This window comes from Nitrobacter sp. NHB1 (genome assembly GCF_036964665.1).
Taxonomy (GTDB): Bacteria; Pseudomonadota; Alphaproteobacteria; order Rhizobiales; family Xanthobacteraceae; genus Nitrobacter.
This window is the reverse complement of the sequence record NZ_JBAMDA010000001.1, coordinates 1,600,035-1,655,218: the sequence shown is the minus strand read 5'-3', so window position 1 is coordinate 1,655,218 and position 55,184 is coordinate 1,600,035. Positions and strand designations below refer to the sequence as shown.

The window sequence follows — 55,184 nt, the reverse complement described above, 5'->3', positions numbered from 1 at the left end:
CGCGCCATTTGAGCGCGCTCATCATCCGCCGACGCAGCAATCCGGTGATCACGGCGGTGCCGCCGGCGGTCAGGGCCAGCAGCACCAGATGCAGCAGGGAAGGAAGAGTGGCAGCCGCGTCGTGGCCTGTCATGAGTAGTGCCGAGGCCAGAACAGCGATGCCGGCGCTGATCAGGCCGGACGTCGTTCCACCGAGCGATGCGGCGAGTGCGACGATGCAGACGTACAGCGCTGACGGAATGGCAACGACATTGCGATCGACAAAGATGGACGTGATCGCCACCAATGTCGCGAGAGCCGGGCCAACTATCATCCGCCAGTCGAAGCGCATCGCCTGTTCCCGTAACGTGACTGAGGATAAGCCCGCTTCGATGACAAGTGGTTGCACAGCCGACAATGTTTTCGTCGCCAGCGTTAACGGCAACTTCCGTGGTGGAATCCGTTTGCGACGATTTGAAATCAAATGCTGTCGACCTCTGGAATTATCGAGGAGAGGTGCGGTATTAAAACCGCCGACGTTTTACCGCGATGGCCCCGGCTTTTGAACCCGGGGCCACCGTCGGAACTAATCGAGGCCTTTAGGAGCCGCCGCTGAACCCGGTATCCTGTTGACCTTTAGGATTCTTCGGATCGATTTGATCTTGCTCAACGGCCTTCCTGATTTCGGCCTTCCTGATTTCGTCCGGATCCCGCTTTTGATCCTGATTCTGTTGTTGCTGCGTTGCTTTATTCTGGTTTGGCGTCTGGTTCGACATCGTTGATCTCCATTTTTGCTACTTACGAGACGAACGTTCGCCTGGGACCAACCGGCGGGCTTCGGATGCGTTCCAGGGAAACCGCGGTTCCATTGAGCCCAATTGACGCGGTCGCAATGAAGCAACTCGATGCGTCGTGATCGGTCCGCAACCGAGGTGTCAGCATGATAGTCCTCGCGGCTTGCGCGCCGTTCTGCGAAGGTATCGATCGGGAATCATTATCGAGACAGGATTGCCGATGACCGGCCGAAGCCTTCCATGGGCGTTGATGATCGTGACTGCTTGCGTGCTGCGCTCCGGCGTGGCTTTAGCCCAGGATGTTCCCGGCATAGAGATTTGCACCGTCGAAAAAACGATGGAGCGGCGAACGAGCTGCCTGCAGAGCAACGTCAATTTCCTGCAAAAGACCGTCACGAAACTCGGCATCGACAATCAGCAAAAGATCGATGTCGCCAATCGGCAGATCGAGACGCTGAAAGGCACGATCGTGGAGCTGCAGAAGGCTGTGTCCGAGCTTCAGGCGGCGCGGAAAAAACCGGCGCAGCCGCCGGCGAAGGAGAACGGAAAAGACAGCGCGAAGGAGAACGCGAAATAGTTCAGGCAGGTTTTCCGGAGCAACGGCTTCAAGGTGGTCCGGCTTTTTTCGGTCATCCCAGGTTCTTTCTCATCCAAGTCTTTCTCGCTGCCGGGCTGTCAAGACGTGGAGCCAAGAGTAAAATTGGCTTTGCCAATTTTGTCGCGATGTCGCAATGACGGTACAAGGAACGGAGTTTACCATGCCCTGGCTGCAGCCCGTCACACTCGAAGGGCCTCATGCGCGGCTCGAGCCGCTGTCACACGACCACCGCGGCGCCCTCGTTGAGGCGGTAAGGGACGGCGAGCTGTGGAAGGTCTGGTACACGTTCGTTCCCGCGCCGGAGAATATGGGGACCGAGATCGAGCGGCGGCTGTCGCTGCAAGCCTCCGGCACCATGCTGCCGTTCACGGTGCGGGATGCCGAGGGCAGAATCGCGGGCATGACCACCTACATGAACGTCGATGTCGCGAGCTGCCGGGTCGAGATCGGCTCGACCTGGTATGCAAAGCGCGTTCAGCGCACCGCCGTCAATACCCAGTGCAAGCTGCTGCTGCTTGCACACGCGTTCGAAAAGCTGAACTGCATCGCTGTGGAATTCCGGACCCACGTCTTCAATCAGGTCAGCCGGCGCGGCATCGAGCGGCTTGGCGCCAGGCAGGACGGCATCCTGCGTAACCATCAGATGTCGCCGAACGGGACGCTGCGGGACACCGTCGTCTACAGCATCCTTCCCGGCGAGTGGCCGACGGTGAAGGCGCATCTCGCCTACGAGCTTAATGAAAGGCCTCGATAGCCCCGCCGCCGGCGGGTCCACGACAAGCAGCCGCCGTTGTTTGTCTGGCGGCCGCTTTGCGAATGTGTGATTGTTGTCAGGCGCGTTTAATGAACGACACGATGAGGAGAACGATGATCGCGCCGATAGCTGCATTGATGACCTGGGCGAAAAAACCGCCGCCGATCAGAACTCCGAACAGCGGCAAAAGCCATCCGGCGACGATTGCGCCGATGATGCCGATGATGATGTTTCCGATCAGTCCGAAGCCTCCGCCTTTCACGATCACACCAGCCAGCCAGCCCGCGATCGCGCCGACAATCAGCCACACAATAATGCCCATGGATCGCTCCTCCTGAAACGCCGCTCTCGCCGGCGCTTCCTTGATGATTGCCGCTCTGTATCGCGTTTGATTGCACAGCAGGCTGCGGGTCAAGTCCAGAGGAAAAACCCGGCGGGTCCAGGTGTCGGTCACGCTCGCCTGGGAGGAGACGGAGCGACCATCGACCCCGTAGCATCATCTTCGTCGTGGCGGTCTTGATCCGGCCATCCACGTCTTTATCTCGTCGGGATGCAGCATGACGATTTCAGAGGACATGCCTATGACCCAGACGATCACGCGCGGTATCAAGGCGCTGCTCGAGGAAGCGAACCGGGAAATCGAGACCATGAGCGTGGCGGACGTCAAGGCGGCCGTTGAACGCGGCGAGGCGATCCTCGTCGATATCCGCGATCCGCGCGAGCTCGAGCGCGAAGGCAGGATTCCCGGCTCGTTTTCCTGCACCCGCGGCATGCTCGAATTCTGGATCGATCCTGAAAGCCCCTATGCCAAACCGGTCTTCCAGGAGAACAAGACGTTCATCTTTCATTGCGCCTCGGGCTGGCGCTCGGCGCTGGCGGCAAAGACCGCGCAGGACATGGGTCTGAAGCCTGTCGCGCATCTCGGCGGCGGTTTCAAAGCCTGGCGCGACGCCGGCGAAGCGGTCGAGAATGTCGAGCCGAAGGCGAAGTCATAATATTGTTCGTCATGCCGGCAATGACGAAACACGAACTGGATCCGCCATGACCTCCACCGCCGACGACCCTCTTGTCTCTACCGAATGGCTGGCCGCGCATCTCGGCGATGCCGGCGTCAAGTTGGTCGATGCCTCGTTCAAGATGCCGGGCGTGCTGCCGCTGGCGGTCGACGATTTTCTCACCGCGCACATCCCCGGCGCGGTGTTCTTCGATGTCGATGCCGTTTCCGATCGTGCGTCGCCGCTGCCGCATATGTATCCGGATGCCGCGCGGTTCGCGCACGATGCCGGCGCGCTCGGGATTTCCTCCGGCGATACGGTCGTGGTCTACGATTCCGGCGGCTGGGTCGCCGCGCCGCGGGTGTGGTGGATGTTCCTGTCGTTCGGCCACGGCGATGTCCGTGTGCTCGACGGCGGCCTGAAGAAATGGCGCGCGGAAGGCCGCTCCCTTGAATCCGGCAAGGCATCGCCGAAGCCGGGCAAGTTCACCGCGAGGTTCGATCCGGCCTATGTGCGCAGCAAGGCGCAACTCGTGAGCAACCTGTCGTCGCATCGCGAGCAAGTTGTCGATGCACGCGCGGCCAATCGCTTCGATGGCAGCATGGCGGAGCCGAGGCCCGGCTTGCGTTCGGGTCACATCCCCGGCAGCCGCAACCTGCCGTACAACGAATTGTTCGATGCCGCGACCGGCGTCATGAAACCGCTGGACGAATTGCGCGCCGCTTTTACCGGTGCCGGTCTCGACCTGGCGAAACCGCTCGTCACCTCCTGCGGCTCCGGCGTGTCCGCCGCGGTGCTGACGCTGGCGCTCTATCGCCTCGGCGTGCGCGGCTCGGCGCTCTACGATGGATCGTGGTCGGAGTGGGGATTGCAGGACGGCCCCCCGATCGCCATCGGCCCCGCCTGAGCAGGCTCAGTCCGGGGCGAACTGCGCCCCCGAGAACGCGGGCCGCGATGAACGGCGTGACGGCCGGATTACACGGCGGTGGCGATGGTGGTGTCGCCTGGCGGCGCGCGGCGGATTCGCGGCGGATCGTTTGGCAGCCGGCGGCGTCGGATCGGCGACCTGATTTGCCCGTGCGGGACGGTTCACCGGCAGGGGAGCCCTGAAATGCTCTCCGAACGGCGACGTCATCGTTTCCACGACGTCGGACGCCCCAACTTCGGAGGTGGTGGCATCGGAGTTGGCGGCATCGGATTTGGTGACATCGGGTTTAGTGGCATCGGTTTTCGCAGTGTCCGGTTTGGCGTCGTCGCCTGCCTCGACTGAAGTCTCAACGCCCGGCGGCGGCTCCGATGGTTCGGCTGAGGCCGCGGCTGCATCGGTGGAGGGTGTCGTGTCCGCTGTCGCCGGCGGAACGGAGTCGGACGGCTCCGGGGAAGCTGCGGGCGTGGCGCTGTCGGTCGCAACTGAGGGTGCATCCGCGGCGCGAGGCGCATCCGCGGCAGGGGGCGCGGTGCCGGTGGATTCCGGTTGGGCGCCGGGTGCGGCCGTCGCGGGATGCTGTGCTTCGGCCTGATTCGACTCCGGCTCGGCGGGATGGGCGGCGGGTATATCGACTTGCAGCACGGCCAGCGTCGGCTGCTCGGTCTCTTCTCGCGACCCGAACGTGACTTCAGGCATCTGCTTGAGAGGCACACTTGCGAACTCTTCGTGCGTTGCCCGCAACAGAGCTGCGGCACCCAGGCCGAAGATCAGCATCGAGACGGCCAGCACGACCGCAATGGACAGGGAACGGAAGCCGGGCAGCATGAGGATAGGTTCCGCCTTCGCCGCGCGGTCTGCGACGATAATCGAGCCATCGGGACGCGGTTGAACACCTGTGATCGACGGGCGCGCCAGCAGATTCCCGCGAATCAAGCGTTTCAAGAATACCGCAACGGATGCGACAACGCGCCCCAAAAATCGTCGGCTTTGCGAAGGTCCGCCGGAACCGGTGAGGCATAGAGGTCACGCTTAGCCACGATCTCGGAATTATGACCGAAACGGGGACGCTTTTGCCGGAATTGTCTTGAATGTGCCGCGATCCTGCGCGATGTGGCCATTAACGATCCGATGTCTTGTTTGACTTATACAAGGGCGATGATGATCAGACCCATTCTGACGGTTTTTGCGGCAGTCGTCGCTGGCGCAGCGGGAACCTCGCTCGCCTCTGCGCAGGGGTATCCGCCCGCGCCGGGCCCGATCTATTCGGCATCGCCCTCCGCATATCCGGAAGATGACCGTCCAGGCGCGATCGATGCGCTTCCCGATTCTGATGGGATCAACGACTATCAGTCGTCTCGGGGGCAGAATTCGGCGGCGCTGCCGCCGCCGGGCCCGGTGATGTCGCCGGAGGATCCGCGTTATGGTCAGCCCGGCCCCGCGCCGGTCTATTCGGATCGCGGGACGTCGCAGCGACCGGTTATGTCGCCGGATGATCCGCGTTACGGTCAGCCCGGCCCCGCGCGGTATCCGACGCGTGCGCCGGAAACGGTTGCTTCGACGGGCGGGCCAGCCGCCGGTCTCGCGCCGCCGGCTCCTGTAGGCGCGGACGGCAGGCCGACCCCGCTGTCGGCGCTGCCGGCGGATGAGCAGCCGGAGGTCGATCAGGGCGGCGAAAACCAATTGGCGCCAAGGCTGCGCCGTCAGGAAGTCACCTTCGTGACCAAGGAGCCGGCGGGCACTATCGTCGTCGATACGTCGAACACGTATCTGTATTATATTCTCGGCAACAATCGCGCGATCCGCTATGGCGTGCGCGTCGGCCGTGACGGCTTCACCTGGGCCGGCGTGCAGAAGATCAGCCGCAAGGCCGAATGGCCGGACTGGCATCCGCCGACGGAAATGATCGAGCGCCAGCCCTATCTGCCGCGCTTCATGGCCGGTGGCCCGGGCAATCCGCTGGGCGCCCGCGCCATGTATCTCGGCTCGACCGTTTATCGCATCCACGGCACCAACCAGCCGTCGACCATCGGCAAGTTCGTATCGTCGGGCTGCATCGGCATGCTGAATGAGGACGTCGAGAACCTGTTCGACCGCGTCAAGGTCGGCACCCGCGTCGTCGTATTGCCAGGCGGCCCGCCGCACACCGATACGACGGCCTCCACGCAGTCGGCGCCTGGTCAACCGGCTCCTGGATCGAACGCCGCGCCGGCTTTGCAGCCGCCGCAGACGGCAAGCCTGCCCGGAACCCAGCCGGCCACCGTGGCGCCGCTGCCGGCGCCGGTCACGATCCGGTAAGGCGCTTGTGTCGACGTCTGGCCGCCTCCTCGAACGCGGGGGGCAATAGCCTCTGATGTTTATTGTTTTTCCGAACGCGTCCACTTCGCTGCCGAAACAGGCCTCGTGTAGCGGTCCCTGCCTTCGCAGGGACGACGCCGAAGGCGTGACGATTCTCTTGCGGCGGTTCTCTTGACTTACCGGAGCACTTGCACCGGCCCGCCCTTGAGCCACGCGGCGATGTCCTCGACCATCTCGATGTAGTAGTGCCGATAGTTTTCCGTGATGACGTCACCGAGATGCGGCGTCAGCACGGTGTTATCGAGCTTGCGCAGCGGATGTTCGAGCGGCAGCGGTTGCTGCGAGAAGATTTTCGGTCCGGCGTCGCCGACCGAGCGGTCCTGCAGCGCCGCCGCGTCGATGATCGGCCCGCGCGCGGTCATCCTCGCGACGTCGTCGCGCGATACGAGACGGCGGGTGCGCAGCCAACTCATTGGGAACGCGGCGGCGGCTGCTGGCCGTGCTTGGCGTGCCACGCGGGTCCGGGTCCGCGCATGTAGTGCAGTTCGGGCCGGTATGAGTTGAATGCGGTTGCGATGAAGTCGCGCCAGAATGCGCGAATCCCGTGAAGCCGTCCGCGCCGGTGATCCTGTTTTTCGGTCCGGTTGGAGGCTGACGCCGATACGCTGGTCGCCATGGTCGTTTCTGCCGAGTTGGGTCGCGAGCTTCCTGCTGGAAGATCGCCATGATTGCGCTGGTCTCGCTATTGTTAGTCTATTCAATTAAAATGCGGTTCGAATGAGAGAGAACGGAATGTTTCTCTCGTCAACCTTTCCGATCGGTTAAGGCAAGGTTGCCCTTTCGTCCCCGCGCGGCTACATCAGCGGCAGCAAATTTCTCCAAAAAATCCAACGCTTTCAGGGATCACGATGGCGCGCCAGTTCGTCTACTTCATGCAGGGCTTGTCCAAGACCTATCCGCCGAACCGGAAGGTGCTGGATAATGTCCATCTGTCGTTCTATCCGGACGCCAAGATCGGCGTGCTCGGCGTCAACGGCTCGGGCAAGTCGACACTACTGAAGATCATGGCTGGCCTCGACAAGGATTACTCCGGCGAGGCCTGGGTCGCGGAAGGCGCCCGCGTCGGCTACCTCGAGCAGGAGCCGCAGCTCGATCCGGCCAAGACCGTACGCGAGAACGTCATGGAGGGCGTCGCCAAGCAGAAGGCGATCCTGGACCGCTACAACGAACTCGCGATGAACTATTCCGACGAGACCGCGGACGAGATGACGAAATTGCAGGACGAGATCGAGGCCCAGGGCCTGTGGGATCTCGACAGCAAGGTCGATCAGGCGATGGACGCGTTGCGCTGTCCGCCCGATGAAGCCGACGTGACGAAACTCTCCGGCGGCGAGCGCCGTCGCGTCGCGTTATGCCGCCTGCTGCTCGATCAACCAGAATTGCTGCTGCTCGACGAGCCGACCAACCATCTCGACGCCGAGTCGGTGTCGTGGCTGGAAGGCCACCTGCGCAACTATCCCGGCGCGATTCTGATCGTGACCCACGACCGCTACTTCCTCGACAACGTGACCGGATGGATCCTCGAACTCGACCGCGGCAAGGGCATTCCCTACGAGGGCAACTATTCGGCGTGGCTCGTTCAAAAACAGAAGCGTCTCGCGCAGGAAGGCCGCGAGGACGTCGCGCACCAGAAGACACTGGCGCGCGAGCAGGAATGGATCGCTTCCTCGCCGAAGGCCCGGCAGGCCAAGTCCAAGGCGCGCTACCAGCGCTACGATGACCTGCTGAAGCAGGCGAGCGAGAAGCAGACCCAGACTGCGCAGATCACCATTCCCGTTGCCGAGCGTCTCGGCCAGAACGTGGTCGATTTCGAGGGCCTGAGCAAAGGTTTTGGCGATCGCGAACTGATCGACGATCTGACCTTCAAGTTGCCACCCGGCGGTATCGTCGGCGTGATCGGCGCCAACGGCGCCGGCAAGACCACGCTGTTCCGCATGATCACGAAACAGGAAACGCCGGACAAAGGCACCATCACCGTCGGCGAGAGCGTGCATCTCGGTTATGTCGATCAGTCGCGCGATGCGCTCGACGGCAAGAAGACGGTGTGGGAGGAAATCTCAGGGAATAACGAGCAGATCCTGCTCGGCAAGAAGGAAGTGAACTCGCGCGGCTACTGCTCGTCGTTCAATTTCAAGGGCGCGGATCAGCAGAAGAAAGTCGGCGCACTGTCGGGCGGCGAACGCAACCGCGTGCATCTTGCGAAAATGCTGAAGTCCGGCGCCAACGTGCTGCTGCTGGACGAGCCGACCAACGACCTTGATGTCGATACCTTGCGCGCACTGGAAGAGGCGCTGGAGGATTTCGCCGGCTGCGCCGTCATCATCAGCCACGATCGCTGGTTCCTCGACCGCATCGCGACGCACATCCTGGCATTCGAAGGCGACAGCCACGTCGAATGGTTCGAGGGCAACTTCCAGGACTACGAGAAGGACAAGATGCGCCGGCTCGGTCAGGACAGCGTCATCCCGCACCGCGTGAAGTACAAGAAGCTGACGCGGTGATTGATTCGAGGAAAGGGCGTGAAATCGTGGGGCTCACGCACGAGCACCAAAAGTTGAATCCCGACGGTTGGATTCGGCTGGCAGTTTCCTTTCATCGGGCGGCTGCATTACTTGACGAATTCGCGGATCGAATCCGATAGACGCCCTTTCATTTTTAACGCGGCGCTCTCGCTGGAGCTTGTGTTCAAGGCAATTTTGGCTCGTCGCGGCTGTCCCATTCCCGATAATGCCGACGGGCACAATCTGGTGATGCTTTGTAACGCTGCTGAATTACAAGTTACCGATGATCAGCGGACAATGTTGGAATTGATGACAGAGGAATTGGTGTGGGCCGCGCGATATCCGTCTCCGAAGAAGGCTGACAGGTTTGACCGCTTTTACGATGAGATCATCGAAAAGCACAAAAAGAGAATTTCTGCGGGCAATACACACATGGTCCTCGCAAATTCGAAGACTTTCCCAAATTTTGAGAATTACCTGAAGGTTTGGATGGCAGCGTTTTCCACTTTCGAGGCCGGCGGATCTGGCGCTATCCCACCTTCTCCGCGAGCCACATCTTGATCAACGATTGATAGGGCACGTCGCGTTTGTTGGCGGCGATCTTGATCTGCTCCAGTAGACTCACTGGCAGTCGCAGCGAAATCGCCGTCGTCGATGGCTTGAGGTTCGGGAAGCGCGCATGCGACGCCTTGCTCCAGTCCACATAATCGGTGGAGTTATGGGTTTCCCAGAATTTACGTTCCTCGGCTTCGCTCTTGAAAGCCGGAACGGGCTTACGCTTGCTCATAGATCTTCCGCTCCTTTCGGTTCATGTCGCGTGCCGAAATCACGCGAAGCAAGGTTCCGTTCTGCCTGAATGTAAACGTGATATGCAGCAGGCGGTCTTCAATCGTCTTTCCCAGCGCGTTGAAGCGCTGCTCGCTTCCGCTATGCTTTTCATCTTCAGCGACGATCAGCGGATCGCGGAAGAATATGCTTTCAGCTTCCGTCGGGCTTACGTCATGCTTGTCCGCGCTTTTCCGGCGGTTGCCATCGTCCCATTCAAATCCGGCAATCCGGTCGAGATCGATCATTCTTGTATATTATGATAATATACAAGAAATGCAAGTGTTCTCCTGATCGTTCCAATCCCAGGCGCGTGTCCTTGCCATCCATGGAACCAAATCGACCCGCCGGTTATTGATGACCACGAATATCGGGGTCATGCCGGCTGTGAGTCTGGATCTGGACGGGAGGGTGACGCCGCGGGCAGCGGGAGGTTTCGGCGACCGGGCGTTGACATCGGCGATCGTCGCCGCCCTCGTGATCTGCGGGCTGTATGTGGGCCGCGAGATTTTCGTTCCCATCGCGCTGGCTGTGCTTTTGAGCTTCGTGCTTGCCCCGCTGGTGGAGATTCTCGAGCGGTGGCATTTCCCGCGCGCGGCCAGCGTGCCGGTGGTGGTCGTGCTTGCCTTTGTTGCGATCTTCGCGCTCGGCAGCCTGATAGCAACTGAGGTCAGGCACCTGGCCGAGGGGTTGCCCCGGTACCAGCAGACCATGCAGCAGAAGATTCAATCGCTGCGGGCGTTGACGGCGACGGGGCCGCTCGACCGCGCGGCGGATATTCTTCAGAATCTCGGCAAGGAAATCAACGTACCGCAGACCCGGCCGCCGTCGCCGTCGGCGGCGACCTCGCCGTCGTCCAAAACGCCCGGCGAGGTCGAGCCTATCCCCGTCCAAGTGCGTCCACCGCCGCAGTCCGCCATCGAGAATATTTCCGCGCTCATCAGTCCGCTGCTGCATCCGCTGGCGACGGTGGGCGTGGTGATCGTGTTCGTGGTCTTCATCCTGTTCCAGCGGGAGGATCTGCGAAACCGGCTCATCAAGCTCGCGGGCTCGAATGATCTGCAGTCCGCGACCGCAGCGATCGATGACGCGGCGGGGCGCCTCAGCCGTCTTTTTCTGATGCAGGTCGCGCTCAACACCAGCTTCGGCGTGATTGTGGCTGTCGGGCTTCTGGTGATCGGCGTCCCCAGCGCTATCCTCTGGGGGATTCTGGCTGCGATCATGCGGTTCGTGCCCTATGTCGGCATCTTCATTGCGGCGTTCTTTCCCCTGACGCTGGCTGTCGCGGTCGATCCCGGTTGGTCGATGCTGCTGTGGAGCGGCGCGCTCATTTTCCTGACGGAGCTCGTAATCGGCCAGGTCTTCGAACCCTTGCTCATCGGGCACAGCAGCGGATTGTCGCCGGTGGCCGTCGTTGCCTCGGCGACGTTCTGGACCGCGCTGTGGGGACCGATCGGTCTTGTCCTCGCGACTCCGTTGACGATCTGCCTGGTGGTGCTGGGCCGCCATGTCGAGCATCTCAGGTTTCTCGATATCCTTCTCGGTGATCGTCCGGCGTTATCGCCGCCGGAGCTGTTCTATCAGCGGATGCTGGCCAGCGATCCGGCGGAGGCTGTGGACATGGCCGAAAAGTTTTTGAAGGAAAGGTCGCTCGCCGAATACTACGAGACCGTCGCGCTGAAGGGGCTGATGCTGGCGCAGGCCGACCTCAGGCGCGACCGGCTGTCGGCGGAGCGCCTGGCTGAAATCAGGGACAGCGTTGCCGAGGTGATCGACGGGCTGGCCTTCGAGTCCGACGATGCCCCGAAGGGTGACGACACCAAGAATGCAGAAGACGCCGAAGAGGCAGAGGTGACGGCCGATGTGCCGATGCCGGAACTGCCGTTCGTCATTCGCGAGGGCCTTCCGCCGGACTGGCAGGCCGAATGTCCGGTGCTGTGCGTCGCCGAGCGCAGCGATCTCGACGAGGCGGCCGCGACGTTTCTGGCTCAGATCCTGTCGAAACACGGTCTCGGGGCGCGAGCCGCGCGGAAGGAGGAGACGTCGCCGGGCGGGATATTTGGGCTCGACGCCTCGGGCGTGATGCTGGCGTGCGTATCGACGCTCGATGACGGCAGCCCGGCCCACACGCGCCATCTCGTGCGCAAGCTTCGCCGCAAGATGCCGCGGGCGCACATCCTCGTCTGTTGCTGGGGACGGACCAACAGCGCGATGACCCGGCACGACCTCAAGGCCGACGCGGTGGCGGACACGCTCGGGGAAGCCGCCGCCCATTGTCTGTCGCTGGTCGAGCAAACCGGCATACCGGACCAAGGTGTCGTTCCGAGTGCGGCGTCCGGCTCCGCCGATTCTGCGGCCGCGGCGGGCTGACCGGAGCGTCGGTCATCGGGGGAATCCATGACATACATCTATCTTCCCGCGTGATCGGCGTTGACTTGGTTCGCAGCGCTTGGTTGGTGTCGAAAGGAGGATCGCGATGGACGACTGGAGCGCCGAGCAGTATCTGAAGTTCGAGGACGAGCGGACGCGACCGTCGCGCGATCTGTTGGCGCAGATTCCGCTGATCGCGCCGCGCAAGGTCGTTGATATCGGCTGCGGTCCCGGCAATTCCACCGAACTCCTGGTCGAGCGCTGGCCGCAGGCCGAGATCATCGGTATCGATACATCCGCCGACATGCTGCGGCGGGCGCGCGAACGGCTGCCGGGACAGACATTTGTCGAAGCCAACGTCGCGCACTGGGTCCCGCCGGCGAACACCGACCTGCTGTTCGCCAATGCGATCTTCCAGTGGGTGCCGGAGCATCTGCGCCAGTTGCAGCGGCTGCTCGGCGCGCTGCCTTCAGGCGGCGCGCTGGCGGTTCAGATGCCGGACAATATCGATGAGCCAAGTCATGTGATGATGCGCGAGGTGGCTCATGCGGGACCATGGCGGGAAACACTTGCGGACGCCGCGCGGGCGAAAGACGTGCTGCCGCGGCCCGGCGCCTATTACGACGCGCTGCGGCCGCTGTGTCAGCACATCGAGATCTGGCACACCATTTACAATCATGTCCTTGTGGACACCGCGGCGATCGTCGAATGGGTCAAGAGCACCGGACTGCGGCCGTTCGTCGATCCGCTGGAGCCCGCCGAAAGGAAAGAGTTCTTGCGCGAATACACGGCGCGAATCGCCGCCGCCTATCCGCTGCAGGCGGACGGCAAGGTGTTGCTGCGCTTTCCGCGTTTCTTCGTGGTCGCGCTCAAGTAAGGTGGTCGCAGTATGCTGCGCCCGTCTTCGCGCGTTTTGCCGCGGCGCACGGTCTCGATTCCGTCACGGTGAATCGTTTAGAACGCTTCTCCCGCCACGACGAGACCCGCTTATGTCCCCGACGCCTGAAACTCCGCTGCCCCCAACGGCTGCCGCCATTGCCCTGCGCCCGCTGCCGATGCTGATCTTCTCCTCGCGCTGGCTTCAGCTACCGCTTTATATCGGCCTGATCGTCGCCCAGGCCGTCTATGTCGTCCTGTTCCTGAAGGAGTTGTGGCATCTCATCGGGCACTCCTTCGATTTTTCCGAACAGCAGATCATGCTGGTGGTGCTTGGCCTGATCGACGTGGTGATGATCTCGAATCTCCTGGTGATGGTGATCGTCGGCGGCTACGAGACCTTCGTGTCGCGGCTCAATCTCAAAGGCCACCCCGACGAGCCGGAGTGGCTCGGCCATGTCAACGCCAGCGTTCTCAAGATCAAGCTCGCGATGGCGATCATCGGCATCTCATCGATCCATCTGCTGCGGACCTTCATCGAGGCCGGAAACCTCGGCAGCACCGAGCGCGTCACCAACTACACCGAAAGCGGCGTGATGTGGCAGACCATCATCCACACCGTGTTTATCTTTTCGGCGATCGGCATTGCGCTCGCGGATCGCATCTCGAGCGAGTCGAATGGAGCGAACGGCCACAAGGAGCATTGAGCATGGCAGCGATCGGCTGGAACGCTTTGCGGCGGCTGCGGCTTGCGAGCGCGATCATGGTCGCGTTCGCTCTCGGAACCGGAGCGCCGCCGGCGCACGCGGCGGACGCCGGTTTTGCGCGTTTCATCGCCGCGATCTGGCCCGAGGCGCAGCGGGCGGGCGTCTCACGCGCGACCTTTGATTCTGTAACGGCAGGACTCGAGCCCGACTACAAGCTGCCTGACCTGATCCTGCCCGGTCGGCCCGCGACCGGCGCGCCGTCGCAGGCGGAATTCGTTCAGGTGCCGGCGGATTACCTCAAGGAGAAGAGCATCGCGCGGCTGGCGGCCCAAGGACAGCGGCTGATGCAAAAATATCGCCCGACGCTGAATGCGATTGAAAAACGCTTCGGCGTGCCGGCAGCGATCATCCTTGCCATCTGGGGCCGCGAAACCGATTACGGCCGCTACGCGCTGCCTTACGACGCAATGCGCGTGCTGGCGACGCAGGCTTATGTCGGCCGCCGCAAGGACCAGTATCGCACCGAGTTCATCGACGGGCTGCTGCTGTTGCAGCGCGGAGACGTCTCGCGCAAGAATTTCCGCGCGTCGTGGGGCGGCGCTACCGGCCTCACGCAATTTCTGCCGTCCGAGCTTGCCAAACATGGCGTCGATTTCGATGGCGACGGCCGCGTCGATATCTGGACCTCGGTGCCCGATGCGCTGGCGTCGGCCGCGCAGCAACTCGTCAACAAGGGCTGGCAGCGGGGGTTGCGCTGGGCCTACGAGGTGCGCGCACCGGCGAGCGTCGACTGCACGCAAGGCGTGCCCGAGGTGACGAAGCCGATCGGCGAGTGGCTGCGCGAAGGTTTTTTGCCGGTGCGCGGACAAAAGCTGACCGCGGCCGAACGGGCACAGCCGGCCTCGCTGTTGCAACCGGAAGGCATCTATGGCCCGTCGTTCCTGACCACGAAGAACTACTTCGTGATCAAGGAATACAATTTCTCCGATCTCTACGTGCTGTTCGTCGGCCATCTCGCCGACCGCATGACCAGTCCGCTGCCGTTCGCGACGCCGTGGTCGGCTTCGACGCAGTTGCGCAGCCGCGACGTCGAGGCGATGCAGCGCCATCTGACGCGGATCGGTCTGTACAAGGACAAGATCGACGGCAAAGCGGGGATGCTGACCCGCGCAGCGCTCGGCGCCTACCAGAAATCGGCCGGTCTCAAAGTGGATTGCTGGCCCAGCGAGGCGGTGCTGCGTGCGATGAACGCGGCGCGCTGAAGTTGTGGTGTCGCCAAATGAAAAACCCGGCCGTGAGGCCGGGTCTCTTCAGGTCGGATCGTCAGGACGACCAGATCAGTCGCACACCCGGACGCGACGGAAGCGCCACACGCCGCGGTAGTCGTCCCAGAAGCGCTCGTGCACCATGTGGCACGGCGGCTCATCCATATAGACCGGAGCCGGTGCGGCGTAGGCCGGACGGCTGTTGGCAATCGCGCCGCCGATGAGGGCGCCGCCCACCAGGCCGCCGAGAACGCCGGCCGCGACATCGCCGCCGCCGGCATGGGCCTGCGGAGCCGTCGCTATCGAACCAACCGCAACCGTCGCTGCCGCGAGGAGGGCGAAAACTGTCTTCTTCATCTTGGGGACTCTCCTGAAGGGTAGCGCCACGATAGGGCGCCGGGTTTAGGGCTACTTACAACACCGTCGTTCAAGCCGGCTGTCTCACCTTGGAAGCGCCCGGCATCCACCTGACGTAAACGCTCGCAGGTCACTTGCCTGAAAAAACGGTTTTTTCAGGCCTTTGCAAGCGGCGCTCCGGAAAACATCCACAGTATGATCCGGAGACCGTTTCGTTAATCGGGTCGTTGCCGGATCAGCCGCAAACCCGGACGCGCCGGAGTCGCCAGCCGTAACCATCCCAGAAGCGCTGGCGCTGCCAGTAGCAGTCAGGCGCTGCGACGTATGCCGGGCCACCGTAGTAGCCGTAGCCGGGTCCATAGTACCGCGGACCGTAATAGCCGGGTCCGTAATAATAGCCCGGGCCTGCCAGCGCGCCGCCTAGGATGGCGCCGCCGATCAGTCCGCCGACGACACCGGCCGCGATGCGGCCGCCGCGCGCTTCGGCGGCTTGAGGTGCAGCCACCGCCGTGACCATGGCAACCGTCGCCAATGCCATCAATGTTCTTTTCATGGCTTCACACTCCTCCGGCATCAATCGACCGCACATAGCGGTCTGTTGCACAAAAGATTCCACATCTGGTTTGAACGATCAATGAACGGGGTGGCTCAATCCTGCCATGATCCGGCTCGGTGTGAAGGTTTTATTATGGATAATCATGATGTTACGGCGCCGTTGAGACGGCGCGCGGGAGCGTCGGCCAGCCAGCCTGTTACCCGTGTTTCCGGGCAGTTTGGAATAGCTTGAAATAGCCGGTTTTCCCTTTGCGTTTCGCGACGCGGTCCAACAATATCGGCGGTGTCCGCGTAGCAATTGGGTTCCGTTTTCATGATCGTTTGTTCCTGTAACGTGCTGACCGATCACGATGTCCGCTCCGCCGTGACCGCAGCAGACGACCTGCGGCGTTCGCCCAAGCAGGTTTACGGATGTCTTGGATGCAGCGCGGAATGTGGGCGATGTGCCCGGACCATCAAGACCATCATCAAGGAAGCGCTCGGCGCCTGTGCCCGGAAATGTTGCGACGGCTGTCCCCACTCCGCGATGCATGCAGAAATCGAGCAGATTCAGCCGGAAATCACTGTCTGACGGATTTTCGCGCTCCTCGTCTCCGTTAATACCGTTGGCGGATAGCTGCCCATCCTGCTTGGGGGTTGTTGCGCTGCCGAATCTGATTTAGAAGTATTCTAAGAATAGTTCTAAGTCGGATGGGCAGGCGCGACGGCCAGCCTGTCAGCGTCAAAAGCACACAGAACAGGAGCTGCTTCCATGAAGGGCGATCCCAAGGTTATCGAATACCTGAACAAGGCGCTCCGCCACGAACTGACCGCGGTCAGCCAGTATTGGCTGCATTACCGGCTGCTGGACAACTGGGGCATCAAGGATCTCGGCAAGAAATGGCGCGCGGAATCCATCGAGGAAATGGAGCACGCCGACAAGCTGATCGACCGCATCATCTTCCTTGACGGCTTTCCAAACATGCAGGTGCTCGATCCCCTGCACATCGGCCAGAACGTCGGCGAGGTGCTGGATTGCGACCTCAAGGCGGAATATTCTGCGCGCGCGCTCTACGAGGAGGCGGCGACGCACTGCCACGCGGTGAAGGATTACGTCACCCGCGATATCTTCGAGAGCCTGATGAAGGACGAGGAAAGCCATATCGACTTCCTCGAAACCCAGATCGATCTCGTCAAGAAGATCGGCGTCGAGCTTTATTCGCAGAAGCATATCGGCGAAATGGATCACGACTGATCGCGACATTCTGCTTTCCGAAAAGCCGGCGCCTTCGAGCGCCGGCTTTTTTGTGCCTGGGTCTATAGTGTTTTCGAGCCAAGCATGTCATCGGGCTTGACCCGAGGACGGATGCCGGTTCGCGTGAAGAAAACGCGTCAAATCAAAATCATGGACCCCCGCTTCTGATTTCATCAGAAGCGAAAAGGCTCTGCCGACCAATTTTCTCTTCGCCGGCAAAGCAAAACCCCGGTAGTTTCCTGCCGGGGGTTCTCTCAGGATGTTATCAGGCGAGCCGGGTATTACCAGTTGCGCTGCGCGCGTAACATGACGGTCCAGGTGTTCTGATCCTTCAGGGTATAGTCTCCCGCCGGCTTGCCAATGCCGTTGTTGGCAGCAAGATGCGCCGCGCCAGCGTACTTCTGATCCAACATGCTGTAAACGGCTTCCGTCGTGAAGGTCAGGTGCTTGACCGGAGTCCAGCGGAGGTTGGCGCCAACCTGCCCGATGTTGTAGTCCGGGTTACAGGTGGTGATACCCGCACCAAGCGCAGTGCGGACCGTACCACCCACGCCGCACAGCGCAGTTTTGGCCGCGCCGGTGTACCTGACCGATGCGTAACCGCCGAAAACCGAACTGCTCCAGTACGGGTTCCAGTTGTGGTTGAAGCCGCCGCGTATACCCCAGGTCGAGACCAACTGAAGCTGGCCGTCAGTGTCAAACACCGAATCCGGTGCAAAGCCAAATCCAACGCCGGTTACACCGGTATAGACTGTGCTGCCCCCCGCCGGAGAGGCCTGATCCTGGATGTTGTAACGGGTTGCGCCGTTGGTGTAGACGCCCTGGATGTTGATCGTGTCACCCGGTCCGGTCGGGATATTCTTGATCGACAGAGCAAGCTGACCTGCCCAACCCCACTTGTCTCCGGGACCGCCGTTGAGCTGACCAAATGGACCAGCGTAGTAGGCAGCATTGTTATCATGAGCCGCAACCGAGGCCTGGAACAGGCCCCAGGCCTGATCGACGCGGAGCTGGCCGACGACGTCCGGAACAGTCGTTCCGCCATAGGCGCTCGTGCCATAGCCGAACGCACCGGGAACCGCGAGGTTGAGAATGCCAGGCTGGTAGTACGCGCTCGGATCCTGCACGCCGACCGAGGCCGACACGCCGTTGCCGAATTCCGCGGTATAGGTGAACTGGTTCACGCCCGTGTTCGTGCCGCCACCGCCGACGAGACCGGTGTAGATGTTTTTGCCCGGAAACTCCGTCCAGGGAGCGCTGAACTGCGAGACGGCTTTACCCATCGTGAAGCCGGCGAACTGGATGAAGGCGAAGTACACGCCAAGCTGGCCGCCGGAGACGGCGCCATTCGGATTTCCGCTATACGAAGTCGCACCGCTGGCCGAGCCGGCATAACCGCCCGAGGTCCATGAAAAGACCGTCTCCATGTAGGTGCGGACCACGCCGTATTCGGTGGCGGTGCGGGTGTCGATGTTCAGGTCCGCACGCGACCGCCAGGTGAAAGCGTTACTGAAACGGTTCTGCGCACCGCCGGCACCATCGGTGTTGCCGCGGTAGATCGAGTTGGTATTGATGCCCATATCTGTACGGATATAACCGCCCAGCTTGACGCAGGTGTCGGTGCCGGGGATGTAATAGAAGCCCGCGCCATACAGGGAGCAGACCTTCACGTATTCGACCGCCTTGGCCTTCAACGGAAGATCGGCGGCCTGTGCCCCGCTCATCGCGACCAGCCCCGCCGCCGAGCCGAGGAAAAGGCTCTTCATCAATTTCATCATAAACCTCCAAGTTTGCTCTGTAGGGCAGGTTCCGAATCCGCTTTACGCAAGCACTTGAAGAAACGTTCCCTCAGTCCCTGACTAACCGCCCAGCCGTTCGCATTTGTTGGACCCTCCCGCTCAACGCGAGAGACCCAAGCGAACCGTTAAAACGACGACCTGAGGGTGCCCCCCTCTATGGCCATATCCTATGGATATATTTTGCTGTATATATCACGGATGTATTTTACGGTATATATCGATATCTTATGATGTCAACATCCGGGCATATCTTCGGCGCTCTCTGGGCGGACGCGGGCCGCACCTCGTTATTCCTTGTGCGGGATTTCTTGTGAATTATCCGAAGGAGTCAGTCATTGCCTCATCCGCGAAATCGGACGAGTAGCGTTGTTTTCTTCGCGATATAAAGGTATTTGAGCATTTCCCGGTGAAGTGGACACCGGTTCGCCGTAAGGAAATGCGACCACTCAATAGCTTGGAGCGCCTGTTCTGATTCCATCAGAACGGCAAGCGCTCTAGGCCCGGCATATTCCCGGATATTGGTTCGAGAGCGTCCGTATTAGAACATCGGGCGATCATTTGGAATCGCGGTGGATTCCCAAACGAGGCTCAAGGTGATTCAAAGTCTGCGGAGGTGATTTGCCATGCCGCATCCTTTGTCGAACGATCTGCGTGAGCGTGTTGTTGCCTATGTCGAGGCGGGGAACTCGTGCCATGGGGCTGCTGCCCGTTTTGGGACTTCGGTATCTTTTGCGGTGAACCTGATGCGGCGCTGGCGGGAGACGGGTCGGGTCGATCCGCGTCCGCGTGGCGGGTTCCGGCATGGCAAGCTCGGTCAGCACCGCGACTTCATTCTTGCGACAGTCGCGGCCGAGAGCGACATCACCATGCCTGAACTGGCGGAAAAACTCGCCAAGGCCAAGGGCGTCAAAGCAGACCCGTCGAACCTGTCGAAGTTCTTGATCGCCTGCGGGCTCAGCTTCAAAAAAACTCTGCGGGCCAGCGAACAAGACAGGCCTGAACTGGTCAAGGCTCGGGCCGAATGGAAAGCGGACCGCCAGCCCATCATGCGCAAGCAGCGCGAGCGGCTGATCTTCATTGACGAAACCGGCACCACCACCAAGATGGTTCGCCAGCGTGGACGATCGCTGAAAGGAACGCGGCTGAACAGCAAGGCTCCATTCGGTCACTGGGGAACGCAGACCTTCGTAGCAGGCCTCAAGTGCGATGGCCTCGTCGCCCCCTGGGTTATCGATGCCCCAATGAACCGGATCATCTTCGAGACCTATGTCGACACCCAACTCGCGCCCGCCCTCAGGCCCGGTGATGTCGTCATCCTGGATAATCTCTCCAGCCACAAGAGCGAGAAGGCCGAAAAAGCCATCCGCGCACGGGGCGCGTGGCTCCTGTTCCTGCCGCCCTACAGCCCGGATCTCAATCCCATCGAAATGGCCTTCGCAAAACTGAAAGCTCATCTGCGGGCCGCCGCACCCAGAACCATCGACGCTCTCTGGAAAGCCATCGGCAACATCTGCGCGTTCTTCTCTCCGCAAGAGTGCTCAAACTACTTCAAAGCCGCAGGATACGGATTCAATTGACTACCCGATGCTCTAGTGCATTTGATCTCAAGTTTAATGGTCGTTTGCCTGATCGCTGGAAAACAGTCACGATTGGCGTAGCGCAAAAGGCGCACTGACGAAGGCGGGTCTACTATGAATAGTCGCGTCTTGGTTGGCGCAAGACCCCCCGGTACCGAGTATGTAGTCGTCCCGCTGACTGCCCCCGTGATATAATCGACAGTTACAAAATCCGATTTCGTGCCGGCGCCCGTCACGTATAGCAGGTTCGTAAGTGATGAGATCGATCATCGATCGGGACGTCGAGCGCATCAGCCATCGCGATACTCCCGATGCGCTGGTCCGGAAGGGACGCGACATCGAGCGACGGGTGCTGGCAATCCGGCATCACCTGGAAGACCGCGTGATCCTGAACGGCTGCAAAACCGTGGTGTTCATGGATTGAGTCGCGCCGGTCGGCAATCGAGCGCTGCTTTAGTGGATCGCGCCCATCGCGTTGTTACTCGATGATTGGGCGGTGGGGTTGTCTGTCTTCGGCGTCTGACGCTCGCGTTCACGCTCCTTCATCATCTCATCGTATTTCGCGGTACCGGGCCGCGGCGGTGCGTCCGCGGGAAGGCCGCCGGCCCAGTGCGGAATCACGTCGCCCATTCCGGCCGCCAGATGCGAATTGATGCTGCCGCATCCGCCCAGGCTGCACACGATCGGCAGGGCGCAAAGCAGAATCGAAATTCGGAGCAGGCGATACGTCATGACTGAACGATTATTATCCCGGTATGGAGATTGCGGGGCAGCGTCGGCCTTTTGGGAGCACATCATCGTCCGTACCGGATCATTGAATGGCTTACCTTCCCAAAAGATTAGCGGCGGCTCGCGCGATGCGATATTCGGTATCTAAACACCTTATGCACGTCCGCCGTTGATGGGCCGATGTCGTTCGCTGGATTTCGGGAATGACAGCAAGAGTTTTTCCGGCATAGCGTGAGGGACCGTTAGCGACCGTCCTCAGCGGACGATCTATGTTTTGTCCCGGCCGACGCTGCTGTAGACAAAACCCAGTTCCGCCATCTCGTCGGGACGGTAGACGTTGCGCAGATCGACCACGATCGGCTGCTTCATGATCCGTTTCAGGCGCGGCAGGTCGAGCGCGCGGAACTGGACCCATTCGGTCACGATCACCAGCGCGTCGGCGCCTTCCGCACAGGCATAGGCGTCGTCGCAATAGTCGATATCGGGGAGTTCGCGCCGCGCCTCTTTCATGCTTGCCGGGTCGAAGGCGCGAACGTTTGCCCCCATATCGCACAGGCCGGTGATCAGCGGGATCGACGGCGCCTCGCGCATGTCGTCGGTGTCTGGCTTGAACGCCAGTCCCAGCACCGCGATCGTCTTGTTGCGTAGACTGCCGCCGAGCGCATTCGCCACCTTGCGCGCCATCGCGCGCTTGCGGTTGTCATTGACAGTGACGACCGACTCCACGATGCGAAGCTGGGTGTCGTGATCTTCCGCGATCTTCACCAGCGCGCGGGTGTCTTTTGGAAAACAGGAGCCGCCATAGCCGGGGCCGGCGTGCAGGAACTTGGCGCCGATGCGATTGTCGAGACCGATTCCGCGCGCGATCTCCTGAATATCGGCGCCGACCTTTTCGGACAGGTCCGCGATTTCGTTGATGAAGGTGATCTTGGTCGCGAGAAAGGCGTTAGCCGCGTACTTGATCAGTTCGGCGGTGCGGCGCGCGGTGAACATCAGCGGCGCCTGGTTGAGCGACAGCGGCCGGTAGATGTCGCCGAGCGTCTTGCGGCCGCGTTCCTCGGAGGTTCCGACCACGATGCGGTCGGGAAACTTGAAATCGCGGATCGCGGCGCCCTCACGCAAAAATTCGGGATTGGACGCCACCACGACGTCGGCCGATGGATTGGCCTCGCGGATCAGGCGTTCCACCTCGTCGCCGGTGCCGACCGGCACCGTCGACTTGGTGACCACGACGGTGAATCCGCGCAACGCCGCCGCAATCTCGCGCGCCGCGGCATAGACGTAGCTGAGGTCGGCATGACCGTCGCCGCGGCGTGAGGGGGTGCCGACGGCGATGAACACCGCATCCGCCTCCGCCACCGGGCCGGGGAGATCCGTGGTGAAATCGAGCCGCGACGCGGTCACGTTGGTCGCGACCAGCGCCTCGAGGCCGGGCTCGAAGATCGGGATCTTGCCGCGGCGCAGCGCCGCGATCTTGTCCGCGTCCTTGTCGACGCAGGTGACCTGATGCCCGAAATCGGCAAAGCAGGCCCCGGACACGAGACCAACATAGCCCGTGCCAATCATCGCAATGCGCATGGAGAGACCTATCGGCTGGTTATTACCCGGAGGGATTTGAATTGCGTCTTAGCAGACGGCGGGCGGGGCTGACGAGGGATCTGCGGCTGTCATAAAGGAAGGAAACAGGGATAAGCGGTGGCCGCCCGTAGGCTGGGTTTCAATGGTGGGCAGATAGTGATAGGAAGGGTGGTTTCCGTTCTGCTGCCCATCTGTCCGGCCCCATAACCAAATGCTATGACCAACGACCAACTGCTGAGCCAGATTTCCGACTATTGCCGTCGGGCCGCAATGGCGGAATCGACCTTTGGCCGGCGTGCCGTCAATGACGGCAAGCTCGTGCACCGGCTGCGCGAGGGCAAGCGGATCACCATCGACACCCTGAACCGGATCGAGGCCTATATCGCCTCGGGCTCTCCGGATGGCGCCGCACCGGTCCGCAGGCCGGAGCCGATCGAGCGACGCGATCCCCGCGCCAATTTCCGCTTTTTCGAAAACCGGCAGAAATATCTGCTGTTCGTCCATACCTGTAGCGAGAAGCGCGTCATCGCCGACCGCGTCGCACTGGAGTTCGGCAGCATTTACCCGCGGCCGCCGGCGCTGCGGGTTTTTGACGCGGGCGTCGGCGACGGAACCGTGCTGGCGCGGGTGGTGCGCTCCATGCACGGTCGCTTTCCCCACATGCCGTTCTACGTCGCGGGCAAGGAACTCAGCCTCGAGGACATCAAGCTGACGCTGGACAAGGCGCCGGACCGGTTGTTTGAGCATCCGGCGACCGTTTTGGTGCTGACCAACATGAATTACGCGGAGGCGCCCTGGCTGGCGCCCCGGTCACCCCAGGCTGCGGCCGGCATGGTGTGGCGCGAGGTGCGGCTACGCGGGGCATCCTCCGGCGAGTTCGAGACCCAAATCCGGGATTTATGGCCGTTTCTGGAGGAGAACTGGCGGGCGAGCGTCAGTCCGGTCACGGGGATGCCGGTTTATGAGCGCCCCGTCGTGCTGGTGATCTACCGGGAGGACCATCAGTTCCTGCTCGATTCGGTGATTCCGCGGGCCGGGCGGGTCGAGGCCAACTTCGACCTGGTGATCGCATCGCAGCCGTACCGGGCCAAATCTTCCCTCAACTTCAGGGCGAGACGAATAATCGCTCCCCTGGCGCGGGGATTGCGGCCGGGAGGGCGTTTGATAGGAATACATTCTCACGGACGAGATCCCGGACTGGAGATTGTCCAGGCGGTCTGGCCTGGAGAAAACCCTTTCGCCGTGAGCCGTCATGAGTTATTGCGCGCTGTGAGATACGAGCTCGGTTCGGTGGGACGCGACCTCAATTTTAACGCATATGCCGACCATCGTTCGATCTTTCGCTATGATATGGAAGCGCTGCCCAATGAGGTCACGGGATCGATCGGAACCTCGACGGCGTTTGCAGCGTGGAATGCGGCGGTTTACGTTGCCCAAGTCGAAGACGACCGGTTGACGGAGATGACCCAAAGCGGCCGCTATCTGGACGCCACCAGAGAGGTTTTGCGCAAGCACAACGGTCTGTGGTTCTACGACGAATCCTACGTCATCTCGCGTCGCCGGGACTGACATTCCAAGGATAACACCACGAAAGGACCGCCACCTCTGGCGGATGAAGGGACGATTGATGCGCGGATCTTACTTGTTCACGAGCGAATCGGTTTCGGAGGGGCATCCCGACAAGGTGTGCGACCGGATCTCGGACGAGATCGTCGACCTGTTTTTCAGCGAGGGCCCGAAAGCCGGCGTCGACCCGTGGGCGATCCGCGCCGCGTGCGAGACATTGGCCACCACGAACAAGGTGGTGATCGCCGGAGAAACCCGCGGGCCCCAATCGGTTACCAAAGAGAAGATCGAAAGCGTGGTCCGCGCCGCGATCAAGGACATCGGCTACGAGCAGGACGGTTTTCACTGGAAGACCGCCGACATCGATATCCTGCTGCATCCGCAGTCGGCCGACATCGCGCAGGGCGTTGACGCCTTGCAGCCCGGCACCAACAAGGAAGAGGGCGCCGGCGACCAGGGCATCATGTTCGGCTATGCCTGCAACGAGACGCCGGACCTGATGCCGGCACCGATTTTCTACGCTCACAAGATCCTGCGGCTGATTTCTGAGGCTCGCCACTCCGGCAAGGAAAAGGTGCTGGGTCCGGACTCCAAAAGTCAGGTCACGGTGCAATACGAGAACGGCAAGCCGGTCGGCGTGAGCGAAATCGTGGTGTCGCACCAGCATCTGATCGAGGACATGAGTTCCGACCAGGTTCGCGAGCGCGTCGAGCCCTATGTGCGCGAGGCGTTGCCGAAGGCATGGATCACCGACAAGACCATCTGGCATATCAATCCCACCGGCAAGTTCTTCATCGGCGGTCCCGACGGCGACGCCGGCCTGACCGGCCGCAAGATCATCGTCGATACCTATGGCGGCGCTGCGCCGCATGGCGGCGGCGCGTTCTCCGGCAAGGACCCCACCAAGGTCGACCGCTCGGCGGCCTATGCCGCGCGCTACCTCGCCAAGAACATCGTCGCGGCGGGTCTCGCCGACCGCTGCACGTTGCAACTCGCCTACGCCATCGGCGTGGCGCGTCCGTTGTCGATCTACATCGATACGCACGGCACCGGAAAGGTTCCGGAAGACACGCTCGAGCGGATCGTCTCAGAAGCCATGGATCTGACGCCGCGCGGCATCCGCAAGCATCTCGACCTGAACCGGCCGATCTATGCGCGCACCTCGTCCTACGGCCATTTCGGCCGCACGCCGGACAACGAGGGCGGGTTCTCCTGGGAGAAGACCGATCTCGCCGAGGTGCTCAAGCGCGCGGTGTGACAACAAGTAAGACCTCATGCCCGGCCTGGTGCCGGGCATCCACGTCTTTCTTTTCGTCAACAAGATGTGGATGGCCGGGACATAGGCGAGCGGGAGCGACGTCGTTCTTCGAACGGCTTTGCCCGGCCATGACGAGGGAAAGATGACGCCGCTCCTCGTGCCGCAAACGGGAAGAGCGAGCCGCAACAAGGGATAAGATCAACATGACCACCGCGACCGCCAAGCAGCCCACCGGCTTCACCGACTACATCGTCGCAGACATCGGCCTTGCCGATTTCGGCCGCAAGGAAATCTCGCTCGCCGAGACCGAGATGCCCGGGCTGATGGCGACGCGCGAGGAATACGGCCCCAAGCAACCCTTGAAGGGCGCGCGGATCGCCGGCTCGCTGCACATGACGATCCAGACCGCGGTGCTGATCGAGACGTTGAAGGCATTGGGCGCCGACATCCGCTGGGTCTCCTGCAACATCTATTCGACGCAGGACCACGCCGCCGCGGCGATCGCGGCCGCCGGCATTCCAGTTTTTGCGGTGAAGGGCGAGACGCTGAAGGACTACTGGGACTACACCGCAAAGCTGTTCGACTGGCACGGGGGTGGCCACCCCAACATGATTCTCGACGACGGCGGCGACGCCACCATGTACGTCCACCTCGGCCTGCGCGCCGAGAAGGGCGACACCGCGTTCCTCGACAAGCCCGGCTCCGAGGAAGAGGAAGTGTTTTTCGCGCTGCTCAAGAAGCAGCTCAAGGAGAAACCCAAGGGCTATTTCGCCGGTATCGCCGAGTCGATTAAGGGCGTTTCCGAAGAGACCACCACGGGCGTGCATCGCCTCTACGACATGCAGAAGGCCGGCACGCTGCTGTGGCCCGCCATCAACGTCAACGACAGCGTCACCAAGTCGAAGTTCGACAACCTCTATGGTTGCCGCGAGTCGCTGGTCGACGGCATCCGCCGTGGCACCGACGTGATGATGAGCGGCAAGGTCGCGATGGTCGCCGGCTTCGGCGACGTCGGCAAGGGTTCGGCCGCCTCGCTGCGTCAGGCCGGCTGCCGCGTCATGGTTGCCGAGATCGATCCGATTTGCGCGCTGCAAGCGGCGATGGAAGGCTATGAGGTCGTGACCATGGAAGACGCCGCGCCCCGCGCCGACATCTTCGTCACCGCCACCGGCAACAGGGACATCATCACCATCGAGCACATGCGCGCGATGAAGGATCGCGCCATCGTCTGCAACATCGGCCACTTCGACAACGAGATCCAGGTGGGTGCGTTGAAGAATCTGAAGTGGGACAACATCAAGCCGCAGGTGGACGAGATCACCTTCGCGGACGGCAAGCGCATGATCCTGCTGTCGGAAGGGCGCCTGGTGAATCTCGGCAACGCCATGGGGCATCCGTCGTTCGTCATGTCCGCGTCGTTCACCAACCAGACGCTGGCGCAGATCGAGCTGTTCGCCAACAACACCGATGGCAAGTACAGGAAAGAGGTCTACGTGCTGCCCAAGACGCTGGACGAGAAGGTGGCGCGGCTGCATCTGAACAAAATCGGCGTCAAGCTCACCGAGCTGCGCAAGGACCAGGCCGATTATATCGGCGTCAAGGTCGCAGGCCCGTTCAAGAGCGATCACTACCGGTATTGATCGGCCCTACGTCATCACCGGGCTAAAGCGCGAAGCGCGTCTTCGCGCAGATGTCCCGGTGATCCACGTCTTCTCTTCGTCCAAGAGTGAAGACGTGGATGGCCGGGATAAACCCGGCCATGACGACAACTCTGGGGTCGTTGCAAAAAGCCCCGGAACGATCCAGGGCTTTTTTCATTCTATTAATTATTCGCGCGTCACCCGACTCGGCTAATCCGCGTCACGTCGTCCGGCCGGTGCTCTTCTGCGACGTGAGAAAATCCGACAGCGTGCCGGCGCGCTTGGCCGCGGCCTTCTTCCGGGCGGGCGCTTTCACCGGCTTCGGCTGCGCCGCCTCTTCGGCCTCCTTCGCCATCCGCAGCGCGCGCAGGCGCTCCATGTTCTTGCGTACGGCGACGTCACGGGCCTCGATATCGGAACGGGCTTTTGCGCCCTCGATGGCGGCCAAGCGCATCCGCTCGTTGCGGGCCAGTTGCGAGGGGCTCGGCGGGGACTTGGTCATGGAACTGATATAGGCATTCTCCGCCGAAATGCCAGAGGGCCCCCAAGGCCCCGAGATTTGCTATTCCCGCGCCGAATTGCTATAGGGCCGCCATTCGATTGCTGGCATTGGTTTTGTTAAGCGCCGCCAGGCTCCTTTCCAAAGACTTCGCTGAGATTGGATGTATCGCGCGATCGTGCGTGAAAATGCGCATTTGCGCACTTTGGAACAAGGACGACTCTAATGACGACAGGTACGGTGAAGTGGTTTAACGGCCAGAAGGGTTTTGGCTTCATCCAGCCGAACGACGGCGGCAGCGACGTATTCGTGCACATCAGCGCGGTAGAGCGCGCGGGCCTTACCGGCCTCGCCGAGGGCCAGAAGGTCAATTTCGAGCTGAAAACCGACAAGATGCGCGGCAAGGTCAGCGCGGAAAACCTCTCGCTCGCATAAGATCCATGGCTGCGCCGTCTGTCATCCTGATGTGATGATGGCGGCGCATCATGTAAGGGAATCGCAAAGCGCCGTGACCCGCGGATGTACCGGGACGCGCTTTCAGGTTTCACGCTTCGTTTCACGAATGTACTGAAACGGGCGTTCAGGGAGCCTCGTCAGCAATGACGGGGCTTTTTTGTTGCGCGGGCAATCCGACGAGACGATGCATGTTCGCGCCGCCGCCTGGAACTCCGCTCCGAGGCCCGCGTTTTCTTCGTTCCATTCCGCAAGCGCTCCTCCCCAGCATTCCGCGAGGCCCCGATGGAACATCTGCAATATCCGACCGAGAGCGAAGTCTATCGCACCGCGCGCAACGCGCTGTTAGAGGAGGAGATTGCGCTGCGCGCGCAGATCGAGGCTGTGGCCGAAAAGCGCCGCGCGCTGCCGATGGGTGGCGAGGTGCCGCAGGACTACCTGTTCGAGCGCATCGGCAAAAACGCAATGCCGGAGAAGGTGAGGATGTCCGATCTGTTCGGATCGCACGACACTCTGATCCTCTACAGCTTCATGTATGGCCCAGAGCGCGAGTCCCCGTGCCCCGGCTGCACGCACCTGCTCGATGGCATCGACGGCGCTGCGCGACACCTGACCCAGCGCGCCGCATTTCATGTCGTGGCGAAATCGCCGATCGCGCGGCTCGCCGCGTGGGCGCATGCGCGCGGCTGGCAGCACATGTCGCTGATTTCCACCGCGGGCAACAGTTACGACGCGGATTATTTCGGCGACACGTCGAAGTTTTCAAAAGCCATGCGCGCCCAGCACAAGGTGCCCGACGGCGAGAACTGGGACGAGACCATCTTCAACGTGTTCAAGAAGCGCGACGGAAAAATCCATCACTTCTGGGGCTCGGAAATGGCCTTCGTGCCGCCAGCGCCGAACCAGAACCACCGCGCAGGCGATCTCGCCGATCCCTTGTGGAATCTTCTCGACATGACGCCTGAGGGGCGAGGCGGCGAGTGGTTTCCAAAGGTGGAGTATTAAGCGTGGAGGAAGCCGCTGTAGCCCGATGAAGCGAAGCGCAATCGGGCAGGGCACCACGTCCACGCCCGATTGCGCTGTGTTCCATCCGGGCTACGACACTATCTAATCTAAAAAGAGTACCTACAAAGGGAAGTTGTGGCGTCGATCACGAAGGGCCAAGCTTGTAAAGCAAAGCCCTGCTCGTCGTTTCTTTTTGCTTGTCTTTAAACCTATTGCAGGCTGCGACCCGCTAGGCGAGTGCATTGGCAGCGGAGGTTTGATGTGCATGGATAAGCTCGTTGGCACGAAGCAGGAAGCAGACGCCCTCCAGGGGCGGGGCGTACTCCAATCCGAGGATGAATGGGCGGCGCGAAACCGCCATCTTGTCGAAAGCTTAAGCAGCCTTATGAACGAGCATGTGCGCTTTCGTACCGGTAAGGCACTCGACATTGGGTGTCAGAACGGTGAATTGACAGACAGCTACGCTGCGGCGACAGCGTTGGGCTGGCAGGGCCTCGAACCGGATCTTGAGTGCCCAACGCGATCCCGGGCCGGCTTGCAGATGCAGCCCGGCGTCGCCCACGACCTGCCGTTCGGGGATCAAAGCTTCGACTGCATCGCCTTGGCGAACGTATTCGAGCACATCAAGCCGGTTCTGCACAATGCAAGCATGGAAGAAATTTACCGCGTGTTGGTTCCCGGTGGAATCTTGGTAGGGCAAATCCCCAATCCGTATTTTCCGATCGAATCCCACAGCCGTCTGCCGTTCTTCGGCTTCGTGCCCCGCAAGCTTCAGCCGCTTTACTGGAAGCTGACGCCCACCGGATGGGATTTCGAAAAGGCCCATTTCTTCATCACCACGATCGGGCACGTGAAAAAAGCTGCGGCCGCTGCAGGCTTCTCGATGGTACTGGCCCAAGACTTCAATTACAGGGCCGAGGCCGTCCCCAAGGCACTGCGCTGGGCTGCTCGGCTTCATAGCCGATTGGGCGTTGTTCCCTGGGCATGGCAATTCGTCTTTCGGCGGATGGAACACTAGACTAGCCGGGCGCACTGTCTTCCACCGGCAGCGGCTCCGTCGCGGCGTCGAGCCAGATCTTGGTGGCCTCGTCGAGATGCGGGCGCACCTCGCGGCGGACGCGGGCATGGTACTCATTGAGCCACATCACCTCTTTCTTGCTGATGCGGCGATCGATCAGGCGGCGGTCGATCGGCGCCAGCGTCAACGTCTCGAAGCCGTTCATTGGCTTTTCGGCGCCGGGAATCTCGACCGCCCTGACCAGCACCAGATTTTCGATCCGGATGCCGAACGCATCGCGCTTGTAGTAGCCGGGCTCGTTGGACAGGATCATGCCGCGCTTCAGCGGCGTGGTCCCGAGTTTCGAGATCCGCGCCGGACCCTCATGCACCGAGAGATAGCTGCCGACGCCGTGGCCGGTGCCGTGCTCGAAGTCGACGCCGGCCTGCCAGAGAAACTGCCGTGCCAGCGTATCGAGTTGCGCGCCGGTGGTGCCGTCGGGAAACACCGCGCGGGCGATGGCGATGTGGCCACGCAGCACGCGGGTGAAGCGGTCGCGCATTTCGTCGGTCGGATCGCCGATCGCGATGGTGCGGGTGACGTCGGTGGTGCCGTCCTCGTATTGCGCGCCGGAATCGATCAGCAAGAGATCGCCGGGCGCGATGCGGCGGTTGCTCTTGCGGGTGACGCGGTAGTGGACGATGGCGCCGTTCGGTCCGGTGCCGGAGATGGTGGGGAAGGAGACGTCTTTCAGCGCGCCGGTCTCGCGGCGAAAAGTTTCCAGTGCCTCGACGGCGTCGATTTCGGTTAGCGTGCCCTTCGGCGCCTCGCGGTCGATCCAGGCGAGAAATCGTACCAGCGCCACCGCGTCGCGCTGATGCGCGGTGCGGGCGCCCGCGATCTCGGTTGGGTTCTTCACCGCCTTCAGCAGCGCAACGGGATCATCACCACGCACCGGCTTGCCGCCCGCAGACGTGATCAGACGGGTCAATGCGTCCGCGGCGGTCGCCTTGTCGAGCGCGATGGCTGCGCCGGACGCGGCTATTTCCGTAAGCGCCTCGGTCAACGCGTCCGGCTCGCACACATCGGCATTGCGTTCGAGGTGATCGCGGCTCACGTTGGAGAGCTTGCGGGAGTCGACGAACACGATGGGGCGGCCGTCTTTCGGCACCACGGCGTAGGACAAAGGCAGCGGCGTATGCGAGACGTCGGCGCCGCGAATGTTGAAGGTCCACGCCACCGCGTGGGAATCCGACAGCACCAGCGCATCGATGCCGAGTTTTGTCATCTCGGTGCGGATGCGCGCGAGCTTGTCGGTCTCGCTCTCGCCTGCGAACTTCGCGCCGTGGATCGTGACCGGGCCGAGCGGCGGTGCGGAACGATCGGTCCAGATACTGTCGACCGGATTGCTCTCGACCGGGACCAGTTCGGCGCCGGCTTTCGCGCAAGCGGTCGCGAGGCGTTCGACTGCTGCCGACGTATGCAGCCATGGATCGTATCCGAGGCGGTCGCCGGCGTGGAGATGCTCGGCCAGCCAGCTTTCCGGGGGCGGATCGACCAGCGAAGCGACGCCCCAGGCCTGGGTATCCACCTGTTGCGCCGCCTGCAATGTATAGCGGCCATCGACAAACACCGCGGCTTCCGTCGCGAGCACGACGGCGAGGCCGGCCGATCCGGTGAATCCGGTGAGCCATGCCAGCCGTTCCTCGGAGGGCGCGACATATTCGTTCTGCTGCTGGTCGGCGCGCGGAATCACGAATCCGGTCAGTTGCTGCCGTACCAGTTCATCGCGAAACGCGGCGAGGCGGGCGGTCAGCGCGACGCCGCCTTCGGGGTCCTCGAATGTCTGGAAATGGGCTTCGAACATTGTCCGGTATCTTATCGCGTTTTCGAGCGAAGTGGGTACCCGTTCGTGTCAAGAAAACGCGTCAAAACAAAAAGTGGCGTCAGCGGCTATCGCGATTTTGCATCAACAGGCTGCACCATCCGTCGATCTGAATTGGCCGAATGAGCACCAGCCCCTGCGCGCGATAGGCCGCGATCACGCTGCGGGTCTGATGCGGCAGCAGTCCCGACAAAATTACCATGGCCTCCGGCGCAAGGTGCGTTGCCATGGCGGGCGCCATCTGCCGCAGCGGATTGGCGAGAATATTCGCCAGCACCAGATCGAACGGCGCGCGCGCGCGAAATAGCGGCGCGGAAAAGCCGGTCGCGCAGATCGAGCAGACAAGCTTGCCGACGCCGTTCAACACGGCATTCTCTCTCGCCACGATCACTGAGCGCGGATCGATGTCGCTGGCCAGCACGTTTCGCCGCAGAGATTTGGCCGCCGCGATGGCGAGAACGCCGGTGCCGGCGCCGAGATCGAGAACGCGCCTTGGCATCTTGGCGTGCAGCACGTGATCGAGCAGCAGCAGGCAACCCCGCGTGGTGCCGTGGTGCCCGGTGCCGAACGCCAGCGCGGCCTCGATCTCGATGCCGAGCTTGTTTGGCGGGACGCGTGCGCGATCATGTCGGCCGTGGACGATGAAGCGGCCGGCGGCGACCGGCACCAGGCCTTCGAGGCTGGCCTCGACCCAGTCCCTGGCGGCGATGGTATCGAAGACGATAGTTTGCGCGATGTCGTCGCCCGCGGCCAGCGCGACCAGCGCGCGGATTCGCTCTTCATCCGGCGGGGCGGCGAAGTGTACCGCGACGCTCCAGCGTCCGTCGCTGCGTTCGAAGGCGGCGACGGCGGCCTCGCTGTCATCGAGACTCTCGGTCAGGAGATCGACGACCCGCCGCGCGATCTGTTCCTCGCCGATGGCGAAGGCGGCGCGGCTTGTCGCCAGCGTGACGGCGTTGGTCATCGGTAGTCCGATGTTTTAGGGGCCAGGGTCCGGTAGCGTCTCAGTTTGACATTCTGGCGATGAGGTAGCCGACGCCGTAGGCCGGTCCAGCCACCAGGAGAACGGCAACCGCCATGAGAAGCCAGCCTTTTAGGACGCCGGCCCAGCCGCCCGTTTGCCAAAGCTGTCGGGGCCCCGGTTGACCGTAGGCCCACAGCGACCATGAGGCGGCCAAGACCAGGTAGATGTCAAAAGTATTCAAGGATGTGCCGACGTAGCCTCCGTATAACGGGACAATGACCGTGAGAAAGACCCTGCCAACAAAATTCAGCACATAGACCCCCAGTACTTGCCTGCTTTCGCTAGGCACCTGCTTTAGTGCAAATCGGAAACTTAGACGATGGAAAACGCATGGGCGGAAGGACGCGGCAGGCGGGGATGACGGCAAAGAAGCGGTTCGAGATTGCCAAAAAGGCAGCCCGCGCGCTGGAGCCGGTAAATCCGCGAACAAAATGCGTCGCGCCACCGTGGGAATCCGCAAAGGGTCAGGAGAGACGGATTCTTCAACAGGCGCCGGTCTGCTGTTGCAGATTTTTTGAGATTGTTATCCACTGGTTTTCCACAGAGATATACACAGGTTTTCCCCAGCCTGATACCAAGTTATACACAAGATTTCGATAGTCTTATCCACAGACAGGAGGCGGACGATTCGCCGCGAATTGCAGCGGTAACCGCGAGGGTTAATCCCCGGTAGCATCTGTGTTCAAATCCCAGCGGAATCGCGGCGAGGTTTTTTAGAGGTTTGTCGCTACCGATGCCTCCAAGCAGAATGCGGGGGTGTCATGGAATCGCAGGGCATCGATCAGATCCGGTCGGCCGGAAGCACAACCGGGATCGCGGTCAGAGACATCATGTGGGCATTCGGCATCAGCGCCGTCGTGCTCGGACTGACGCCGATGGTGGCGGTCTATGTGTTGTTGATCGCCTGACCGGTTAAAACGTTTTCGAGCGAAGCATGTCCTTGGGCTTGACCCGAGGATGGATACCGGTTCGCGCGAAGAAAACGCGTTAAATCAAAATCATAGAGCCCAGCTTCTGATTCCATCAGAAGCGGAAAGGCTCTAACGGTGGGCGAACAGCGCCCGGTGGTCTCGCAGGATCGTGCGTGCGGCGTTATGGCCGGGTGCGCCGGTGACGCCGCCGCCGGGATGCGCGCCGGAGCCACAATGATAGAGACCCTTCAGCGGTCCCCGGTAATCGGCATGGCCCAGCATCGGTCGGGCCGAGAACAACTGGTTCAGCGTTAACGCGCCATGAAAAATGTCGCCGCCGAGCAGTCCGAATTCGCGCTCGAGATCGAGCGGCGACAGAATCTGCCGGCCGATCACGCCGGCGGCAAAGCCCGGCGCGTAGCGGTCGACGGTCGCGATCATGAGGTCGGCGACCTCGTCGCGATGGTCATCCCAGGACGCGCCGTCGGGCAACTGCGGCGCCACATGCTGGCAGAACAGGCTGGCCACATGGCGGCCGGACGGGGCGAGTGAATCATCGATTACCGACGGGATCAAAACCTCCACCACCGGCTCGCGACTCCAGCCGAACTGTCGCGCGTCCTGCCAGGCACGGTCCATGTATTCGAGACCGGGCGCGATGATGATGCCGGCGCTGAGATGGTCGCCCGCGCCCGGCAAGGCGGAGAACGAGGGGAGGGCTTCGAGCGCCACGTTCATCCGGAACGTCCCGGAGCCGTTGCGCCAGGTCTTGATGCGGTTGAGAAAGGCGACCGAGAGTGCGCCGGCGGGCAGCAGCCGCGTATACAGCAGTTTTGGGTTGACGTTCGCAGCGACATATTTTGCGCGGATCGTTCGTCCGTCGTCGAGGACCACACCCGTCGCGCGGCCGCGCTCGACGATAACTTCGCGCACGCCGGCATCGGTTTCGATCTCGGCGCCGCGCGCGCGGGCGGCCGTCGCCATCGCCTGGGTGATCGCGCCCATGCCGCCGATGGCGTGGCCCCAGACGCCTTTCTTGCCGTTCACTTCTCCGAAGGCATGGTGCAGCATCACATAGGCCGAGCCGGCCGCGTAGGGGCTGGCGTAGTTGCCAACAATGGAGTCGAAGCCGAACAGGGCCTTGACCAGATCGGTCTCGAAGCGGTCGTCGAGCATGTCGCCGGCCGATCGGGTGAACAGATCGAGCAGGCTGCGCTTTTGCTCCAGCGAGAGGCCGCGCAGGATACCCGCCGCGCCGGCGGCGTTGACGATTTCATGCGCGGCGTTGAGGCCGAACCCCTCGACCAGGTTGGGCGGCGCGCGCAGCACGAATTGCCGGATGACGTCGGCGATCTCTTCCAGCTCGCGCATGAAGTCGCCGAGCGCGCCGGCATCCCGTTCGCTCAGGCGAGCGACCGATGCCGCGGTGCGGCCTTCGCCGGTGAGGAGGTAGCGGCCATCGGGCGCAGGCAAAAAGTTCTGAGCGCGGCGTTCGACGATCCGCAGGCCGTGGTCATGCAGCCGCAGGTCCGCGATGACTTTCGGATTGAGCAGGCTGACGGTGTAGGCCGCGACCGAATTGCGGAATCCGGGATGGAATTCCTCCGTCACCGCAGCGCCGCCCACCACCTTGCGCCGCTCCACGACCTTGACCCGCAGCCCAGCCATCGCGAGATAGGCCGCGCAGGTCAGGCCGTTGTGGCCTGCGCCGATGATGACGACGTCGGTGTCCGACATGATCCGCTTCAAATGAATATGGGTCGGCCGTTTCGTTCGGCTGCCGTTCATAGCGCCTTTATCGGAGACGGCGATGGACGGCACAAGACCGGGCGGATCGATTTCGGGCTCGCCGCCGCGGCATGGTCCGATGGCGGCTTCGCGACGGCGAAGACCATTAGCGATCAGTCGTCGAACTCCGAGAACAGGCCGCGCGGTTGATAGGGCCGCGGCGCGTAAACCTGCGGCTGGTAAGGCTGCGCATAACCGTAATCCGCTTGATCGCTGTTGTAGGACTGCCGCCGCTGCGGAACGTTCTGCGCGCCGTAGATGCGGCGATAGCTGCGCGGAGCGGGATAGCGCTGATCGCTGGAACTGCCGTCCGCCGGATAGATATAGCCGTCGTCGCCGCGAACGGTGGCCTGCGGCTGCTGAGCGGGTGGGGTCAGATCGACCGGATTTCCGGCGGCGTCATAAGACTGGTAGCCCGGCGCCGGGTCGCGACGGGCGACATCGGTTTTGCGCTTGCCGCGAGGATTGCGCGCCAGCGCGACACGCGACGATCCGGTCAGCGTAACGGTGGTGTTGAGGACGCCTTCCTTCTGCACCAGCGCATAAAGTGTGCTGGCGTGGGCGCGCGAGAGGCGTACGCAGCCGTGCGACACCGGAACGCCGAGGCTGCCCTCGGAGAAGGTGCCGTGGATGGCGTGACCGACCTTGGTGAAGAAGATCGAGTGCGGCATCGGCGCGTCGTCGAATTCCTTGGAGAAATGGTTGGCTTCCATGCGGAAGGTCTGGAATTTGCCGTTCGGGGTTTCATGTGACGGATTCCCGGTCGAGACCGGCCAATGATAGCGCTCGGCACCGTCGACGGAGACGGTCATTTGCTGATTGTCCTTGTCGACAAGGATCGACACCTTCGCCTCGGCGATGCTGCCGGCGGCAAAAAACATCAGACCGACGATCGGAATAAAAAACTTACGCATTTTACCTCGGCCTCGAATGCCACCTGCCGTCCCCGCTCGATATATGCGCTTGAAACGGCTCCGCTTCCAGTAGCGGGGTCGCGGCATCGTTAATTCGCGAAGCGGCATAACCAAGGCGGTGTGGGGGGAAAACCCTGTGAGAGACGGTTTTATAACGGGCTACCGCTGCGACGGTGCCCATGGAACTTTTGGAGCGCGATCACGTTGTGCTTACCTCCATCCAGTGACCAAGGCCCGTTCGCGGCCGAGCCAGCAACAAAAGGACACAGACACAGATGACGATCAGAACCGGAGTATTGCCGATCAAAGCTTCCATCCGGCTGCAGGTCGCGGTAGCGGCTGTGGCAGCCGCGCTGGCCTTCATATCCATTCCGCATCCGGTGCATGCGCAAGGCGTCTTCGGAGGCATGGAGCGGGGTGCAAACCAAGGAGCGCGCGAAGGCAATCGCGCAGCCGGTCCGGTCGGCGGTGCGATCGGCGGCGCGCTTGGCGCCGGCGTTGGTGGCGCGGTCGGCGGCGTCAAGGGCGTGCTCGGCATTCCGGATCGCGGGCCGCGCCGCGGACATCGATGCCGCGGCTATTGGAAGCATGGCCATTTCCACTGCTATCGGCGATAAGGAGCTTTCCTCCATGATAAGACTGCGGTCCGGATCGAACCGGGCCGCATTTTTTTAGCCGTATGCGATTTAGCCGTATGCGATGCGGTTTAGTTTTTCAGCCGGTATCCGGTCTTGAAAATCCACCATACGAGCAACATGCAGATCACGAGAAAACCCAGCGTCATGCCGATGCTCACGGACACGCTGACGTCGGCGATCTCGTAAAAGCTCCAGCGGAAACCGCTGATGAGATACACCACCGGATTGAACAGCGCGATGGTTTGCCAACGGGGTGGCAGCATGCTGATCGAATAGAAGCTTCCCCCAAGGAAGGTCAGCGGCGTAATTATCAAGAGGGGAATCATCTGCAGCTTTTCAAAACCGTCGGCCCAGATGCCGATGATGAAGCCGAACAGGCTGAATGTCGCAGAGGTCAGAACCAGGAAGATCATCATCCAGACCGGATGATGGATGTGCAAAGGCACGAACAGGCCGGCGGTGGCCAGAATGATCAGGCCGAGGATGATAGACTTGGTCGCAGCCGCGCCGACATAGCCCAGCACGATCTCGACATAGGACACGGGCGCCGAGAGGATCTCATAGATCGTCCCGACGAACTTCGGAAAGTAAATGCCGAACGAGGCGTTGGTGATGCTTTGCGTCAGCACCGACAGCATCACCAATCCGGGCACGATGAAGGTGCCATAGCTGACGCCTTCAACCTGCGTGATGCGCGATCCGATCGCCGCGCCGAACACCACGAAGTAAAGCGACGTCGAGACCACCGGCGATACGATGCTTTGCAGCAACGTGCGCCAGGTTCGCGACATTTCGAACAGGTAGATCGCCTTCACAGCCTCGAAGTTCATCTCAGGCCCTCACCAGACTGACGAAGATGTCTTCCAGCGAACTCTGGGTCGTATCGAGGTCGGAAAACTTGACGCCGGCAGCACGGAGTTCGCTCAGCAGGCTGGTGATGCCGGTATGTTCGCTTCGGGTGTCGTAGGTGTAGATCAGCTCCCTGCCGCAGTCGGCAAGTTCGAGATTGTAGGCTGCCAGCGGCGCAGGTACGGCATCGAGCCTGCCTTGCAGATGAAGCTTCAACCGCTTTTTGCCGAGCTTCTGCATCAGCACGGTCTTTTCCTCGACGAGGATGATCTCGCCCCTGTTGATGACGCCGACCCGGTCGGCCATCTCCTCGGCCTCCTCGATGTAGTGCGTCGTCAGGATGATCGTGACGCCAGAGGCTCGCAGCGTCCGCACCACGTCCCACATGGCTTTGCGCAGTTCGACATCGACGCCCGCGGTCGGCTCGTCCAAAAACAAAATCTGCGGTTCGTGAGACAGCGCCTTTGCAATCATCACGCGCCGCTTCATGCCGCCGGACAGCGTGACGATCTTGTTGTCCTTCTTGTCCCACAGCGACAGGTCCTTCAAAACCTTCTCGATATGAGCCGGATTCTTCCGTTTACCGAACAGTCCGCGACTGAAACTGACGGTCGCCCAGACCGTTTCGAACGCATCGGTATGCAGTTCCTGCGGCACGAGGCCGATCAGCGAGCGGGTGACCCGAAAGTCGCGCTGGATGTCGTGACCGTCGACCAGCACCTGTCCCGCCGACGGGTTCGCGATACCGCAGATGATGCTGATGAGCGTGGTCTTGCCGGCGCCGTTGGGGCCGAGCAGCGCAAAAATCTCGCCCCGGTTGATATCGAGGTTGATGGTTTTCAGCGCCGTGAAGCCGGAGGCGTAGGTCTTCGACAGGCCGGAAACGGAAATGATGGGCGACATGCAGGCCTGACACGCTGTGAGCGGGAGGAGTGAAGGGGACGGGTTATCGCGGCAGGGTGGCAGGACGATGGAGAATACCGGTCAACAGATAGGAATGCGGGCGATGTTCCGCAATCGGCTACACCCGCTCCACAAAGCTATCGACCACCTTTTTCTCGCCGGCTTTTTCGAAGGTGATGGTCAGCTTGTTGCCATCGATCCGCGCCACTTTACCGTAGCCGAATTTCTGGTGAAAGACCCGATCGCCCGGTGAGAAGGTGGAGGTCGTGCCGGTGGATTTCGCGACCAGTTCACCGTCGATGGTCAATGGCGCGTGCTTCGATTTCGATCGGCTCGCATTGTAGGGCGTGCCGGCCTCATTGAACCCGCCGCGGCCGCGATTGGCCTGCGCGCGTTGCCAGCCGGGCGTCGCATAGCTCGAGCCGAACGACTCGACATTGTCGAAACGCGAGGGGCCGTAGCCGCCCGTTCCGCCCCAGCCCGAGCCGCCCTTGGATTCGGTGATCTCGACATTTTGCGCCGGCAGTTCGTCGAGAAAACGCGATGGGATGGTTGTCGACCACGAACCGTGAATGCGCCGGTTGGTGGCGAAGTAAAGCTTCGCGCGACGGCGCGCCCGTGTCAGGCCGACGTGGGCGAGGCGACGTTCTTCCTCAAGGCCGGCGCGTCCCTGCTCGTCCAGCGCACGCTGATGCGGAAACAGACCTTCCTCCCAGCCCGGCAGGAAGACGTTGTCGAATTCGAGCCCCTTGGCGGAATGCAGCGTCATCACCGAGACGGCATCCTCGTCGGGGCCGCCGTCGCGGTCCATCACCAGCGAGATATGTTCGAGGAAACCTTGCAGGTTCTCGAACTCCTCCATCGAGCGCACCAGCTCTTTCAGGTTTTCGAGCCGGCCCGCGGCGTCGGCCGAGCGGTCCTTTTGCCACATCTCGGTGTAACCGCTCTCGTCGAGCACGATCTCGACAAGCTCGGTGTGCGGCATGGTCTCGCGCTGCACACGCCAGCGGTCGAAACTGTCGAGCAAAGCGCGCAGCGATCCGCGTGGTTTCGGCCTCATCTCGTCGGTTTCGACGACGGCGCGGGCGGCCTCGCTGAGCGGGATCTGCCGCTTGCGAGCGATCTCGTGCAGCATCTGGACGGTAGCATCGCCCAGGCCGCGTTTGGGCACGTTGACGATGCGCTCGAAGGCAAGATCATCGGCCGGCGAGTTGATGAGGCGCAGATAGGCGAGCGCGTCGCGGATTTCGGCGCGCTCGTAGAAGCGCGGACCGCCGATGACGCGATAGGGCAGGCCAAGGGTCACAAAGCGGTCTTCGAACTCGCGCATCTGGAACGAGGCGCGCACCAGGATTGCGGTTTCGTTCAGTTTTTCGCCGGCGCGCTGGAGTTGTTCGATCTCCTCGCCGATGGCGCGGGCTTCTTCCTCAGAGTCCCAGGAGCCGGTGACGGTGACCTTCTCGCCATCGACATCCTCGGTGCGCAGCGTCTTGCCGAGCCGGCCCTCGTTATGCGCGATCAGATGCGAGGCGGCGGCCAGGATATGGCCGGTGGAGCGGTAGTTGCGCTCCAGCCGGATCACCTTGGCGCCGGGAAAATCGTGGTCGAAGCGCAGGATGTTGTCCACCTCGGCGCCGCGCCAGCCGTAGATCGACTGGTCGTCGTCGCCGACGCAGCAGATGTTTTTGGGTGGGGAGGCATCCTTTTTCCGTGCGTCATCACCGGGCCGACGCGAAACGTCGAGACCCGGTGATCCATCTTCTGGAGAAACGATGGATTGCCGGGACAAGCCCGGCAATGACGATTGCGATTGCGATTGCGATTGCGACGGCGCCTGCGACAGCAGCCGCAGCCACAGATATTGTGCGACGTTCGTATCCTGATACTCGTCGACGAGGATGAACTTGAAGCGGCCCTGATATTGCCGCAGCACGTCCGGATGCTCGCGGAACAGCCGGATGTTCTCCAGCAGCAGGTCGCCGAAATCCGTGGCATTGAGAATTTTCAGCCGCGCCTGGTAGGCGGCATAGAGCTTGCCGCCGCGGCCGTTGCCGAACACGGCGGCTTCGCCGGACGGCACCTGCGCCGGCGTCAGCCCGCGATTTTTCCAGCCGTCGATCAGCCCCGCCAGCATCCGCGCCGGCCAGCGCTTGTCGTCGATGTTGTCGGCCTGCAGAAGCTGTTTGAGCAGGCGGATCTGGTCGTCCACATCGAGAACGGTGAAGTTGGATTTGAGCTGCACCAGTTCGGCATGAACCCGCAGAATCCGGCCGCCGATGGAATGAAAGGTGCCGAGCCACGGCATGCCTTCCACGGCTTGTCCGAGCATCTGGCCAAGCCGATGCTTCATCTCGCGCGCGGCTTTGTTAGTGAAGGTTACCGACAGGATTTCACCGGGGCGGGCGCGGCCCTGGCTGAGGATATGCGCGATGCGGGTCGTCAGCACGCGGGTCTTGCCTGTGCCCGCGCCGGCCAGCACCAGAACCGGCCCGTCCAGCGTTTCCACCGCCTCGCGCTGTTCCGGATTGAGCCCGGCCAGATACTGTGGCGTTGCCGCCGCGCGTGCGCGCGCAGCGATGCCACCGGCGGCAGGCTGGTGCTCGGGAACGTCGCGATGGATCAGTCTGTTCGGTTCGGTCATGCGAATCGTCTTCTCCCCACGATGACACTGCGGGGCGGCGAAGGGGAGCCTTCTTAGCAGGATTGAGAAGATATATAGGGGCGCCGACGCCATTGGCATCGGTTTTCCCGCCTCCAGGCGAGCTGGCGATCCCGTTCCGGCGATCGCGATTTTGTTCCGTAAAACCGACGATTTTTCAGGACTTCTCACCCTCCTGCGGCGAGGAACCTTTGTTCCGGGGATGGATTGTTTTCTCAGGCCATGCGCGAGACGGTGCGCTGAGAATGGAGGTCAAGTCATGCTGAGCTGGGTTGTAACCTTTCTCGTGATCGCGTTGATTGCAGGTATTCTGGGCTTCGGCGGTCTCGCGGGCGCTTCCATCGAAATCGCGAAGATCATCTTCTTCGTCGCCCTCATCTTGTTTCTAATTTCGGCTGTGGTGGGGTTCGCGCGGCGGGGCCGTACCGGCTTGTAGCGCCGGCTAACGCGACTTCGAGGGCATCGCGATTTGCCGGCCGATGCCCTCGGGGCGCGCGATGGCGCTGTGGGCGTCAACGACGGCTTGGATGCGTGCACGGATATCGGGCGGGAAGGGCGCGACTTTGCGAGCGGCCATGTTGATGTGAACAGTCATGTTCTCGGAGGTCGCCGAGAGCCATCCTTCGGTGGCGTGCCGCAACTCCTCGAAGGTGTGCAGACGCTTTTCGTCGGCGGCGACCAGCAGAACGGACACCCGCACCGGGTCGTCCAGATGAACTTCCCGTAAATAACGCAGATGACACTCGGCGGTGAACGTCGAACCGTTGCGCGTCTTCACGTAGTCGGGTCCGATTCCAAGTTCGAGCCAAAACTCGTCGGTCGCCCGGTCGAACAGGACGTTGTAGTAGGCCATGTTGAGATGGCCGTTGTAGTCGATCCACTGCGGCTCGATCCGCAAGACCGAACACTGAAAGGATTCAGGCTTACGGTCCGGGCCGGTGGCGGGCGTGCCTTTCATTCTCTACCCCTGCATTCTCCATCCTGCATTTGTCGGATCCCTCGACCCACTATACATCCTTTGCCTCGGTCTTTTCATCATGGAGTCCCGTTCAGCCGCGGAAAACGTGCCGATCGTCGCTGCGACTTCGCCACAGTTGGCGATATTATGTTGCATCGGCTCGTTTGGTGCAGCCTTGCAGGCCTGGGATCGATACGGCAGTCTTGGGGGCTCAGGCACGATGTCCGAAAGAGCCATACTGACGCGGATTTCGATGTTGCCGGAACGATTCAAGGGGAGACACCGTGCAGACCACGCTGCTCGGCCTGGCGATCACACTCATTGTCGCGCTCATCGCCGCGCTGATCGGGCCGTATTTCATCGACTGGAACCGCTTTCGGCCCCAATTCGAGGCGGAGGCGGCGCGCGTGATCGGCGCGCCGGTGCGGGTCGACGGCGGGCTTGACGCCCGGCTGCTGCCGTCGCCGTCATTGCAGCTTCGTTCAGTGGTGGTCGGAGGGCCGAACGATCCCGGCAAGGTGCGCGTCGACAATCTCGCGGTCGAATTCAGCCTGGGTTCGCTGATGCGCGGAGAATGGCGCGCGACCGAATTGACGATCAACGGCGTCGCGCTCGACCTCGGTCTCGATTCCGGCGGGCGGATTGATTGGCCGCTGTCGTCGCGCTCGCTCGATTTCGCTTCGTTTTCCATTGACCGGCTGAACCTCACGGGCCGCGTGGCGCTTCATGATGCGGCCAGCCGCTCCACGCTTGAATTGAATGACGTCGCTTTCAGCGGCGATGTGCGGTCGTCGGGAGGGTCCGTTCGCGGCGACGGCAATTTCATGCTGTCGGGAACGCGCTATCCATTCCGGATATCGTCCGGTCAGGCGGGCGACGGCGATGCCAGCCATGTTCATATCGCGATCGATCCCGGAACGCGCGCGGCATCCATCGACATCGATGGAATGTTGTCATTCGATGCGCGCGTGCCGCATTTCGATGGCGCGCTGACGTTGGCTGGCGCTGCGGAATCCGATGGTAAAAATTTTTCGAGCGACCCGTCTCAAAGACCATGGCGGGTGTCGGCCAAGGTCAAGGCCGATCCGAACGGTGCGCGGCTGGAGCAGGTCGATGCGAGTTATGGTGCGGGCGATGCTGCGCTGAAGCTCGCAGGCGTTGGCGACGTTCGTTTCGGCGCGTCGCCCCGGATTCATGCGGAATTGTTCGCACGTCAGCTCGACGCCGATCGCCTGCTTGGCAAGGATCGGAACACGCCTGCAAAGGTGTTTCCGGCATTACAAAACTATCTAACGAAAATTCCGCAACCGTGGCTTGCCGCCGAAATCGGAATCAGCGTGGACCAGATCATGCTGGGCGGCCGCCCGATACAAAATTTCGGTGCTGACCTACGCAGCGACGCCGCATCATGGACGATCAGTCGGCTGGAGTTCCGGGCTCCCGGCTCAACGAGCGTGGCCGTTAACGGTCAGATCGCGCAACCCGGACCATCCGCACATTTCAACGGTGCGCTCGATATCGAATCGTCCGATCCGGATGCATTGGTCGGCTGGCTGCAAGCTCGCAGCGACATCGTCCATCAGAGCCAAAAGCCGTTGCGGCTGCGTGGCAATTTGACCGTGGATTCAAGCGGGGTCGCCTTCGACCAGCTCAAAGCCGATATCGAGGGCGGCAGCGTCGAGGGGCGGCTGGCGTTCGTCAATTCGACGGGGGCCGGCACGCGGGCCGAGGCTGAACTCAGGGCGGATCGTCTCGATCTCGATGCGGCGGCAGGTCTGGTCCGCGCGATCGCGGGACCGCAAGGCGTTTGGCCGGACGAGGGACAGTTGTCGTTGAATGTCGATAGCGCGATGTCGGCGGGGCAGGAATTGCGTCCATTCATCGCCAAATTGAGTTATGGACCAAAGACGTTTTCTCTGGAGCAATTGAAAATCGGCTCGCCCGGCGGCCTCACGATGGAGGGCTCCGGCGCATTCGACCGCGTCGACGCCACCGGCCAGCTATCGTTGAATGCGACATCGCAGTCGGTTGCGCAGATGACGAGCTTGATTGCTCCGATCGCGCCGACCGTCGCGGCGCGCCTCGATGCGATGCCGGTGGTCGCGGGAGCAGCGCGGCTCAAGCTCACGCTCAACGTCGATAAGGGCCCTGCCGACAAAAGCAAAGCCGATGCCAGAGCAAAGCTGGACGTCGATCTGCCGCAACTGAAAGGCACGCTGTCGCTGGTTGCGGCGCCTTCGCTCAAAGCCGTGCGCACGGCCGATCTCGATGCATTGGCACGGAGCGAGGTGACGCTCCGGACGAAGCTGACGGCGGAACGAGGCGGAGCCTTGCCGGCCTTGCTGGGTCTCGACCGCGTGATCGCGGTTAGCGACAACTCCGTGCTGGAGGGGACGGGGATGGGAGAATGGCACGCTCCGATCCGGCTGAAGGCGCGGATGACGGGAGCCGATCTGGATGCCGAGATAAAAGGAACGTTGGAGCCATGGTCCTCGGACCGCAAGGCTGATCTTAATCTCGCAGTGCGCTGCGTCGATCTCACGCCGCTGCTGGGTCTCAAGCCATCCGATTCCCGCGCCCGGAACGTCAGCCTGTCGTCGCATGTCATGCTGGCCGGCAGCAAGCTGATCTTCAACGATCTCGATGGCACGGCAGCGGGTGCCCGTATGCGCGGGCGCGTTGCGGTGAATTTCGGCAACGAAGACCTCGTCGATGGCGAAATCGGAATGGACACGCTCGATCTGGCATCGGCGTTCGGCCTTGCCGTCGGCGCCGCGGGACATGATCCGGCGGAGCCGCTGGGTGTTGGCCTGCCGGAAGGTTGGCGCGGTCAACTCACATTCGAGGCGCTGCGCGGCGTGCTGCCGGGAGGCATCGAATTGCGACCCGTCAGCGGCACTGTCAAAGCGGATGGCCAGTCCCTGACGTTCGATGCGATGAAAGGGAAAATCGGCGATGGCGATGCCGCGGCGCGCCTCGACATCCGGCAAGCCTCCGACGGTGTTGCCTTGAATGCGGAGGTTCAACTCACCAACGTCGACGGTTCGGCGTTGCATTACGGTGCACTGGCGATGCCCGCCGGCCACGCCTCGGCGCAGATGACATTTGCAAGCCACGGCCGCAGCGCGTCCGCGCTGGCCGGAGCGCTGTCCGGCAACGGTCTGGTCACACTCGAACATGCGCGCATTCCGGGACTTGATCCGCACATGTTCGACGCCGCCATTAATGCGAGCGATAGCGGAGCATCGAACGACGCCAAATTGCAGCGGATCGTGGAGCAGTCTCTGTTTGCGAATCCGCTGGCGGTCGCATCGGCGCAAATTCCGTTTACCGTGAGAGATGGCCGTTTGCGTGTCGGTGCGACGGCTCTTGATGGCGATGGGGCGCAAGCCATCGTCTCCGGCGGTTATGACATCGCGGCGGACCAGGTCGATATCCGCGCGGGTCTTGCTTCAACGTCGGCCGGGTCCGCGAACAATCGTCCGGCAGTTCAGATATTCGCGGTTGGGCCGCCCGATGCGATCCACCGGAGCATTGACGTTGCCGCGCTGTCGTCGTGGCTCGCGGTGAGGGCGATCGATCGCGAAACCCGCAGGCTCGACTCGATCGAGCAACGCATGACGCCGTCGCCCGCGCTGCCTCCTGCCATCCCGCCGCCGGCGATAGCATCGCTTCCGGTTGAGCCGTCAGACGTTTCCGCTAAGCCATTGGCGACGGACGATGCGCCCGTCGCCAATGTACCGGTTCCGAAGCGTGATCCGCGGCGGTCTCGCGCGAAACCTCGGATGGCCATTACGCCGCGTCCGGCGGCCACGCCGCAGGCGTCCAATGCGCCGACGCCGCCATCGGCTGCGCCCCTGCCAGCACCGGTCGAGATACGGCCCGCGCCAATTCCAAAGCCGCTCCACCCGCGCCGGCCGCTGGTGCAGAGGCCGCCTGCGTCGATCGCGCGACCGGCTCTCTAAAACCGAAAATGCTCTAGCAGCTATTCCGGGCCAAGCGGCGCAAGCCGCGTCGACGGCGCCAGACGTTCGCCGATGAACATGGTGCTCGCCGCCCGCGTGCGAAAATGCTCGAGCACATAGAGACGGATCGCCGAAGACAGATTGCTGGTCCTGCGATCGGTATCGATCGAGGCGATTTGCGTGGAAAGGGTCATGCCCCGCCGCATCGCGATATCTTTCAGGCTTGTCCAGAATGCGTCTTCGAGACTCACGCTGGTCTTGTGACCGTCGACGATCACCGATCGTTTAACGACGGCATATTGGCGCTCGCCGCGGCGATCGCCGCTTTGGTCGTTTCGCATGATTGACTCCATCTGGTTTTTTCGGAAAGCGTCATCATCGGCGCACGATGACATCTCACCGGACGGTTTGTTCGGTCTAAACTGCGATAGTGATGCTGCGGATCATCGATGGACCGCGCCGCAGGCATGCAGGTGATCTTCAGCGGCCCACCTCTGATCGGCGCCGTGGCGGATCATCGAGGTACAGGTACATAATAGCTGAAAAGACCGAGCGCCGGTATTCGGGAAACAACCTAAGTGTAACTCACTATCATGACGCTGACGTGAGCAGACATACGGATCTGATTTCGCGGATCAGATTTCCGGACAAGATTTCGTAGGCGAGATTTCGTCGCAGAGGATTCCGATGTCCGCTATCCGGCGCTAGGGCTGTTTTCGGATCCCGAAGCCATCGCGCGGCTTCGAAAGTAGTCCAGGACGAAAAGGCGGATCGCCGAGGAGAGGTTGCCCTGCTGACGGTTGCTGTCGATCTCGCCGACCAGCTCGGACAGCGTCATGTCGCGAAGGCTAGAGATTTCTTTCATTCCGTTCCAGAATGCCTCCTCGAGGCTCACGCTGGTCTTGTGGCCGGCCACCACGATCGATCGTTTCACTACCGGCGATTTCATGATCCGTCCTCGGCGTCGATGCGGTGCTGATCGAGCAGACGTTTCTCCCGCATCATACGCTGTTCGATGAGATCGCGCTCGGCCTTGGAGCGGCCGAAGCGCACGCGATTGGCGTCGGCAATCGCCGCCGTCCGTTCCCGTTCGGCGCGCTTCCTGCGCTTGTTCAGATTGACCACATCCCCCATGACCGATTCCGCCATCTCAAATGCTGGGAGCGCGTACCTGCAAAGGTCAAAAATTCCGCTGCAAAAGCGGCTATCGTTTGTGCTGTACCATGATGCACCGCAACAGTGGTAGAAATATTCTCTCAGCCCTTAGACTATATGGAATATAACCATTCTCGAGGCGCTTGTTTTTGGAATGCCAGCCTAGCGCCTGTGGGGTCTGAGTTCCAGCGGGCCGCGTCATCCGGGTCGCGTCATTTTGTCGGGCTGCACCAGTCGGTCGAACTCCGCGGCCGTGACGAAGCCAAGCCGCTGAGCCTCTTCCTTCAACGTCGTTCCGCGGGCCAGGGCGGCTTTGGCGACCGTCGCCGCATTGTCGTAGCCGATCCTCGGCGCGAGCGCCGTAACCAGCATCAGCGAGCGTTGCATCAGGTCGCGAATCCGCTTCTCGTCGGCGCGAATGCCATCGATGCAGTGCTCGGTGAAGGAACGCACGACATCGGCGAGCAATTGTATGGAATTGATCATACAATAGGCCAGAACCGGCCTGTAAACGTTAAGTTCGAAATGCCCCTGACTGCCGGCGATCGTCACGGTGGTGTGATTGCCGAACACCTGGCAGCAAACCATGGTCATCGCTTCACACTGGGTTGGATTGACCTTCCCCGGCATGATCGACGACCCCGGTTCGTTTGCGGGAAGGATCAGTTCTCCGAGGCCGGAGCGCGGCCCGGAACCCAAAAAACGAATATCGTTCGCGATCTTGAACAGGCCCGTTGCGACCGCGTTGATCGCGCCGTGGGCGAAAACATAAGCGTCGTTGGAGGCCAGCGCCTCGAATTTGTTGGGAGCGCTCGTGAACGGGAGTTTCGCAACCGCCGCCGCGTGTTTCGCAAACAGTTTTGCAAATTTCTGCTTCGAGTTCAGGCCGGTTCCCACGGCGGTTCCGCCTTGCGCCAGTGGATAGAGGTCCTTGATGGCGGTGCGAAGCCGTGCGAGGCCGCTCTCGACCTGCGCTGCATAGCCGGAGAACTCCTGGCCGAGCGTCAGCGGCGTCGCGTCCTGGGTATGAGTCCGGCCGATCTTGACGATGTGAGCAAACGCCTTTTCCTTTTTGCGCAGCGCTTTGAGCAGAGCGGTCAGAGCGGGAACCAGGTCGGACGCGATGCCCTGGGCCGCCGCGATGTGCATGGCTGTCGGAAACGAGTCGTTCGACGACTGGCTCATGTTGACGTGATCGTTGGGATGAACGGGCTTCTTGGCGCCGAGTTCACCGCCGAGCAGCTCGTTGGCACGGTTGGCGATCACCTCGTTGAGGTTCATGTTGGTCTGCGTGCCGGAGCCGGTTTGCCAGACGACCAGCGGAAAATGATCGTCGAGCTTGCCGTCGATCACTTCGCGCGCGGCGCGAATGATTGCGGTCGCGCGCCGCCGGTCGAGCAGGCCCAGTTCGCGGTTGGTCTGTGCCGCTGCGAGCTTGACGATGCCGAGCGCCCGGACGATCGGCATCGGCATCCGGTCGTGTCCGATGCGGAAATTCTGCCGGCTGCGCTCGGTCTGGGCTCCCCAGTAGCGGTCGGCTTGAACGTCGATGGGTCCGAAGCTGTCGGTTTCCGTGCGCGTCCTTGTTCTGCGTGACGACGAGGCCATGGGTTCAGTCCCGTTATGTTTGATGCTGCGACGGCAAACACAAACAGCCGCATCCCCGCGGATCAGGGCGCTTTGGCAAATGCAACGCGGACTACTTCTTGCGGAAGCGGTCCAGCCTGACAACCTCGGCGCCTGTGCTGGGTTTGGGGTTGTCCTCGGTATCGGTAGCGGCGGGCGGGGAGGGATCGTCCGGAACGGCCAGGGCCGCCGGCGAAGGCGCCGCCGGTGGCATATCTGCCGCGGCGGTCTCGGTTTCGGCCGGCTCGAATTGCAGACCGAACTGCACCGACGGATCGTAGAAGCTTTTGATTGTGTTGAAGGGAACCACGAGACGCTCGGGAATGCCGCCGAACGACAGGCCGACCTCGAAGCGCTCCTCGCTCACCTTCAGATCCCAGAACTGGTGCTGGAGAATGATGGTCATTTCCTCAGGGTGCTGCGCCAGAAGGCGGGGCGATATCTTCACTCCGTCGGCCTTCGACATGAAGGTGATGAAGAAATGATGCTCGCCCGGCAGTCCTTGTTCGGCGGCGTCCGTCAGCACCCGGCGCAGAACGCCGCGCAACGCGTCGCGCGCCAGCAGATCGTATCGGATATGATCGGTTGACATCGCCTGGTCCATCGCCTCCGCAGAGCCGTGCAAATTCCTGCGAGCGTTCGAAGCCGACTCGCACCGTTTGCCGATGATACTCCGGCGATCTCGCCGGGTCAGCAGCGGTTGGGTCGGGCTGGTGAAATTCTCGTTGCCAGTTCGCTGGAGAGGCGAACGGATATTAAAGTGGAGGCTTCTGTTGCCAGGTGCCTCCGAACCCCGCCTGACGGAGCTTAACCCGTCAGGACTTCAGAATGGTCTTTCAAACTGCGTTACGCAGCCTGAGCAACCGGAGCATAGTTGTCGTTTGCAACTATTGCATAGCCCGATAACGGCGGAACCATACCGAGAAAAAGCGAGCCCTTTACGCCCTCGTCGATCCTGTTTCGCCCCCGCCGGAACCCGCCAATTTTATGGCGCACCATGGTTTTGGTCGGGCTCTGGTGGAGGCGCCGGGTACTGCCCCCGGGTCCGAATGGTTTATTACGACGGCCGTTTATTTCCATAGCCGGCGAACCGGCGCTCTGAATATAGTCTGCAAACGTTGAGGAAAAAAGTGCCCGACGGCACATTTCGCGCTTTCTTCGCGATCTCGTTTTCCCGGTATAATCGGGACAAAAGCGCGAATCGCTGCTGTCGGGCCAACCGGCCGGGCGCTAAGTTCACCCGCTCGAAAGCGCTCACGCCATGAACCAGTACCACGATCTGCTCGAACGAATACTCGGCGACGGCGCGGAGAAGCATGACCGTACCGGCACCGGAACATTGTCCATCTTCGGGCATCAGATGCGTTTCAATCTCGCATCGGGATTTCCGATGCTGACCACCAAGAAGCTTCCGCTCAAGTCGATCGTGCATGAGCTGCTCTGGTTCCTGAAGGGCGACACCAACGTCAGGTATCTGAGGGACCACGGGGTCTCGATCTGGGACGAGTGGGCCGACGCCAACGGCGATCTCGGCCCGGTCTACGGTTCGCAGTGGCGCTCATGGCCCGCGCCGGACGGGCGCAGCATCGACCAGATCGCCAACGTGGTCGACATGATCAAGTGCAATCCGGATTCGCGGCGGCTGATCGTCAGCGCGTGGAATCCGGCCGATGTCGACAAGATGGCGCTGCCGCCGTGCCACTGCCTGTTTCAATTCTATGTCGCCGACGGCAAGCTGTCGTGCCAGCTTTATCAGCGCTCGGCGGATGTGTTTCTGGGGGTGCCCTTCAACATCGCGTCCTATGCGTTGCTGACGATGATGGTCGCGCAGGTCACGGGGCTCAAGCCCGGGGACTTCGTGCACAGCCTCGGCGACGCGCACCTCTATTCGAATCACCTTGAGCAGGCGCGGCTTCAGCTCACGCGGCCGGTGCGACCGCTGCCGACGATGACGATCAATCCCGAGGTGAAGGATATCTTCGCGTTCCGCTATGAGGATTTCAAACTCGAGAACTACGATCCCCATCCCCACATCAAGGCCGAGGTCGCGGTGTGATCGTAACTGTCTCCCCGCATCCGGAAATCGTCCTGGTCGTCGCGGTGGCCGAGAACGGCGTGATCGGTCAGCGCAATCAAATCCCGTGGCGGCTGAAAGCCGACCAGCAGCGATTCAAGGCGATCACCATGGGCAAGCCGATCGTGATGGGCCGCAAGACCTTCGACTCGTTGCGCCGGCCGTTGCCGGGACGAACCAATATCGTCATTACCCGCGATCCCGACTTTGCCGCGGTCGGCGCGGTGGCGACGCGATCGCTGGCGGATGCCATCGCCGTCGCAAAAGGGGATGCGTTGCGGCGTTCGGTCGGTGAGATCGCGGTGATCGGCGGAGCTGAGATTTATGCCGCGTCGATGCCGGCGGCGGATCGTCTCGAGGTGACGGAGGTTCACGCGGGGGTCGATGGCGATGCCGTTTTTCCGGCGATCGATCCGTCGGTCTGGTGCGAAACCGCCCGCTGCCGAAATCGGGCGGTCGCCGGTGACGTCGCCGATTATTCTTATGTGACATATCGCCGTCGGACGCCGCATTAACCGCATTCCGCGATGTTTGCATTGACATTTAGCTATGCGGATATAGCTCCTTGCAGCCAACAAGCCGCGTTGTAAGGGCCGTAAGCGTCCCCTATAAGGTCGAACAGAGCGAGGCGGGGGTTTGCGAAGCCCGGATCCGCGCGTAGGAGAGTGTTGATGCCGTGGAAAAATCAAAGCGGAGGCCCGTGGGGCTCCGGTCCGAAAGGACCATGGGGATCCGGCCCGCAACCGGCGGGGGGGCCGAAGCCGCCGGATCTCGAGGATCTGCTGCGCCGCGCTCAGGAGCGTCTCCGGCAACTGTTGCCGGGTGGACATCTGAGCACCATGGGTATCGCGCTGATCCTGATTGGCGCGATTGTAATCTGGGGCATGTCCGGCTTCTTCCGGGTGCAGTCGGAAGAACTCGGCGTGGTGCTGCGGTTCGGCAAGCACGTGCGGACCGTGCAGCCAGGCCTCAACTATCATCTGCCGTATCCGATCGAGACCGTGTTGCTGCCGAAGGCGCTGCGCGTCTCGACCCTCAATATCGGTATGACGCTGGTGCAGGATCCGGCGCGGCACACCAGCACCATGCGCGACGTGCCGGAGGAAAGCCTGATGCTGACCGGCGACGAAAACATCGTCGACGTCGATTTCACCGTGTTGTGGCGGATCAAGCCGGGCGGGGTCGGCGACTTCCTGTTCAACATCCAGAATCCGGAAGGTACCGTCAAAGCCGTGGCCGAAAGCGCGATGCGCGAGTGGGTCGGACGTTCGGATATTCAACCGATTTTGACGTCCGAGCGAACCAAAATTGAAACCTCGGTGCAGGATCTGATGCAGAAGACGCTGGACCAGTATGGCGCCGGCATTCTGATTCAGCAGGTGCAAATGCAGAAAGTCGACCCACCGGCTCAGGTCATCGATTCATTCCGCGACGTGCAGGCGGCGCGCGCCGACCTCGAGCGGCTGCAGAACGAAGCCCAGACTTATGCCAACCGCGTCATTCCCGATGCGCGCGGAAAGGCGTCGCAGATTGTGCAGAATGCCGAAGGCTACAAGGCACAGGCCGTCGCCGAAGCCAAGGGCCAGAGTTCGCGGTTCCTGCAGGTTTATGAGGCCTACAAGGTGGCGCCTGACGTGACGCGCGAGCGCATCTACCTTGAGACCATGGAGCAGGTGCTCGGGGGCGCCGATAAGCTCGTGTATGATCCGGGCTCATCGTCTTCGTCGGGTATCGTGCCTTACCTGCCGCTAAGCGAATTGACATCGCAGCGCGGCACCGCGACCGCGAAGCAGCCGGCCAAGACGAACGGGAGTGCCCGATGAAAGTCGGAGTTATAGGGATTGCGGCGCTGCTGGTTGCGGCGGCCTTGCTGGTGGTGGGATACAGTTCCGTTTTCACGGTGAGCCAGACCGAGCAGGCATTGGTGGTGCGACTTGGCGAACCGGTGCATGTCGTCACCGAGCCGGGATTGCATTTCAAGGCGCCGTTCGTCGATTCCGTGATCGAGATCGACAAACGAATTCTTGACCTCGAGCAGGCGTCGCAGGAAGTCATTGCGTCGGATCAGAAGCGGCTCGTCGTCGATGCGTTCGCGCGCTACCGCATCAAGGATGCGCTGCGGTTCTACCAAAGTGTCGGCACCGTCCAGGCCGCCAATATCCAGTTGACGACGCTGCTCAACGCATCGCTGCGCCGGGTTCTGGGCGAGGTGACGTTCATCCAGGTGGTGCGGGATGAGCGCGAAACGCTGATGGCCCGCATCCGCGACCAGCTCGACAAGGAGGCCAGCGGATACGGCATCTCGGTGGTCGATGTCCGAATTCGGCGCGCCGATTTGCCGGAGCAGAACAGCCAGGCGATCTATCAGCGCATGCAGACTGAGCGGCAACGCGAAGCCGCCGAGTTCCGCGCTCAAGGTGGCCAGAAAGCGCAGGAGATCCGGGCCAAGGCCGATCGCGAAGCGACCGTGATTGTCGCCGATGCCAATTCCTCGTCCGAGCAGATCCGCGGTCAGGGCGACGGCGAGCGCAACCGGCTGTTTGCCGCAGCTTACAATCAGGCCCCGGCATTCTTTGCGTTCTACCGCTCGATGACCGCCTATCAGAAGGGCTTGAAGGGCAGCGACACCCGCTTCCTGCTGAAGCCAGATTCCGATTTCTTCCGCTTCTTCGGACATCCCGGCGGCAGGCCCGCCGCAACCGACGCGCCGAAGCCGTAAACTCGAAACCCTGCGATGCCGGGGGAGACGCCGTTCGATGGGTTCCATTGCCTTCGCCGATTTCCTGATCGGTCTTGGTATTCTTTTCATGCTCGAAGGCATCCTGTTCGCGGCAGCGCCGAATTGGACGCGGCGGGCCATGAAAAGCGCACTGGCGGCGCCGGAACCTGTTTTGCGGATGGTCGGCATCGGCTCGGCGATCGCCGGGCTGATCCTGATCTGGCTGGTCAGGCGCTAAAGCGTTTTCGAGCGAAGCATGTCCTCGGGCTTGGCCCGAGGATGGATACCGGTTCGCGTGAAGAAAACGCGTCAAAGAAGCGGTTCGGAAACTCGGCACCGGCGATGATATCGTGAAGGCCGCGCCAGCTTTTCGCCGTAATCGAACCCGCAGGTGACCGGCGAACGCCGTTTCCGCTGCTTGCGCAGGTGCGGCGTTCGGGCGCACTGTACGCTTGGCAATATGCTTCTCCAGGAGAGATTTGAAACATGACCGGAGCGATCCCCGCGTTGAGCTTTCGCCGGCGTTCCCTGCTGGCCGCGCTTTGCCTCGGCGCCGCATGCACCCTGATATCTGCGCCGGCCCTCGCCCGCGGTCCCGACGGCATCGCCGACGTCGCGGAAAAGGTGATCGACGCGGTGGTCAATATCTCGACGACCCAGACGGTCGAAGCCAAAGGCGGCAGCGAGGGGCACCGCGTCATTCCGCAGCTTCCGCCGGGATCGCCGTTCGAGGAGTTTTTCGACGACTTCTTCAAAAACCGCCGCAGCGGCAAGGATGGCGGTCTGCTACCGCACAAGACCAACTCGCTCGGCTCCGGGTTCATCATCGATCCCGCCGGAATTGTCGTCACTAACAATCACGTCATCGCCGATTCCGACGAAATCAACGTCATTCTGAACGACGGCACCAAGGTCAAGGCCG

57 protein-coding genes, 1 other RNA gene and 1 pseudogene (2 of these 59 cut by a window edge) are annotated in these 55,184 nt (G+C 61.8%); 31 read left to right on the top strand and 28 right to left on the bottom strand.

What is annotated here, in order from left to right:
- Together V4R08_RS07805 and V4R08_RS07800 are read right to left on the bottom strand one after the other, a co-directional pair.
- Positions 1–331 carry the start of a PAS-domain containing protein gene (locus V4R08_RS07805; RefSeq protein WP_335578825.1) on the bottom strand. The gene continues 470 nt to the left of window position 1, outside the view, so 331 of the gene's 801 nt are visible here — the first part of the coding sequence; its start codon is at positions 329–331; its stop codon lies beyond the left edge, outside the window.
- A gap of 247 nt (positions 332–578) precedes the next feature.
- Complete coding sequence (locus V4R08_RS07800; RefSeq protein WP_335578824.1) at positions 579–755, bottom strand: hypothetical protein; 177 nt, start codon at positions 753–755, stop codon at positions 579–581.
- A 238-nt stretch (positions 756–993) separates the two neighbouring features.
- On the opposite strand from V4R08_RS07800, the gene V4R08_RS07795 reads away from it, so the two are divergent.
- Together V4R08_RS07795 and V4R08_RS07790 are read left to right on the top strand one after the other, a co-directional pair.
- The gene (locus tag V4R08_RS07795; RefSeq protein ID WP_442935636.1) at positions 994–1,350 is read left to right on the top strand and encodes a hypothetical protein; all 357 of its coding nucleotides are present in this window, start codon (positions 994–996) and stop codon (positions 1,348–1,350) included.
- 181 nt (positions 1,351–1,531) lie between these two features.
- Positions 1,532–2,125 carry a GNAT family N-acetyltransferase gene (locus tag V4R08_RS07790; RefSeq protein ID WP_335578823.1) on the top strand — a complete coding sequence of 198 codons (594 nt, stop codon included), beginning with the start codon at positions 1,532–1,534 and terminating at the stop codon, positions 2,123–2,125.
- A gap of 76 nt (positions 2,126–2,201) precedes the next feature.
- Here V4R08_RS07790 and V4R08_RS07785 read toward each other — a convergent pair whose 3' ends face one another.
- Positions 2,202–2,447 (bottom strand): GlsB/YeaQ/YmgE family stress response membrane protein, encoded by a 246-nt coding sequence (locus tag V4R08_RS07785; protein ID WP_335578822.1) that lies wholly within the window; start codon positions 2,445–2,447, stop codon positions 2,202–2,204.
- A gap of 259 nt (positions 2,448–2,706) precedes the next feature.
- Between V4R08_RS07785 and V4R08_RS07780 the strand changes: the two genes are divergently transcribed.
- Both V4R08_RS07780 and sseA read left to right on the top strand, forming a co-directional pair.
- Positions 2,707–3,120: a rhodanese-like domain-containing protein gene (locus V4R08_RS07780; protein ID WP_335578821.1), complete on the top strand. Its 414-nt coding sequence runs from the start codon at positions 2,707–2,709 to the stop codon at positions 3,118–3,120.
- 46 nt (positions 3,121–3,166) lie between these two features.
- Positions 3,167–4,027 (top strand): 3-mercaptopyruvate sulfurtransferase, encoded by an 861-nt coding sequence (gene sseA / locus V4R08_RS07775; protein WP_335578820.1) that lies wholly within the window; start codon positions 3,167–3,169, stop codon positions 4,025–4,027.
- 6 nt (positions 4,028–4,033) lie between these two features.
- Here sseA and V4R08_RS07770 read toward each other — a convergent pair whose 3' ends face one another.
- Positions 4,034–4,990, bottom strand: a complete 957-nt coding sequence (locus tag V4R08_RS07770; protein WP_335578819.1) for a hypothetical protein — start codon at positions 4,988–4,990, stop codon at positions 4,034–4,036.
- 213 nt (positions 4,991–5,203) lie between these two features.
- Between V4R08_RS07770 and V4R08_RS07765 the strand changes: the two genes are divergently transcribed.
- Entirely contained in the window at positions 5,204–6,343 is a 1,140-nt protein-coding gene (locus tag V4R08_RS07765; protein WP_335578818.1) for a L,D-transpeptidase, read from the top strand.
- Positions 6,344–6,519: 176 nt separating this feature from the next.
- Here V4R08_RS07765 and V4R08_RS07760 read toward each other — a convergent pair whose 3' ends face one another.
- Both V4R08_RS07760 and V4R08_RS07755 read right to left on the bottom strand, forming a co-directional pair.
- The gene (locus tag V4R08_RS07760; protein ID WP_335578817.1) at positions 6,520–6,816 is read right to left on the bottom strand and encodes an NAD(P)-dependent oxidoreductase; all 297 of its coding nucleotides are present in this window, start codon (positions 6,814–6,816) and stop codon (positions 6,520–6,522) included.
- Positions 6,813–7,019, bottom strand: coding sequence for a hypothetical protein (locus V4R08_RS07755; RefSeq protein WP_335578816.1), 207 nt, complete (start codon positions 7,017–7,019; stop codon positions 6,813–6,815). The genes V4R08_RS07760 and V4R08_RS07755 overlap by 4 nt, the downstream gene beginning before the upstream one ends.
- Positions 7,020–7,251: 232 nt before the next feature.
- Here V4R08_RS07755 and ettA point away from each other — a divergent pair, with 232 nt between their 5' ends.
- Complete coding sequence (gene ettA / locus V4R08_RS07750) at positions 7,252–8,904, top strand: energy-dependent translational throttle protein EttA (protein ID WP_335578815.1); 1,653 nt, start codon at positions 7,252–7,254, stop codon at positions 8,902–8,904.
- Positions 8,905–9,015: 111 nt separating this feature from the next.
- Positions 9,016–9,465: a HEPN domain-containing protein gene (locus V4R08_RS07745; RefSeq protein WP_335578814.1), complete on the top strand. Its 450-nt coding sequence runs from the start codon at positions 9,016–9,018 to the stop codon at positions 9,463–9,465.
- Here V4R08_RS07745 and brnA read toward each other — a convergent pair.
- On the bottom strand, positions 9,434–9,691 hold the full coding sequence (gene brnA / locus V4R08_RS07740) for a type II toxin-antitoxin system BrnA family antitoxin (RefSeq protein WP_335578813.1): 258 nt from the start codon (positions 9,689–9,691) through the stop codon (positions 9,434–9,436). The genes V4R08_RS07745 and brnA overlap by 32 nt on opposite strands.
- Positions 9,678–9,977 (bottom strand): BrnT family toxin, encoded by a 300-nt coding sequence (locus V4R08_RS07735; protein WP_335578812.1) that lies wholly within the window; start codon positions 9,975–9,977, stop codon positions 9,678–9,680. Before V4R08_RS07735 ends, brnA begins: the two co-directional genes overlap by 14 nt.
- Before the next feature lie 130 nt (positions 9,978–10,107).
- Between V4R08_RS07735 and V4R08_RS07730 the strand changes: the two genes are divergently transcribed.
- From V4R08_RS07730 to V4R08_RS07715, 4 genes are all read left to right on the top strand, one after another.
- Complete coding sequence (locus V4R08_RS07730; protein ID WP_335578811.1) at positions 10,108–12,099, top strand: AI-2E family transporter; 1,992 nt, start codon at positions 10,108–10,110, stop codon at positions 12,097–12,099.
- Positions 12,100–12,205: 106 nt separating this feature from the next.
- Positions 12,206–12,976, top strand: coding sequence for a trans-aconitate 2-methyltransferase (tam, locus tag V4R08_RS07725; RefSeq protein ID WP_335578810.1), 771 nt, complete (start codon positions 12,206–12,208; stop codon positions 12,974–12,976).
- A gap of 112 nt (positions 12,977–13,088) precedes the next feature.
- A complete protein-coding gene (locus V4R08_RS07720) occupies positions 13,089–13,682 on the top strand; it encodes a TIGR00645 family protein (protein WP_335578809.1) in 594 nt (197 codons plus the stop codon).
- Positions 13,683–13,738: 56 nt separating this feature from the next.
- The gene (locus V4R08_RS07715; protein WP_335580214.1) at positions 13,739–14,944 is read left to right on the top strand and encodes a lytic murein transglycosylase; all 1,206 of its coding nucleotides are present in this window, start codon (positions 13,739–13,741) and stop codon (positions 14,942–14,944) included.
- Between the two features lie 75 nt (positions 14,945–15,019).
- Here V4R08_RS07715 and V4R08_RS07710 read toward each other — a convergent pair whose 3' ends face one another.
- Together V4R08_RS07710 and V4R08_RS07705 are read right to left on the bottom strand one after the other, a co-directional pair.
- Entirely contained in the window at positions 15,020–15,304 is a 285-nt protein-coding gene (locus V4R08_RS07710; protein WP_335578808.1) for a hypothetical protein, read from the bottom strand.
- A 235-nt stretch (positions 15,305–15,539) separates the two neighbouring features.
- Positions 15,540–15,857: a hypothetical protein gene (locus tag V4R08_RS07705; protein WP_335578807.1), complete on the bottom strand. Its 318-nt coding sequence runs from the start codon at positions 15,855–15,857 to the stop codon at positions 15,540–15,542.
- Between the two features lie 315 nt (positions 15,858–16,172).
- Between V4R08_RS07705 and V4R08_RS07700 the strand changes: the two genes are divergently transcribed.
- Positions 16,173–16,430: a (2Fe-2S)-binding protein gene (locus tag V4R08_RS07700; RefSeq protein WP_335578806.1), complete on the top strand. Its 258-nt coding sequence runs from the start codon at positions 16,173–16,175 to the stop codon at positions 16,428–16,430.
- A 180-nt stretch (positions 16,431–16,610) separates the two neighbouring features.
- A complete protein-coding gene (bfr, locus tag V4R08_RS07695) occupies positions 16,611–17,093 on the top strand; it encodes a bacterioferritin (protein WP_335578805.1) in 483 nt (160 codons plus the stop codon).
- A gap of 281 nt (positions 17,094–17,374) precedes the next feature.
- Here the strand turns inward: bfr and V4R08_RS07690 are convergent, their stop codons facing one another.
- A complete protein-coding gene (locus tag V4R08_RS07690; RefSeq protein ID WP_335578804.1) occupies positions 17,375–18,868 on the bottom strand; it encodes a porin in 1,494 nt (497 codons plus the stop codon).
- A 647-nt stretch (positions 18,869–19,515) separates the two neighbouring features.
- Between V4R08_RS07690 and V4R08_RS07685 the strand changes: the two genes are divergently transcribed.
- Together V4R08_RS07685 and purU are read left to right on the top strand one after the other, a co-directional pair.
- Positions 19,516–20,469 (top strand): IS630 family transposase, encoded by a 954-nt coding sequence (locus V4R08_RS07685; RefSeq protein WP_335578803.1) that lies wholly within the window; start codon positions 19,516–19,518, stop codon positions 20,467–20,469.
- Positions 20,470–20,734: 265 nt separating this feature from the next.
- Positions 20,735–20,893: pseudogene (gene purU / locus V4R08_RS07680) on the top strand (formyltetrahydrofolate deformylase); the annotation flags it as partial.
- Between the two features lie 29 nt (positions 20,894–20,922).
- On the opposite strand, the gene V4R08_RS07675 reads toward purU, so the two are convergent.
- Together V4R08_RS07675 and V4R08_RS07670 are read right to left on the bottom strand one after the other, a co-directional pair.
- Complete coding sequence (locus tag V4R08_RS07675; protein WP_335577686.1) at positions 20,923–21,201, bottom strand: hypothetical protein; 279 nt, start codon at positions 21,199–21,201, stop codon at positions 20,923–20,925.
- Positions 21,202–21,465: 264 nt separating this feature from the next.
- Positions 21,466–22,776, bottom strand: a complete 1,311-nt coding sequence (locus V4R08_RS07670) for a UDP-glucose dehydrogenase family protein (protein WP_335578802.1) — start codon at positions 22,774–22,776, stop codon at positions 21,466–21,468.
- 216 nt (positions 22,777–22,992) lie between these two features.
- On the opposite strand from V4R08_RS07670, the gene V4R08_RS07665 reads away from it, so the two are divergent.
- The 3 genes from V4R08_RS07665 to ahcY all read left to right on the top strand — a co-directional run bounded on the left by V4R08_RS07665 (position 22,993) and on the right by ahcY (position 27,240).
- Positions 22,993–24,345, top strand: coding sequence for a hypothetical protein (locus V4R08_RS07665; protein WP_335578801.1), 1,353 nt, complete (start codon positions 22,993–22,995; stop codon positions 24,343–24,345).
- A gap of 58 nt (positions 24,346–24,403) precedes the next feature.
- Positions 24,404–25,600, top strand: coding sequence for a methionine adenosyltransferase (metK, locus tag V4R08_RS07660; RefSeq protein ID WP_335578800.1), 1,197 nt, complete (start codon positions 24,404–24,406; stop codon positions 25,598–25,600).
- A 203-nt stretch (positions 25,601–25,803) separates the two neighbouring features.
- Positions 25,804–27,240 carry an adenosylhomocysteinase gene (gene ahcY / locus V4R08_RS07655; protein ID WP_335578799.1) on the top strand — a complete coding sequence of 479 codons (1,437 nt, stop codon included), beginning with the start codon at positions 25,804–25,806 and terminating at the stop codon, positions 27,238–27,240.
- 220 nt (positions 27,241–27,460) lie between these two features.
- Here the strand turns inward: ahcY and V4R08_RS07650 are convergent, their stop codons facing one another.
- Positions 27,461–27,742: a hypothetical protein gene (locus V4R08_RS07650; RefSeq protein WP_335578798.1), complete on the bottom strand. Its 282-nt coding sequence runs from the start codon at positions 27,740–27,742 to the stop codon at positions 27,461–27,463.
- A 222-nt stretch (positions 27,743–27,964) separates the two neighbouring features.
- Here V4R08_RS07650 and V4R08_RS07645 point away from each other — a divergent pair, with 222 nt between their 5' ends.
- From V4R08_RS07645 to V4R08_RS07635, 3 genes are all read left to right on the top strand, one after another.
- The gene (locus V4R08_RS07645) at positions 27,965–28,174 is read left to right on the top strand and encodes a cold-shock protein (RefSeq protein WP_011511195.1); all 210 of its coding nucleotides are present in this window, start codon (positions 27,965–27,967) and stop codon (positions 28,172–28,174) included.
- Positions 28,175–28,477: 303 nt separating this feature from the next.
- Positions 28,478–29,197 (top strand): DUF899 family protein, encoded by a 720-nt coding sequence (locus tag V4R08_RS07640; protein WP_335578797.1) that lies wholly within the window; start codon positions 28,478–28,480, stop codon positions 29,195–29,197.
- A 265-nt stretch (positions 29,198–29,462) separates the two neighbouring features.
- Positions 29,463–30,215, top strand: coding sequence for a class I SAM-dependent methyltransferase (locus V4R08_RS07635; RefSeq protein WP_335578796.1), 753 nt, complete (start codon positions 29,463–29,465; stop codon positions 30,213–30,215).
- A gap of 1 nt (position 30,216) precedes the next feature.
- Here V4R08_RS07635 and V4R08_RS07630 read toward each other — a convergent pair whose 3' ends face one another.
- On the bottom strand, positions 30,217–32,061 hold the full coding sequence (locus V4R08_RS07630; protein WP_335578795.1) for an aminopeptidase P family protein: 1,845 nt from the start codon (positions 32,059–32,061) through the stop codon (positions 30,217–30,219).
- Between the two features lie 79 nt (positions 32,062–32,140).
- Positions 32,141–33,043 carry a 50S ribosomal protein L11 methyltransferase gene (locus V4R08_RS07625; protein ID WP_335578794.1) on the bottom strand — a complete coding sequence of 301 codons (903 nt, stop codon included), beginning with the start codon at positions 33,041–33,043 and terminating at the stop codon, positions 32,141–32,143.
- A gap of 821 nt (positions 33,044–33,864) precedes the next feature.
- Here V4R08_RS07625 and V4R08_RS07620 point away from each other — a divergent pair.
- The gene (locus V4R08_RS07620) at positions 33,865–34,011 is read left to right on the top strand and encodes a hypothetical protein (RefSeq protein ID WP_335578793.1); all 147 of its coding nucleotides are present in this window, start codon (positions 33,865–33,867) and stop codon (positions 34,009–34,011) included.
- Between the two features lie 132 nt (positions 34,012–34,143).
- Here V4R08_RS07620 and V4R08_RS07615 read toward each other — a convergent pair whose 3' ends face one another.
- Positions 34,144–35,751, bottom strand: a complete 1,608-nt coding sequence (locus tag V4R08_RS07615; RefSeq protein ID WP_335578792.1) for a phytoene desaturase family protein — start codon at positions 35,749–35,751, stop codon at positions 34,144–34,146.
- A 164-nt stretch (positions 35,752–35,915) separates the two neighbouring features.
- Positions 35,916–36,716, bottom strand: a complete 801-nt coding sequence (locus tag V4R08_RS07610; protein ID WP_335578791.1) for a L,D-transpeptidase — start codon at positions 36,714–36,716, stop codon at positions 35,916–35,918.
- Between the two features lie 275 nt (positions 36,717–36,991).
- Here V4R08_RS07610 and V4R08_RS07605 point away from each other — a divergent pair, with 275 nt between their 5' ends.
- Complete coding sequence (locus V4R08_RS07605) at positions 36,992–37,333, top strand: hypothetical protein (protein WP_335578790.1); 342 nt, start codon at positions 36,992–36,994, stop codon at positions 37,331–37,333.
- Positions 37,334–37,422: 89 nt separating this feature from the next.
- Here the strand turns inward: V4R08_RS07605 and V4R08_RS07600 are convergent, their stop codons facing one another.
- From V4R08_RS07600 to V4R08_RS07590, 3 genes are all read right to left on the bottom strand, one after another.
- A complete protein-coding gene (locus V4R08_RS07600) occupies positions 37,423–38,184 on the bottom strand; it encodes an ABC transporter permease (RefSeq protein WP_335578789.1) in 762 nt (253 codons plus the stop codon).
- Position 38,185: 1 nt separating this feature from the next.
- On the bottom strand, positions 38,186–39,106 hold the full coding sequence (locus V4R08_RS07595; RefSeq protein ID WP_335578788.1) for an ABC transporter ATP-binding protein: 921 nt from the start codon (positions 39,104–39,106) through the stop codon (positions 38,186–38,188).
- Positions 39,107–39,224: 118 nt separating this feature from the next.
- Positions 39,225–41,747, bottom strand: a complete 2,523-nt coding sequence (locus V4R08_RS07590) for an ATP-dependent helicase (protein ID WP_335578787.1) — start codon at positions 41,745–41,747, stop codon at positions 39,225–39,227.
- Between the two features lie 277 nt (positions 41,748–42,024).
- Between V4R08_RS07590 and V4R08_RS07585 the strand changes: the two genes are divergently transcribed.
- Positions 42,025–42,201, top strand: coding sequence for a DUF1328 domain-containing protein (locus V4R08_RS07585; RefSeq protein ID WP_335578786.1), 177 nt, complete (start codon positions 42,025–42,027; stop codon positions 42,199–42,201).
- Positions 42,202–42,207: 6 nt separating this feature from the next.
- Here V4R08_RS07585 and V4R08_RS07580 read toward each other — a convergent pair whose 3' ends face one another.
- A complete protein-coding gene (locus tag V4R08_RS07580) occupies positions 42,208–42,723 on the bottom strand; it encodes a thioesterase family protein (RefSeq protein WP_335578785.1) in 516 nt (171 codons plus the stop codon).
- 284 nt (positions 42,724–43,007) lie between these two features.
- Here V4R08_RS07580 and V4R08_RS07575 point away from each other — a divergent pair, with 284 nt between their 5' ends.
- Positions 43,008–46,688 carry an AsmA family protein gene (locus V4R08_RS07575; RefSeq protein WP_335578784.1) on the top strand — a complete coding sequence of 1,227 codons (3,681 nt, stop codon included), beginning with the start codon at positions 43,008–43,010 and terminating at the stop codon, positions 46,686–46,688.
- A gap of 20 nt (positions 46,689–46,708) precedes the next feature.
- On the opposite strand, the gene V4R08_RS07570 is transcribed toward V4R08_RS07575, so the two are convergent.
- The 6 genes from V4R08_RS07570 to ssrA all read right to left on the bottom strand — a co-directional run bounded on the left by V4R08_RS07570 (position 46,709) and on the right by ssrA (position 50,603).
- On the bottom strand, positions 46,709–47,029 hold the full coding sequence (locus V4R08_RS07570; protein WP_335578783.1) for a ribbon-helix-helix domain-containing protein: 321 nt from the start codon (positions 47,027–47,029) through the stop codon (positions 46,709–46,711).
- A 353-nt stretch (positions 47,030–47,382) separates the two neighbouring features.
- Complete coding sequence (locus V4R08_RS07565) at positions 47,383–47,637, bottom strand: ribbon-helix-helix domain-containing protein (protein ID WP_335578782.1); 255 nt, start codon at positions 47,635–47,637, stop codon at positions 47,383–47,385.
- The gene (locus tag V4R08_RS07560) at positions 47,634–47,822 is read right to left on the bottom strand and encodes a DUF4169 family protein (RefSeq protein WP_335580213.1); all 189 of its coding nucleotides are present in this window, start codon (positions 47,820–47,822) and stop codon (positions 47,634–47,636) included. The genes V4R08_RS07565 and V4R08_RS07560 overlap by 4 nt, the downstream gene beginning before the upstream one ends.
- Positions 47,823–48,041: 219 nt before the next feature.
- On the bottom strand, positions 48,042–49,451 hold the full coding sequence (fumC, locus tag V4R08_RS07555) for a class II fumarate hydratase (RefSeq protein ID WP_335578781.1): 1,410 nt from the start codon (positions 49,449–49,451) through the stop codon (positions 48,042–48,044).
- 91 nt (positions 49,452–49,542) lie between these two features.
- Positions 49,543–50,061, bottom strand: a complete 519-nt coding sequence (locus V4R08_RS07550; protein ID WP_335578780.1) for an SspB family protein — start codon at positions 50,059–50,061, stop codon at positions 49,543–49,545.
- A 167-nt stretch (positions 50,062–50,228) separates the two neighbouring features.
- Positions 50,229–50,603, bottom strand: a transfer-messenger RNA (tmRNA) gene (gene ssrA, locus V4R08_RS07545).
- A gap of 127 nt (positions 50,604–50,730) precedes the next feature.
- Here ssrA and V4R08_RS07540 point away from each other — a divergent pair.
- The 6 genes from V4R08_RS07540 to V4R08_RS07515 form a co-directional block, all read left to right on the top strand.
- Positions 50,731–51,525, top strand: coding sequence for a thymidylate synthase (locus V4R08_RS07540; RefSeq protein WP_335578779.1), 795 nt, complete (start codon positions 50,731–50,733; stop codon positions 51,523–51,525).
- Complete coding sequence (locus V4R08_RS07535; protein ID WP_335578778.1) at positions 51,522–52,058, top strand: dihydrofolate reductase; 537 nt, start codon at positions 51,522–51,524, stop codon at positions 52,056–52,058. Before V4R08_RS07540 ends, V4R08_RS07535 begins: the two co-directional genes overlap by 4 nt.
- Before the next feature lie 156 nt (positions 52,059–52,214).
- Positions 52,215–53,366: an FtsH protease activity modulator HflK gene (gene hflK, locus V4R08_RS07530; RefSeq protein ID WP_335578777.1), complete on the top strand. Its 1,152-nt coding sequence runs from the start codon at positions 52,215–52,217 to the stop codon at positions 53,364–53,366.
- Positions 53,363–54,262 (top strand): protease modulator HflC, encoded by a 900-nt coding sequence (gene hflC / locus V4R08_RS07525; protein WP_335578776.1) that lies wholly within the window; start codon positions 53,363–53,365, stop codon positions 54,260–54,262. Before hflK ends, hflC begins: the two co-directional genes overlap by 4 nt.
- A 37-nt stretch (positions 54,263–54,299) precedes the next feature.
- On the top strand, positions 54,300–54,500 hold the full coding sequence (locus tag V4R08_RS07520) for a DUF2065 domain-containing protein (RefSeq protein ID WP_335578775.1): 201 nt from the start codon (positions 54,300–54,302) through the stop codon (positions 54,498–54,500).
- A gap of 248 nt (positions 54,501–54,748) precedes the next feature.
- A protein-coding gene (locus tag V4R08_RS07515; protein ID WP_335578774.1) for a Do family serine endopeptidase crosses the window boundary here: on the top strand, positions 54,749–55,184 show its 5' portion. The gene runs 1,058 nt beyond the window's last position; only the first 436 of its 1,494 coding nucleotides appear in the window; the start codon lies at positions 54,749–54,751; its stop codon lies off the right edge, out of view.

Excerpts from the sequence above, each read along its gene's own strand:
- fumC (WP_335578781.1), bottom strand. The coding sequence starts at position 49,451 with ATGGCCTCGTCGTCACGCAGAACAAGGACGCGCACGGAAACCGACAGC.
- V4R08_RS07640 (WP_335578797.1), top strand. The coding sequence starts at position 28,478 with ATGGAACATCTGCAATATCCGACCGAGAGCGAAGTCTATCGCACCGCG.
- V4R08_RS07605 (WP_335578790.1), top strand. The coding sequence starts at position 36,992 with ATGACGATCAGAACCGGAGTATTGCCGATCAAAGCTTCCATCCGGCTG.
- V4R08_RS07720 (WP_335578809.1), top strand. The coding sequence starts at position 13,089 with ATGTCCCCGACGCCTGAAACTCCGCTGCCCCCAACGGCTGCCGCCATT.
- V4R08_RS07585 (WP_335578786.1), top strand. The coding sequence starts at position 42,025 with ATGCTGAGCTGGGTTGTAACCTTTCTCGTGATCGCGTTGATTGCAGGT.
- V4R08_RS07520 (WP_335578775.1), top strand. The coding sequence starts at position 54,300 with ATGGGTTCCATTGCCTTCGCCGATTTCCTGATCGGTCTTGGTATTCTT.
- V4R08_RS07685 (WP_335578803.1), top strand. The coding sequence starts at position 19,516 with ATGCCGCATCCTTTGTCGAACGATCTGCGTGAGCGTGTTGTTGCCTAT.
- V4R08_RS07615 (WP_335578792.1), bottom strand. The coding sequence starts at position 35,751 with ATGTCGGACACCGACGTCGTCATCATCGGCGCAGGCCACAACGGCCTG.
- metK (WP_335578800.1), top strand. The coding sequence starts at position 24,404 with ATGCGCGGATCTTACTTGTTCACGAGCGAATCGGTTTCGGAGGGGCAT.
- V4R08_RS07785 (WP_335578822.1), bottom strand. The coding sequence starts at position 2,447 with ATGGGCATTATTGTGTGGCTGATTGTCGGCGCGATCGCGGGCTGGCTG.
- V4R08_RS07735 (WP_335578812.1), bottom strand. The coding sequence starts at position 9,977 with ATGATCGATCTCGACCGGATTGCCGGATTTGAATGGGACGATGGCAAC.
- V4R08_RS07625 (WP_335578794.1), bottom strand. The coding sequence starts at position 33,043 with ATGACCAACGCCGTCACGCTGGCGACAAGCCGCGCCGCCTTCGCCATC.
- V4R08_RS07690 (WP_335578804.1), bottom strand. The coding sequence starts at position 18,868 with ATGAAATTGATGAAGAGCCTTTTCCTCGGCTCGGCGGCGGGGCTGGTC.
- V4R08_RS07620 (WP_335578793.1), top strand. The coding sequence starts at position 33,865 with ATGGAATCGCAGGGCATCGATCAGATCCGGTCGGCCGGAAGCACAACC.
- V4R08_RS07705 (WP_335578807.1), bottom strand. The coding sequence starts at position 15,857 with ATGAAAAGAACATTGATGGCATTGGCGACGGTTGCCATGGTCACGGCG.
- V4R08_RS07760 (WP_335578817.1), bottom strand. The coding sequence starts at position 6,816 with ATGAGTTGGCTGCGCACCCGCCGTCTCGTATCGCGCGACGACGTCGCG.
- V4R08_RS07580 (WP_335578785.1), bottom strand. The coding sequence starts at position 42,723 with ATGAAAGGCACGCCCGCCACCGGCCCGGACCGTAAGCCTGAATCCTTT.
- sseA (WP_335578820.1), top strand. The coding sequence starts at position 3,167 with ATGACCTCCACCGCCGACGACCCTCTTGTCTCTACCGAATGGCTGGCC.
- V4R08_RS07540 (WP_335578779.1), top strand. The coding sequence starts at position 50,731 with ATGAACCAGTACCACGATCTGCTCGAACGAATACTCGGCGACGGCGCG.
- V4R08_RS07630 (WP_335578795.1), bottom strand. The coding sequence starts at position 32,061 with ATGTTCGAAGCCCATTTCCAGACATTCGAGGACCCCGAAGGCGGCGTC.
- V4R08_RS07550 (WP_335578780.1), bottom strand. The coding sequence starts at position 50,061 with ATGTCAACCGATCATATCCGATACGATCTGCTGGCGCGCGACGCGTTG.
- V4R08_RS07610 (WP_335578791.1), bottom strand. The coding sequence starts at position 36,716 with ATGCGTAAGTTTTTTATTCCGATCGTCGGTCTGATGTTTTTTGCCGCC.
- V4R08_RS07730 (WP_335578811.1), top strand. The coding sequence starts at position 10,108 with ATGCCGGCTGTGAGTCTGGATCTGGACGGGAGGGTGACGCCGCGGGCA.
- V4R08_RS07670 (WP_335578802.1), bottom strand. The coding sequence starts at position 22,776 with ATGCGCATTGCGATGATTGGCACGGGCTATGTTGGTCTCGTGTCCGGG.
- tam (WP_335578810.1), top strand. The coding sequence starts at position 12,206 with ATGGACGACTGGAGCGCCGAGCAGTATCTGAAGTTCGAGGACGAGCGG.
- V4R08_RS07665 (WP_335578801.1), top strand. The coding sequence starts at position 22,993 with ATGACCAACGACCAACTGCTGAGCCAGATTTCCGACTATTGCCGTCGG.
- V4R08_RS07795 (WP_442935636.1), top strand. The coding sequence starts at position 994 with ATGACCGGCCGAAGCCTTCCATGGGCGTTGATGATCGTGACTGCTTGC.
- V4R08_RS07790 (WP_335578823.1), top strand. The coding sequence starts at position 1,532 with ATGCCCTGGCTGCAGCCCGTCACACTCGAAGGGCCTCATGCGCGGCTC.
- bfr (WP_335578805.1), top strand. The coding sequence starts at position 16,611 with ATGAAGGGCGATCCCAAGGTTATCGAATACCTGAACAAGGCGCTCCGC.
- V4R08_RS07570 (WP_335578783.1), bottom strand. The coding sequence starts at position 47,029 with ATGCGAAACGACCAAAGCGGCGATCGCCGCGGCGAGCGCCAATATGCC.
- V4R08_RS07800 (WP_335578824.1), bottom strand. The coding sequence starts at position 755 with ATGTCGAACCAGACGCCAAACCAGAATAAAGCAACGCAGCAACAACAG.
- brnA (WP_335578813.1), bottom strand. The coding sequence starts at position 9,691 with ATGAGCAAGCGTAAGCCCGTTCCGGCTTTCAAGAGCGAAGCCGAGGAA.
- hflK (WP_335578777.1), top strand. The coding sequence starts at position 52,215 with ATGCCGTGGAAAAATCAAAGCGGAGGCCCGTGGGGCTCCGGTCCGAAA.
- V4R08_RS07780 (WP_335578821.1), top strand. The coding sequence starts at position 2,707 with ATGACCCAGACGATCACGCGCGGTATCAAGGCGCTGCTCGAGGAAGCG.
- V4R08_RS07565 (WP_335578782.1), bottom strand. The coding sequence starts at position 47,637 with ATGAAATCGCCGGTAGTGAAACGATCGATCGTGGTGGCCGGCCACAAG.
- V4R08_RS07715 (WP_335580214.1), top strand. The coding sequence starts at position 13,739 with ATGGTCGCGTTCGCTCTCGGAACCGGAGCGCCGCCGGCGCACGCGGCG.
- V4R08_RS07710 (WP_335578808.1), bottom strand. The coding sequence starts at position 15,304 with ATGAAGAAGACAGTTTTCGCCCTCCTCGCGGCAGCGACGGTTGCGGTT.
- V4R08_RS07645 (WP_011511195.1), top strand. The coding sequence starts at position 27,965 with ATGACGACAGGTACGGTGAAGTGGTTTAACGGCCAGAAGGGTTTTGGC.
- hflC (WP_335578776.1), top strand. The coding sequence starts at position 53,363 with ATGAAAGTCGGAGTTATAGGGATTGCGGCGCTGCTGGTTGCGGCGGCC.
- V4R08_RS07675 (WP_335577686.1), bottom strand. The coding sequence starts at position 21,201 with ATGACGTATCGCCTGCTCCGAATTTCGATTCTGCTTTGCGCCCTGCCG.
- V4R08_RS07635 (WP_335578796.1), top strand. The coding sequence starts at position 29,463 with ATGGATAAGCTCGTTGGCACGAAGCAGGAAGCAGACGCCCTCCAGGGG.
- ettA (WP_335578815.1), top strand. The coding sequence starts at position 7,252 with ATGGCGCGCCAGTTCGTCTACTTCATGCAGGGCTTGTCCAAGACCTAT.
- V4R08_RS07590 (WP_335578787.1), bottom strand. The coding sequence starts at position 41,747 with ATGACCGAACCGAACAGACTGATCCATCGCGACGTTCCCGAGCACCAG.
- V4R08_RS07600 (WP_335578789.1), bottom strand. The coding sequence starts at position 38,184 with ATGAACTTCGAGGCTGTGAAGGCGATCTACCTGTTCGAAATGTCGCGA.
- V4R08_RS07700 (WP_335578806.1), top strand. The coding sequence starts at position 16,173 with ATGATCGTTTGTTCCTGTAACGTGCTGACCGATCACGATGTCCGCTCC.
- V4R08_RS07595 (WP_335578788.1), bottom strand. The coding sequence starts at position 39,106 with ATGTCGCCCATCATTTCCGTTTCCGGCCTGTCGAAGACCTACGCCTCC.
- V4R08_RS07560 (WP_335580213.1), bottom strand. The coding sequence starts at position 47,822 with ATGGGGGATGTGGTCAATCTGAACAAGCGCAGGAAGCGCGCCGAACGG.
- V4R08_RS07650 (WP_335578798.1), bottom strand. The coding sequence starts at position 27,742 with ATGACCAAGTCCCCGCCGAGCCCCTCGCAACTGGCCCGCAACGAGCGG.
- V4R08_RS07755 (WP_335578816.1), bottom strand. The coding sequence starts at position 7,019 with ATGGCGACCAGCGTATCGGCGTCAGCCTCCAACCGGACCGAAAAACAG.
- ahcY (WP_335578799.1), top strand. The coding sequence starts at position 25,804 with ATGACCACCGCGACCGCCAAGCAGCCCACCGGCTTCACCGACTACATC.
- V4R08_RS07765 (WP_335578818.1), top strand. The coding sequence starts at position 5,204 with ATGATGATCAGACCCATTCTGACGGTTTTTGCGGCAGTCGTCGCTGGC.